Here is a 57671-nt window from a genome sequence, read left to right as displayed (position 1 = left end):
TCCCAGAACTTGTTGAAATTCAACAGGTTCTTGATAAACCCAACATTCTCGACGGTTCGTGAAGACAAGTCCTATATCAATTTGTTTCACAGAAACCAATCGGTATCTTTTGATGACAACAATCAAGTCTATTTCTTGAGCTATAGTGGTAGGGTTAGCGATAGAAGTGGTGTGGGTCTGAGCCTGTTCACCAACCGTGAAGGGCTTTTCAACAACTTTGGTGTACATGCCAACTACGCTTATGGCATACGTTTGGGACTAAAGACCTCCTTTACCTTTGGGGCGAACATAAGCTACTATCAAAGTGCCTTCAACCAGGATAGGGCAAACTCCATAGAGGATGACCCTTTCTTGAACACCTTGGAAAGTAGCTCTTTGGTAAGTTTTCAACCCGGTTTCAACTTTTCAGTTGGTCGGTTTGATATTGGTGGTTTTGCAGAAAACCTGTTCGATTATAACCTGAAAACCAGTGAATCTGTCACTGAATTCAACGAAAAAACATATTCTGGACACCTACAATATACCCATCCGTTTGAAAACGGTAGGGGTATCATGGAAAGCGCACGTTTAATGCCCTTGGCCAGAGTACGAAAAGTGGGAGAAAACAATCTCACGCTGGGAGGAAACCTGATTCTCGATTTGCCGAAATTGGGTTGGTTACAAGCGGGTTATGACGACTTCTATGGAGCATCCGCAGGACTTGGTTTCAACCTGACCAAAAACATTTCGCTCGGATATACCGTTGAAAAGGGACTTTCCAACGAATTTGAAAATTTTGGGGTCACCCACGAGATTTCCTTGGCCTATTCCTTCACTCCCAACCTTACCGAAGACCGTGTCATGTTGGAAAAAGAGAACGAATCCCTTGTGGAAAACGAGAATGTGCCACAGGATAGCCTGAACCTTACCGAAAAGGATTTTGAAATTGCCCAGCTCAAGGAAAAACTGGCAGAAAACGATGCCATTCTTGATGAGCTGTTGATGCGACAAGACTCCATCGAAACCAATAGAAGACAAGATCTGGAAAGAAGGTTCGAGACGGTGATGAAAATGGTAAAACGGGAGACCAATGGCCAAAACCCGGCTCTTGAGGAAAAGGCCAAGCAGCTGTATTTCAACAATGTGGACAGCGCTGATATCGTGTCCAGAAAGGCACAGCCCCTTTCCAACCATGGCCTGACCAATACAACGGCAGCCAAAAAGGTCATCCGTTTGAACGACAAGCAAGCCGACCCACAATCTGATGTGGTGGCAAATTCGCCGGTAAAACGGGATAATATCAATAGGTCCGTAGCCGGAAATGGCAACAAGGCACGTTTCAAATCGCACAGTGTCCCCAATGTACAAAGCGGCCACTACCTGATTGCCAATGTGTTCAGGGATTCTGAAAATGTCAGTGCATTCATTGAAGAACTGCGTGCCCAGGGCATTGAGGCCAACTATTTTGAAAACCCAAAGAATGGGCTCAACTATGTCTATATAGGCGATTTTGAGAACAAGAACGACGCACTTGCTGCCTATCGTAACAAAATGGACGGAGCCTATAGTGGCGATGCCTGGATCATGAATGTCAACGGTGGAGATTCCACCATCGGCGGCTATACTGCCGTAGAAAATGGACAAAATTCCAAGTATGGAAACAGCGTACTACACAAAAACTTGGCCAACAAAGGGTCCAAAGGAGCTTCTGGGATTTCATACAGTTCAGACGCCATAGACGGACTCCCTTCGGGCTTTTACATCATTGCCAATGTCTTTGAAAGTTCATCAAGCGCAACGCAATTTGTAAAAGAACTGAACGCCAAGGGGCTGAATGCCAGTTATTTCATCAACCCAAATGACAAGTTGAGATACGTGTACCTTAAAAAGCACGAGACCTGGGGCAATGCACTTACTTCTTATTATACAAAGCTGAACGCCTCGTATGATGATAAGATGTGGATCTTGAGAATTAAACCTAACCGAACCGTATAGACCAAACATATGGTAAAACTTCTACTCAAATGGTGCTTTGTCACCTGTGTCTTGCTATGCTCATTTTCCGGTGTCTCTCAGGTTAAAAATGACTTTGATGTCCGATATGAAAACAGGTTGAAGGGTGATCTCACCTTTATCGCGAACAACATCGTCAACAGAGACTCAAACAACAGAGATCCAGAAGACCCATACAACTCCACTGGCTCAAATTCGTCCTATAACGATGACCTCAACATGCAATATATTGATATTGATGGGGATGCATCCACCTTTAGCTCAAGTAGTGCTACGCTATCCGTGCCCGATCCAAATTGTTCCAGGATCCGCTATGCCGGTCTGTATTGGTCTGCGGTCTACAGAGAGACCAATCGTAGCGATTTCAACCAAGTAAAATTTAGGGTGCCCGGTGGGTCTTATCAGGACTTGACGGCCGATGAAATCTTGTTCGATGGATATAACGATTCGGATTTTGGAAACTATAGCCCTTATGCGTGCTATAAGGATGTTACCAATATCGTCTCCGCTTTGCCCAATCCAGATGGGGAATATTTTGTGGCGAATGTAAGGGCCAGCTCAGGAAGCTCCATAACCGGTGGTATTTCTGGGGGTTGGACGCTTATCGTGGTCTATGAAAACCCAACTCTTCCGGGTAAATTCATCACCACTTTTGATGGGTATGCCGGTATCAAATCCGGGGAGACCGTTGACATTCCTGTCAGTGGCTTTACCACTTTGCCCGCTCCTTTTCCTGTAAGGGCCAAATTGGGAGTGGCCACCTTGGAAGGGGACAACAGGATCGAGGGAGACCGCTTGGCCATAAGGGCCAACAGCAATGGTACATTTACGTCCCTATCCAATACAGCAAATCCGGTCAACAACTTCTTCAACAGTAACATCACCATTGAGGGCAACATTATAACTGCCCGTAATCCAAACAGTATCAACACTTTGGGATGGGACGTAGATCTCTTTACCATACCCAACCCCAACCAAACCGTTATCCCCAATGGGGAGACCGGTGCCACTTTGAGGGCCTCATCTACCCAAGACAAATACGACATTTTCTTCACCTCGATGGATGTGGAGATCATTGAACCAAAGATCAACCTCGCCAAAACGGTAGAGGACATAGCAGGAAACGACATTACCGGGCAAGGCGTTCATCTTGGACAATATCTGGATTATGTCCTCTCCTTTGAAAATGTGGGCAATGACGATGCCATAAACTATACCATTCGGGATGTGCTCCCCATCAATGTGACCTTGGATGAAAGCAGTATTGTAATGCCTGCTGGTGCCACCTATACTTTTGATCCTGCCACAAGGACGGTGATTTTTAGCATTCCCAACAATCTTGTTGAAGAAGGAGATCCCTTGGCTGTGATCCGCATGCGGGTCCGGGTAGCGGAAAACTGTTTTGATTTTATCGATGCCTGTACGGACATCATCCAAAACTTGGCCTATTCCACCTATAGGGGAGCCATCAACACAGCACCGATTACGGACGACCCCAGTGTATATGACTTTGATGGTTGCGGCTTTGGATCGCCCGGTGCCACGAACTTTCTTTTGGACGACCTCAGTGCGTGTAACTTTAGCCGAACCGTTCAACTGTGTGGCGATAATGTATTGTTGGATGCCGGGGACAATTTTGACAATTATATCTGGTACCGTGATGTAAACGGTAACGGTCAAATAGATGTGGGTGTAGATTTGGTGATCACCGATGCTGATTCGGACAACGACCCGAGCACCATGTTGGTGACCGAAGTGGGCACCTATATTGTTGACAAACAGGTCGCCGACCCCTGCAAGGATTTCGAGGAGACCATCGTAGTGGAACTCTTTGGGGCTACCCAGAGCAACCCTATTACCGCATTGATCAACGATACGTCAAATTCCATTAACGGGGACATCCTTATCTGTCCCAATGATGGTAGCGAGCTGCCTGAAATCTTCCTTTGTGGGCTCAATGACACCGAACTTATCCAAGTGAACATTCCCGATGCACAGAGCATTGTTTGGGAACAATTGGACGAAACCAGCTGTGGTGCCGCAATTGATGGTTGCGCCAACACAAATGCCACCTGTACCTGGAACAACGTGGATACCGGGAACGACTTCCTGGCCTCCAATGCCGGACAGTACCGATTGGTCATCAATTACCAAAACGGTTGTTTCAGCAGGTTCTATTTCAATATCTACAAAAACCCGCTCAACCCACAATACACTTCCAGGGATATCATTTGCGACACCGAAGGAAACATTACGGTGACCAATATGCCTTTGAACTATGAGTACCAGTTGGTAGATCAATCCACAGGTACCGTATTGGTACCCTATGGCCCGAGCCCAAGTTTTGACATCGCCAACAACGGTGCCTACAGGGTGGAAATGAGACAGCAGGGTGTTACCGATGGTTGTGTCTTTGTTTTGGACAATATCGGGATCTTGGAAAGGGACTTTCAAGTGGAGGTCACCACAGAGGACACAGATTGTAATGGATTGGGCGAAATTGCCATCTCCATTCTCAATGTAGAGCCACAGTACTATTACAGCATCTCTCGAGGAGGTGTTGAAGTGGACGATTTTGGTCCATCTTCGGACAACAACTATACCTTTGAAAACCTAGCTGCCGGAGTGTACGACGTAGCCGTTTCAACGGATGATGGTTGCGTTTACACAGAGCAGGTCACCATTTATGATCAATCCGATCTGGATTTGGAGGCACGGGTATCCCAGCACATTACCTGTAGAGAAGGAAATATTCTCATGTCCTCCACTGGCGGAAAAACACCGCATTTGTATGCCATCTGGTCCTATGTGGATGAAGATGGAAACACAGTGATATCCTATCCATCCGTGACCGATATCCCTCCATCCGAATTCCAGACCAGTCAAATCTTTGACATCTACGATCCCGGGGATTACACCTTTGTGGTGGTGGACAGGAACAACTGTTTCGATATATCCAACACCGTGACCATCGAATTCAGGCCTGCGGCCGATTTTGACCCGACCACAGTGATTGATGTACTTTGTAACGGGGAATCCTCTGGTTCCATTTCCTTTAACTTGGTCAACAGCAATGGGTATCAATTGACTTTTTACCTGTTCGATGCCACTGGTTTTGATGAAGAGGAATACAATCTTGCCGATGCACTGGCCACCAACACTTCAGGCAACTTTCCTGGACTGACCAATGGTGATTATGTCATTGTCATCAACCAACGTAAAGGAAGTGCGTCCTGCGACTATTTTGAATATCAGGCCATTTCGGCTCCGGCCAATGCCCTTTCCGCAGAAGTTGAGCTGTACCAACCCTACACCTGTTTGCAACTTGGTGCTGTTAGAGCATTCAATGTTCAGGGAGGAACCGCTCCCTATCAATACAGTATTGATGGAGTGACCTTTGTTCCGGACAGTGCCACCTTGGGCGAGGAAATCTTTTCCAACCTGACCGATGGAACCTACACCGTGACCATAAGGGATGACAACGGATGTACCTTTGTTACGGATCCTGTGACCATAGCGCCGCTAGATCCCCCAACGGACATCGACTTTACGTCCACAGACCCCAATTGTCCATCTTTTACTTCGGATGTCACGTTGAGCGTTACGGGCGGAACTCCAAACTATGTGTATGAGATCATTGCCCCTGCAGGAAGCGTGGTGAACAACGGAAACAATGCCACCTTTACAGGTTTGGCCCCGGACACCTATTTGTTCCGCGTAACGGACAGTACGGGGTGCGTCTATGAGGAAACCTATACCATTGCCCCTGTTTCTGAAATTTCAGTGAGCGGACAACTCATCCAAAACATTACTTGTATTGGTGAAGAAGATGGTGAGATCAGATACCTCGTAAGCAATTTCAACACCGATTACAACTATACCGTAACAGGACCTGATACGTTCTCCGGAACGGCACAGACCAATGGAACCATTCCATTCACTGGTTTGGCCGAGGGAACATATACCATTACGGTGACCGACAACCTTACCAACTGTACCGACACGGCCTCTGTTACCATTGCGGCACCACCTTCTGCCATTACAGCTCCCGCTACAGTGACCCAACCAACCTGCCTCGCCGATGGTTCGGTGAGCATTACGGCTTCGGGCGGATGGGGAAGCTATACCTATGAAATTACTGCTGGACCAGTGGGATATGTTCTTCCTGCGGCACAGAACAACGGCCTGTTCCCCAACTTGGATATTGCGGGAGACTACGACTATACCGTGACCGATGCCAATGGATGCGAGTTCACGGGCAGCTTCACGTTGATCGAGGCCATTGCCCCAGAATTGGAAATCGTTCCCAACGATAGCTGTTATGACGATGCCACAGGATTGACCCTGACCGCCAATGTGATTGCTGGCGGAGATGGAAATTACGAATACAGCCTGAACGGAGGTCCCTTTGTGTCTGGCAATGTGTTCACTGGTCTAGGACCTGGTTCCCATACCATCAATGTTAGGGATGGCAACGACTGTACAGATTCCGCTTCCATTACCATTGACCCAGAACTCAGTGTGGTGGCCTCTGCCCCCAACATTACCGCTTGTGCCACAGACACGGACATTACCATCTCTGCAGCTGGTGGGGACGGCAACTATGTCTATGCTGTTGTTGCTGATGGAGTGACTCCCGGAGCTGGTGATTTCTCCACCACCAACCCTGTTACCGTTACCGGTGCGGGCAATTATGACGTCTATGTAAGGGACAATGGAGGCGCATCCGGATTTTGTGAGGCCGTTTACGAGATCACTATTGTACAAGACCCCGCATTGACCATTACACCCAATGTCACCGACGTAACGTGTTTTGGCGGTTCAGATGGAAGCATCTCTTTGACGGCCACGGGAGGCGAGGCGCCTTATGTCTATAGCATAAACAATGGGGCAACCTATCAGCCTTTGAACACTTTTGTGAACCTACCGGCCGGCACCTATGACATCAGTATCAGGGATGCCAACAACTGTGTCGTATCATCACAGGTTACCATTGCCCAGCCCGACGAAATCATTGCCGAGGCGGCCATTACACAAGATTATACCTGTAACCAACTGGGAGAAATCACAGTGGGAAGTATTACCTCAACTTCCGGTGGTTCAGGAAATTACCAATACAGCATCAATGGTGGGGCTTGGACCCCATCAACAACAGGAGGAGCTGTTTTCACCGACCTGATGGATGGTACCTATAGCATTCGTGTACGTGATGCCAATCAAATCGATTGTTTCATCACCTTGCCGAATGTCATCATCCCCCCGCTTCCCGTAGAGCCCACATTATCAACTTCTTTCGTTTACAATTGTGATGGAACGGCCGATCTTACCGTACTGCCCAACGACCCGGGATACACCTATTCATTGGATGGGTCAACCCCGCAGTCCGGCAACCTGTTTACGGACGTTGCCCCTGGTCTTCATACCATTGAGGTCAACTATGGAAGTGATTGTACCGTTCAAACCACAGTGAACATTGAGCCAGGACATGTCTTCGATGCTGTCATCACCGCACACACCGATATCAGTTGTTTTGGTTCCGCAGATGGTTCCATCACTTTTGAAGTTGAAAACTTTGATCCGGGAACTGGATTTACCTATCAAGTGAACGGCGGGACCGTGTCTGGACCCCAAACCACCAGCCCAATTACCATTTCAGGACTTACCGCGGGTAATTATGAAATTGTCTTGGTTGATCTGCGAGATCCTGCTTGTTCCGTTACCTTGAACCAAACATTGACTCAGCCCAATGCTGTCGATGTTACTGCATCAGTGACCACAGAATTGACCTGTAGCAACGGTGGCGGTGTCATAACCGCAACCGCAACCGGTGGAACCCCTGCCTATCAATACCGATTGGAGGACACTGGAGGCGTGGAGATCATTGCTTATCAATCTTCCGGTGTGTTCTCTGGACTTCCTGCCGGCGACTATGTCGTAAGGGTGAGGGACATCAATCTTTGTGAGGATGTTACAACGACCTTGACCATAGCCCCTCCTGCCGATATTGACTTTGAAACGATTCCCACAGCATGTTATACCGGCAACAACGATGGAAGCATCATCGTGAACGTGACCGATGGCAACGGCAACTACCAGTTCAGCCTGAACGGTGGCGCATGGATGACCCCTACGCCAACAAATGCAACAACATATACTTTTGGCAACCTGGCCGCAGGAAGCTATACCATCAATGTGAGGGACGGGTATGGTTGTACAGGTGTGGTGGAAACCGTTACCATAAACCCTGCTTTGACCGCATCTGCTTTCCTAAATAGTGATTTGACCTGTTTGGATGATGCTGAAATTACCATAAATGCCTCTGGAGGTTCCGGAACCTATACCTATGAATGGTCCAATGATGGTGGAGCCACTTACAACTCCACTGGATTTACCGGAAATGTGTTCAACACCGATACCGATGGAACCTATATGTTCCGGGTAACGGATACCACAACCCCAACGGCGTGTACAGCCACGACAAACGCCATCATCGTGACGCCTGCTACGCTTCCGGTCATCACCAGTGTTACACCGACAGATATTCTTTGTTTTGGAGAAATTACCGGAGCTTTGGATGTCGTGATCGACACCTCTGTGGGCGTTCCTCCCTATACCATCAACGTTTTTGAAACCATTACCGCTACCGATTATGGTTCACAGACCACAGGACTTCCTGCCGGTTCGTATGAGGTGACCGTTACCGATAGCAAGGGATGTGAATCCGATCCATTCCCTGTAGTGATTTCTGAACCTACAGCGATAGTTCCAAACTCAACACATACAAATCTAACTTGTGCAGCAAGTGGTACAGAGCTAGGAACTATTACAGTTGATGCTTCTGGAGGAACACCGACTTATATCTACGAGGTATTCAACAATGATTATAACGTAAGCTTGGCCTATGATACTTCTACAGGCACCAATGACCATACATTTACCGGGTTGGATTTTGGTGATTATACTCTTGTAGTTACCGATTCCAATGGTTGTCAGAATATCTCAACGGTAACCATAACAACAGGGCCCGATGTGTTGATAACTGTACAAGGAGCCGCCGGTTGTACTCCTGGTAGTGGTGAAATGTTGGTTGAGGCCGATGCACTAAATGGAACACTGGGAACAGGAACTTTTTATTTTGCCATATACCCCGCTCCACCATTTAATGCATCAGACCCCGCATGGTTTCCTGAGGATGTATCCCCTGCCCCAGATAACTCTCATTTGTTCACTGGTCTGACGCCGGGGGTTACCTATACGTTTATCGTTTATGATGATGATACAGAATGTGAGTATCTACAGGAGGCCACTGTTCCCGTATCCACATCTTCCACTTTGGGCTCCACAATTGATGTTGTTACCGATATCACCTGTACGGGATCTGCCGATGGTAGTGTCGTCTTTACAGTATCAGGATATGGTGGAAGTAATGTGAACTATGAAATTTTCTATGCCACAACAAATATAGCTACAGGAATCACAGGTACAATTTCAGGTGTAGTCGGTGGCCCTGAAACCGATACAGCCGCTGGATTGAGTCCTGGTGAATATTATATTCTTTACGAAGAAGCGGATGGACCAAATGCAGGATGTGTCTCGGCCTCTGATTTCTTTGTAATAGAACAATCTCCAGACTTACTTGAAGTAACGGCGGATTCACCAACCAACGACAATTGTAATCCAAATGCCGGAGTGATCACAGCAAATGCTCAATTTGGAATGGCTCCCTATGAGTTCCAATATATATTGGCCTCTTCAGGTATAGTGCCAACAGCAGCATCTGCTGGTTGGACAAGTAGTACAATTGCAAATGTTGAGGCAGGAGATTACATTGTTTATGTAAAAGATGCCAACAATTGTATACAAAGTGATCCTGTAACCGTCCTTCTAGACCCAAGCCCAGAAATTTCAGCAATCATAATTGATGAATGTGTCGAGGAAGGCCAGTTCCAAGTATTGATTACATTGGAGAACCCCTTTGTGGCCATGTCCCCATTCCAAATAAGTTTGAATGGGTCTGCATATCAGAACTTTACGTTCAATGGAAGCAATCAACACACCATTTCCGGTCTTAGTTCCGGAACGGGCCAGACCGTGTCCGTAAGGGATTTGAATGGCTGTATCGACACTGAAACCTTTGCTATTTATCCTCCGCTCGAATTCAATGTGATCCAAACAGTTGCCCTGGATTGTGAACCTGGTACTGCGGCTTACGGAGAATTTGAAATCGAAGTGCTTTCAGGCTCTGGAAACTACGAATACGAAATCGATGGTCCAGACCCATACGACGAAACAAGAACCGCTTTGGTGCTCGATGCATCCAATAAATTCACATGGGCCGGGGCCGGGGCCGCTGGTAGCTATGTAGTGATGGTTTATGATATCGGCACAACCACTCCAAATTGCTTCAAAACAATTACAGTGGATGTTCCGGATGCACCTCAGCCCTCATTTACATCAACGGTTACGGATGTTACCTGTAATGGTGCCGATGATGGAACCATTTCCGTGAGTGCGGTGGACAATGGCATAGGCCCTTATTCCTTTGAGATCATTGCCGCTTCCGGTGGTTCTGCGAGTTTGCCCATTTTGCCTACATCAAGTACGAACACCACGGCGAACTTTACAGGTCTTGAAGGTTCTGCTGCAGGAATTACCTACACCATAGAGGTTACTGCCGCAAACGGTTGTACCCACATCGAAACGCAAATCATCACTGAGCCAGATGCTATCGTAGTTCCCGTTGTTAATGTATTGGATTTTGCCTGTGTGGCCGGAAACAATATGAACAGTGCCACCGTTACCGTGGACACCGGTTTCATTACCGGTGGTAGTGGAAACTATGTACGTTATGAGTTCCGTGACAATATAGGCGGCACTGTCCTACAAAATGGTCCGAACAATGTCTATATAGAAACCGATACGAACGGTAAGGACATACGGGTGTATGTCTATGACGAAAATAGTTGTTCAGGATTTATGGATGTCATAGTCGCTCCATTTGATGAGATCACAGATGCTGTGGCTGCGATCACCAACCCATTGAGCTGTACTCCAGGAATGGATGGCGAAATCACCATTACCGTTACCTCAACGGCCGGGGATCCGTCCCGTTTTGAATACAGTATCGACAATGGTGCCTCTTGGCAATCCTCCAATGTATTTGGCGGTCTGGATGCCGGTACCCACAATTTCTTGGTACGCCATATCGATACGGGTTGTACCGTATCAACATCCGAAACGATCACCGACCCAAACACCTTCACTATTGATGTGGATGTGGTGAGCAATGTGGTCTGCTATGGAACCGCAAGCGGAGAAGTCACCTTTGAACTCTTGGATGCTACCTACGCTGGAGGGTTCAACTGGACCATTTACAATACAAACGGAACACCGGTGAACACGGCAGATGATAGCTTCGTGACCAATGGTACCTCAGCAACTACCGGACCTACGGCTCCTATCGCCCTGCTAGCTGGAAGCTACTTGGTGGAAATTTCCCAAGATGCCTTCCCTGGATGTACCAATGTGGAGACCTTCACCATTGCAGGGCCCTCGGCGGCCATTTCTGCCAATGTTTTGGAAACCGATATTACCTGTGATCCCGGAAACGATGGCGTCATCGAAATCTTTAATGTACAAGGTGGATGGGGCGGATATGCTTACTATGTGAGCACTACACCAAACCCAGCACCCAACAGTATAGCCAGTTATGTATCCACCCGAAAGTTTGAAAACTTGGTGGCTGGCACCTATGAAGTCTGGGTCATTGACCAATACGGTTGTGCTTTGCAATTGCCCGATGTGGTCTTGGCCGATCCGCTGCCCATCCAGGCTGCTTTACAGGTCAACAATGAGAACTGTACCGACCTTCAAGGCGAAATTGAAGTGGTGGGCATTCCTGCGACCGATCCTGTATCCGGTGGTCAAGGAAGCAACTATATGTATCAATTGGTCAGAAACGGGGTCAATGTAGGTTCGCCACAAACGAGCACCATTTTCTCCAATCTGGGTGCCGGTTCTTACGAGGTAGAAATCCTAGATCAGTGGGGATGCGATGCCACTGTCGGGCCTGTGGTGTTGAACCCGGCCATGAGTGCCACTGCGACTGTAGTGAAACCCATCGATTGTTCCCCCGACCCGGGAGGACATATCACCGTAACCGTTACGGGGGGTTCCGCCAATTTGGAATACAGTGTTACCTTCCCTATTTCGGGAACCGTGGTGACCAATAACGATGGTATTTTCACCAACCTGACCGAGGCTGGGCAATATGTGTTCGTAATCACCGATTTGGCCACTACGACCCCATGTACCTACACGGTTACCCAAGCGTTGGATGCGCCTGTGGATCCCATCTTGTTGGATGCGACCATTCAACATGTGAGCTGTTTTGGAGGAAGTGATGGAAGTATTTCGGCTGTCATTGACCCTGCAACCGACGTGAATCCAATCTATCGATATGAATTGATCGGTTTGTTCGGTGCTCCAAGCAGACCGCTTCAGGACCATCCGCTTTTCGAAAACCTGCCTGCAGGGCAATATGAAGTACGCGTAGTCTCTGATAGAGGTTGTGAGATCACCAAACCAGAAACCGTTACAGAGCCTGCCGTGTTGACGGCCTCTGCATCAGCTCCTGATTTTGTCTGTACTGCCAACAATGTGGATGAGACCACCATAACCGTTACGGCCACCGGTGGTACTGCACCTTATTTCTATAGTTTTGATGGCAATGGTTTCTCCTCGATCGCCACCTATGATGTTGAGGACAACGGTACCGTTCAGACCATCAACTATACGGTAAGGGATGCCAATGGTTGTGAATATGCTGACAGCATTGTGATACAACCCATCAACACCTTTACGGCCAGTGTTTCCCAAACCACGGCCATCAGTTGTGTCACTGAAGAAGAAGTGTTGTTGACCGTTGCAGATAATGGCGATCCAACCAATACCTATACGTTTACATTGCTGCCCGTAGGAAATCCGTATGGATCGGCTCCTACCATCTTGAGCAATACCACGGCAAGCTTCCTATTGACCCATCCTGGAACCTATACCTTCAGGATCACGGACGATGCGACAGGTTGTTATGTGGATACCGCTCCTTATGTCATCGCACCATACGATACCATTGATGTCGTGGCCGTGGCCACATCACCAGCTGTCTGTTTTGACGATGCCGGCACCTTGGAAATCACGGTTACAGGCTACAATGGTGCTTACGATTATGAAGTGTTCAGGACCGATGGTACTTCAATTACAACAGGAAGTGGCAACACTGCTGGTGGACCATTGTCCATAACACATGTAGACCTCGTTGGAGGAAACTACTTTGTGCGTGTCACCGAAACAGGTTACCCTGAGTGTGTTGAAGACTCCAACACCATCACCATTATGTCGCCGAGCGCAGAGTTGGAGGTTGTTCCCCAACAAGTGGCCAGCGTTACCTGTACCAATGACCAAGGAGAGATCCTCATTGCACCAACAGGTGGCTATGCCCCTTATGACATTATTTTGACAAACAATGCCACAACCCAAACCTACACCATGAACGATGTACATAGCTATGTCTTCACAGGCCTATCTGCAGGTGCATACGAAGTAAGGATCATCGATAGCCAAGGTTGTGAGATTGTGGACAATTCATTGACACTGATGGAACCAGACCCAATAACAGCTACCATTGATGTCGCTCCGATAGACCTAATGTGCTACGGGGACAACAGCGGTTCTGTTTGGGTATCCTCTGTTTCCGGTGGTGAAGGTGTGTACCAGTATCAATTGAACATCTACGAAGATGACACTCCTGGTGCCAGCATTGTATTCACTTCTGGTGAACAGGGAAGCAATACGTTCAACGGATTGGGCGCTGGAACCTACAGCATCACCGTCACCGATGGATGGAACTGTGGTGTGGAAACCCCAAGGGTGACCATCAACGAACCAACAGAGGTTATGGCTTCCTTGGTGCAAGTAAGTGGAATGACCTGTATGGATGATGCAGAAATTCTATTGACCGCATTTGGAGGTACTGCCCCTTACAAATACAGCGAGGACGGTATCACTTTCTTCGATATGGATGGAGGGGACACCCATACGTTCCCTGTTGGGGTTGGCGTATATCAGTACTATGTCATTGATGCCAATGGTTGTGAGGCCCTTATTTCCAACCAAGTGAGCATAGATCCAGTTCCAGAACTTACATTGACCATTGATGATTCCGCGGCCATGATCAACTGTATGGGCGAAGCATCGGCCACCATAGTTGCACGAGCCATGGGCGGTCTGGGCAATTACAGTTACGAACTGTTCAGCGATGCCGCATTGTCCAATTTGGTCGGTGGACCACAGCCAAACGGGACCTTCAGTGGACTTGCTGCTGGAAATTACTATGTAAGGGTGACCAGTGAAGATTGCGTTGAGGTATCACCGGTGACCACTATTGTTGATCCCGCTCCGTTGCAGGTAGATCGTGAAGAATCTACCGATGTGACCTGTTCGGGCATGGAAGATGGTACCATCACCGTGGAAGTTTCTGGAGGTACTGGCGAAATCCTGTATGCGATTTCACCCAACTTGAACCAGTTTGATACCGAAAATACCTTTACCGATCTGGCCCCGGGTATTTATGATGTCATTGCCCAAGATGTAAATGGATGTTTCATCACGTTCCAATTTGAAATAGGGCAGCCCGAACCCATTCAGGCAGAAGCCATCAACATCATGCACGAAGTGTGCTATAATAGTGCCGATGGTTCCTTCGAGCTTCAGGTTTCAGGGGGTGTTGCCCCTTATGAAACGGCCTTGAACTCCAATGCCGATGCAGATTTTGTACAAGATCGTTTCTTGTTCCAAGACTTAACGGCCGGAACCCATGCGGTATTTATCAGGGATGCCCAAGGTTGTGATACATATGTGATCGTGGAAATAGAGCCCGGTATGAACCTAGCGGCCACGGTGACTCCGATGTATGAGTGTGTGGGCAACATCCCTAATAATTTCTTGGAGATTGTGTTCGAGGATCCATCCGTTTCTGCAGATGTCATGTATGCCTTGGATTCCACGGACCCCGCAGATATGCAACTGTCAGCTGACTTTACCAACATGTTGCCCGGCGACCATTATGTCACCATTGCACATGCGAATGGATGTATGACCACCTATGATTTCACTATCGAAGGCTACGAACCGCTCACCCTGGTTTTGGAGAACAATACCATCAACCAGATCACAGCGATAGCCGAAGGGGGTGTTGAGGAATATACGTTCTATTTCAACGATATCAACAATGGAACCGAAAATACCATCTATATCAACAGAACAGGTACGTATACCGTAACTGTGATCGATCAGAACGGTTGTGAGGCCACTGCGGAAATCTATATGGAGTTTATGGACATTGAGTTCCCCAACTTCTTTACCCCAGATGGCGACGGTATGAATGATAACTGGATTCCTGACAACATTCAAGGGTTCCCTGACGTACTAATTAAAATTTATGATCGTTATGGTAGGGTAGTGGAAGAGATGACCCGAAACACGCAAGGTTGGGATGGAGACTATGATGGTAAACCATTGCCAACAGGTGATTACTGGTATATCGTTCGTCTAAAAGGTGAACAGGATAATCGGGAATTTGTGGGTCACTTTACATTATATCGACAATAACAATTATAACCCAAACAGACCTCATGTTCAAAAAAGTATATTCAACTGCATTCCTGATATTGATGGCGCTATGCGCCCGGGGCCAAGAGTTGACCATACCACAGCTTTCGCAATATATTGCAGACAATCCCTTCATCATGTCCCCGACCTATGCAGGCATCGGGGATCATATCAAGGTCCGCTTGAACGGACTTACCCAATGGGTGGGCATCAAAGATGCTCCCGATACGCAGACCTTGGCCGCGGATGCCCGAATCGGCAACCGATCCGGATTGGGTATGCTCCTGTATAACGACAGTAATGGGGAGACCAAACAAAGAGGGGCCAGGGTTTCCTTTGCCCACCACCTGACTTTGGATAGGTATGATGATATTTTCCTTTCCTTTGGTATCTCCTACAACTTTAACCAGTTCAGGATAGATGTTGAAAATTTTAGGGAAAACAACGGACAGCTCCCCACGGATGACAAGGCCACTACCAATCATAATTTTGATTTGGGCGTGCTCTATCGGTACAACAAGTTCTTTTTCAGCTTGAATGCCTCCAACATCCTGAATAAAAACCTTGAAAGTTTCAACCCTACGTTTGAGCCAAATACCCTTAGGAACTATTACGCTTACACAGGTTACAGCATTTCGAAGAACAAAAACAGCAAAATGGAGATAGAGCCTTCCATTTTCTTCCAATGGTTTGAAAGTGATGGACGTTCGGTAACGGACCTCAATGCCAAGTTCCGCTTCCATGATTTTGAAGATTACTATTATGTTGGCCTTACCTATCGATTCCTGAACGATCAGTTGGGCGAGCCCCTGTACATTGCTCCCATTGCCGGGTTCAAGAAAAATAATTTCTATTTTGGATATTCCTATCAGATCATCACCAACGAAATCTTGGGATATAGTTCAGGAACACACGTACTCACTGTAGGCATGGATCTTTTCCAAGGGATAAGCAACTGTAGGTGTATGTATTGATTTAGCGGTTTTTGCCCTATTTTTGCACTTCTTAATCAAAAATCGTGGGTAAAATCAAACTAAAGAACATCAGGATACATTCCAACCATGGGTGTCTGAAGGAAGAAATGCTCATAGGAAGCGATTATAGGGTAGACCTTGAAATAACCGCCGATCTTTCGCAACCTTCCCTATCGGACAAGCTGGTGGAAACTGTGGACTATGTCCATCTCAACAACATTGTGAAGGAAGAAATGGCCATCCGTTCCAATCTTTTGGAACATGTGGCAAAACGCATTATTGACCGCATTATCTTGGAAATAGACGAAGTGAACCATGTGATTGTAGAAGTTTCGAAGATAAATCCGCCCATTGGCGGCGATGTGGAAAGCGTGTCCGTTATCCTAGAGTTCGAAAGATTTTAGCAATAATTTGAAAAAGCCAAAAAAATAGTACATTTGCACACCTAAATGGCATCGTGGCCGAGTGGCTAGGCACAGCTCTGCAAAAGCTTGTACAGCGGTTCGAATCCGCTCGATGCCTCTGAAAAACCCAACACTAAGTGTTGGGTTTTTATTTTTCAGTTAGCTTATTCTTTCTATTTCTTCTTTGAGATTAAAGCGTTCTTTGGGAAGGAATCCCTTGGTGATGAGTACAATGCCACAAATGATCAGAACAATACCCAGCCCTTTGGTGATGAGTACAATGCGCTCTATGGTGAGATAGCGCTTCAACTGTTTGGCCAGTATGATCTTCATCAGATCGGTGCCAAAATAGACCAAAATCACCGTGCTGAAGAACACCAACATTCTTTCAGGATCGTTTTCCAAGCTTGGTCCCACTACGATGATCAAGCCCAACCAAAATGCCAGGACACCAATGTTGATGAAGTTCAATAAAAATCCTTTGATAAAAAGGGCAACATAACCTCCTTTGGATGGCCTTGCGGTGGTTTTCTTCTTCGCTTTTTTGGCAAACAGGTAAATCCCATAGACCAAAAGGATCATCCCTCCAAAAACAAAGAGTCCGGGTTCATTGCTCAGGTTTTCCAACAACTGGAAACTACTGAAATAGGCAATGACCAAAAAAACAATGTCTGCCACAACGACCCCAACATCAAAGCACACACCTGCCCTGAACCCCTTGGTGGCACTGGTTTCCAAAAGCACAAAAAAGACAGGCCCAATCATGAAGCTCAATAATAGTCCCAAAGGAATTGCTGCCTGTATATCTTCAATCATAAATGCTATTCCACTCTTTTTATTTTTCCACCGAACAGGGTGTTCTCGTCCATTTTTTTCGGGTCGCCATAGACCAATATCTCCCCTCCAGCCTTTACATTCGCCTTTACATAATCCGTTGCATAGATTTCCGCATTCCCCCCCGCATTCACGGAAATGGTGGTAAACTTGGTCTTGAAGGTCTTGCCTGTGTAGGATCCCCCGGTATTGATGATAATGTCTTGGGTATTGGAAAATCCAGCAGCAAATATTTCTCCTCCGGATACTGCTTTGATCAACAATTGGTCCACCTGGCAGTTGATTTCCAGTTTGCCACCTTCCTGTGCCTTGAGTTCCAATATGTCCTGTACGTAGGTTTCATCGGATGATATGCGGGCATCCTCGTTCACATCGATCACCTTCAGGTCCTCTGTGTGATAAACATCCACATAGGTCCTGTAACCACTGAAAATCTTGTCTATTTCCATGCGTATCTTCAAGACCCCATCGTTGTTCACAATGGCCACCTTGTCCGTATTGGCCCCAGAGATGACGGCTTTGTTTTCCTTTCCCTTGATCAAACTGATGGAGAGGCCATCAAAAGCCTTGATCTCGGTAAACTTTTGAAGATTTTTGGTAATGTCCCCCTTTTGTGCGCTCAGTACTTGGAGCGAAAGGGACAGTAATAAAATCAATATAGGTTTCATGTTATAAAAATTTGGTTCCCAAAAGAATAACAAATTTTATTCCAAAAAAAGCATCACTCCTTTTTTCCGATCAACGAAAAGTCGAGGTGCCGCTTTACCAAATCGGTATCCTTTACCATCACATAGACCTCATCCCCAAGTTGGTAAACCCGTTTTCGTCTTTCCCCTACTATGGCATATTGGCGTTCATCAAATACATAATAATCGTCCTTGATGTCACGTATCCTCACCATTCCTTCACATTTGTTCTCGATGATCTCCACATAGATACCCCATTCCGTCACTCCGGAAATCACCCCGAGGAACTCTTGGTCCTTGTGGTCTTCCATGAACTTGATCTGCATGTATTTCACGGAATCCCGCTCGGCGTTGGCCGCCAGCATTTCCATATCGGAGGAATGTTTGCATTTTTCTTCGTACAAGGAGGCACTCGGTTGCTTTTCCCCATCCAGATAATGCTGCAGCAAACGGTGCACCATCACATCGGGATATCTTCGGATGGGAGAGGTGAAATGGGTGTAATAATCAAAACCCAATCCATAGTGCCCAATATTTTCCGTGGTATAAATGGCCTTGCTCATGCTACGGATGGCCAAGGTATCCACCAAATTCTGTTCCTTTTTTCCCTTTACATCCTCCAGAAGCTGGTTTAGGGACTTGTTGATGGTCTTTCTATCCCTAAGGTCAATACTATGTCCAAAACGTGAAATAACGCCGTTCAGGGCCATTAATTTCTCTTCATCGGGCTTGTCGTGCACCCGGTACACGAAAGTCTTTTTCTGTTTGCCTATATATTCAGCCACCTTCCTATTCGCCAGCAGCATAAATTCCTCGATCAGCTTGTTCGCATCCTTGGCTTCCTTGAAGTAAACTCCCAAGGGCACGTTGTCCTCGGACAAGTTGAACTTTACCTCTATCTTATCAAAAGAAATCGCACCTGCATTCATACGGGCCTGCCGCATGATCTTTGCAAGTCGGTCAAAAGTGAGGATGGCCTCCACAATGTCATTGGAAACGGAATAGGCCTTTCCACGGATGGAAATGGCTTCCGGTATGGCATCCTCCCCCGTTTCTATGATATGCTGTGCTTCTTCATACGCAAAACGCTCGTTGGAATTGATGGCCGTCCGTCCAAACCATTGGTTCACCAGTCGGGCCTTATTGTCCATTTCAAAAACGGCCGAGAAAGTATATTTTTCTTCGTTGGGTCTCAGCGAACAGGCCATATTGGAAAGTACTTCGGGCAACATGGGAACCACTCTGTCCACCAAATAAACAGAGGTGGCCCTGTCATAGGCTTCTTCTTCCAAAATGGTGCCGGGTTCCACATAATGGGAAACGTCGGCAATGTGGATCCCTATCTCATAATTGCCATTTTCCAATTTCTGAAAGGAAAGTGCATCATCAAAATCCTTGGCATCCTTTGGATCTATGGTGAAGGTGAGCACATCCCGCATATCCCTTCTTTTGGCTATCTCGGATTCTTTGATACTGGTATCCAATGTTTTGGCAAACTGTTCCACTTCATATGGAAACTCATAGGGCAGTCCATATTCGGCCAAAATGGAATGTATCTCCGTATTGTGCTCGCCGGGTTTTCCCAAGACCTCCACAACTTCTCCATAAGGCGAATCGGCATCTGCGGGCCAATCGCCCAAGTTCACCAACACTTTGTCCCCATCGTTGGCTTTTTTGAGTTTGTCCAAGGGAATAAAGATGTCCGTATACATTCTGGAATCGGATGGCCTTACAAAGGCAAAGGTCTTCTGCTTGTCCACAATCCCTACATAGGAAGTTTTTTTCCGCTCAAGAACCTTGGAAATCTCCCCTTCCTGCTTTTTCCCCTTTCGCCTGGGTTTTAGGAAAACTTCAACCGTATCGCCATGCAGTGCCTTGTTCAAACTGTTGTAGGGCACAAAGATGTCATCCTCCAGCTCGTCCACCACAATATAGGCATTGCCACTGGAGGTAAGGTCCACCTTCCCCGTAAAATAGGTATAGAGTGAGGGCTTCTTTTTATACTTCCCCTTTTCTTCTTCCACGATCCGGTCACTGGCCTTGAGCTGACCCAAACGTTTGATGAGCTCGTTACGGTCCTGTGTATCGGTAACGCCCAACTTTGCGGCTATCTGCTTGTAATTAAAGCTTTTGGATGGTTCCTTTTCTAGTACGGTAAAAATGCCCTTGGTCAACTCATTCTTCCTCTGACTCCTGGTTCTCTTCTTCTTCTTTGACATTAATGGACTTATTTTTTTGAAAAATACAAATTATAATCCTTGAACTACAAGGAATGGGTTAAGTAATCGTAAAGGCAAGTTGTTTTATCAACAATAACCATTATTATTCTTTTCTTCTTTTTTTGAAATTTTAAAAAATGATGATGATGATGGATTGTTGAAATGTGTAATAATTTAATGGGGCAATTTTTGGTTTGAACAGCAAAATCATTTTATCCACAATTTGTGAGAAGAAAATAATTTTAAAAATCAAAGGATTAGAATTTTTATCCACGGTTTTTGATAACCGTTTTCAACATCAATTTATTGAAAAGTAAATGTAATTTTAATGTTAATTACACCCAATTTTTGTTTCATACCGGTTGATTAATTTTTAATGGAATTTGGACCGTTCTAAAAGAAAATAGATCAATTACACTATTTTCTGGAAAATCAAAATTTACTTACCGTTAGTTTTCTCAAAAAGATCAACAAAAAGCACAAAATGATAAAGAACTGTTTTATAGCAAGATGGAAATATTTCGTGATTTTTGTGAACATCTTCGAACAAAAAGATATTGTACCTTTGTATAGTAGCCTCAAATAAACAAAAATCATGAAAATAGCCATTGGAAACGATCACGCGGGAACCGATTATAAATTGGCCATTGTGGGCCTTCTCAAATCAAAGGGAATAGAGGTCATCAACTATGGAACGGACGGTGTGGACAGCGTGGACTATCCAGATTTTACGCATCCTGTGGCAACGGACGTGGAACAAGGAAAAGTGAATATGGGCATCGTTATCTGCGGAAGTGGCAACGGGGCCACAATGACCATCAACAAACACCAGAACATTAGGGGCGCCCTCTGCTGGAACAAAGAAATAGTACAGCTGGCCAGGGAACACAACGACGCCAACATTTTGAGTTTGCCCGCCAGGTTCATTTCACTTCCACAGGCCTTGGATATGGTAGAGACCTTTTTGAACACCAAATTTGAAGGCGGAAGGCACGAAAGGAGAATAGAAAAAATACCCTGTAGATAACATGGGGCACCACCACCATCGTCATGGCCATTCACATTCACACACGGATCTGAAGGGGAGGAATCTGCTCATTTCCATATTTTTGAACATCCTGATTACTTTGGCGCAGGTTGTTGGTGGACTCATTTCTGGGAGCTTGGCCCTGCTGTCGGATGCATTGCACAACTTCAGCGATGTACTTTCATTGATCATCAGTTATGTGGCCCAGAAATTGGGAAAAAAACAGGCCAACAAGCACAAGACCTTTGGTTACAAACGCGCCGAGATCATGGCGGCCTTTGTCAATGCTGCGACCTTGGTGGTCGTGGCCATTTTTTTGATGAAAGAAGCTGTGGAGCGTCTTTTTGATCCACAGGAAATAGCGTCCAATCTGGTCATTTGGCTTTCCGTATTGGGCATCTTGGCCAATGGGTTCAGCGTACTTTTGCTGAAGAAGGACTCCAAGGAAAATATGAACATGAGGTCTGCCTACCTGCACCTGTTGACGGATATGATGGCCTCCGTGGCCGTTTTGATAGGAGGTATATTGATGAGTTTGTTCCAGCTCTATTGGGTGGATGCCGTCTTGACGATGATCATTGGCATCTATTTGATATATATGGGGTACGACCTCTTGAAGGAATCCACAAAAGTTTTGATGCTCTTCACCCCAAAATCCATTGTGATCCAGGATATTGTGGAATCCATCTGTACCATAGAGCCCGTGAAGAACGTACACCATGTCCACATTTGGCAACTCAATGAAGATGAGGTGCACATGGAGGCCCATATCGATTTTAAAGAGGACATCAAACTGTCCGAGTTCGATGCTATTTTGGGAGAAATTGAAGAGCATGTCTACCACAAACACGGCATCAACCACGTGAACATCCAGCCCGAATTTGACAAGTGCGACTCCAAGAGCATAATCGTGCAGGATTGATGGAAATAAAGGTCAACACATTTGATGGACTTACCAACACGGAGCTGTATCAGGTTTTGCGCCTCCGCAGCGAGGTTTTTGTCGTGGAACAGGACTGTGTGTACCAGGACATGGACAACAAGGACCAAAAAGCCCTTCATGTTTTGGGAATCAAAGAAGGTCAAGTAGTGGCCTATACCCGAATTTTCAAGCCCGGGGATTATTTTAAAAATGCCAGCATAGGAAGGGTAGTGGTGGCGAAAGATCAGCGGCAATATGGCTATGGAAAAATGATCATGGAAGCCTCTTTATCCACAATAGAGGAAAGCTTTCCGGACACCGCTATTGAGATTTCGGCACAATCCTACCTTATCAAATTTTACACTGAGCTTGGTTTTGAGCGCTTTGGCGATGACTATTTGGAAGACGGGATTCCACATGTGCGAATGTTGAAAAAGTAATGATTCTATATTTTTAAGTATCCAAACTCTTTCCAAAAGTGAGAATTGTCCCCTTGAGGCCTGCCTGCCGTAGGTAGGGGACTTTAGGGGTGTATTCAGACCAACCGTTTCGCCACCCCGATTTGCTCCAAATAGGCCAGTCTCAAGATTAAGTTTACTGGTTTTTCTGCCTTGTTTTGGGTCGAAAAGTAGAGAAGCCCCTCCTTTTTTGGGCATAACTTTTCCAAAATGAACTTTCCGTTCACATCCCTGTTGTCCTGTACCAATTGTTGAAAGAACTCCCTCGTCAAACCCAGTGTGGACAAATGCAGGATGAGTTTTTCACGGTTCACAAAAGTGATGTTGCACGAAGTGAACACCTTGTCCACATCAGAAAAAATGTTGGTCACCAAGGCATAAAAATCGGAAATCCGCTCAAGAGCATACTTTTTCAAGTGTTTCTGATAGTAGGAATCCAATAGGACGGCGAGTTGTTTTTCTTTGGAAAGATCAGCTTTGAAATTACTCTTCAATTTGGGATATGTTCCGGAACAGGGCAGAACCTATCTGCTCCACAATGCCCACCACCAAGGCATTTCCCATAAAAAATGCCCGTTTGGCATCAGGGATTCCATCCAAGAGGGTGTGATTGTCCGGAAACATGTTCAACCGTTCCAATTCTACTGGGGAAAGTCTTCGCAGTCCCTTGGAGGTCTGGACCACGTGCTTGAACCGGGACGGGGACTTACCGCCCTCGCCGGTTATGATAGTTCTGGAAGGTTGATCGAGTGCATCGGGAAACACCATGCTTCCCTCGCTATAATGGTATTCAAAACCGCCTTTGGTCTGGCGGGTTTCTTTTTTGGAGCCTTTTAGATACTCCCATTTGTGCAATTCTTCCTGCTCAATATAGAGCTCTGGACCGGCGGAGCCATTTTCCAAAATATCCGAGAGCAGCGTCCGCAAGCCATCGTAGGAAGGAGTGGTTTTTACTGTGGAAACCTTTCCGTTGACACAAATTCCGGTGTTCAGGAAAGGAGAAAGCCCTTTTTTGGCATTGAATTGTTCGGAAAGCTTCACCAAATCCGGATCCAAACTAAAGGATACGACTTTTTGGGTAGTATTGCCGACGGGAAAAGCGGAAGCAATGGTCCCTTTTTCCATGATCCAATCTTTGGGCTTGGTTTTTTGGAGTGTTTTGAAAATGGGGGTCGATTTGTGGTACGCCAGAAAAAAAACGCGCCTTCGGCGCTGAGGCATTCCATACTCGGCCGCATTAATCACACGCCATTCCACGGCATAGCCCAATTGGGAAAGGCTGCTGAGCATCACGGCAAAATCACGGCCCCGCTGGGAGGACGGCGATTTCAACAATCGGTCCACATTTTCAAGAAAAAGGTATTTGGGCTTGTTCTTTTTTTCGGAAAGAATACGGTGAATGGACCACCAAAGTACACCCTTTTTGCCGATAAGTCCTTTGGAATTTTTCAAGGAGGTGGCCACGGAATAGTCCTGGCACGGAAAACCGCCCACCAGAATATCATGGTCGGGAATCAAGGAGGAGGGGATGGACTCAATATTGGCATTGGTATGGTTGGCAGCCCCAAAACGGGCCTCATAGACCAACGATGCGTGCTGCATTTTGGTGGAGGGCTCCCATTGGTTGCTCCACACTACTTTGTAGTGTCCTGTTTTTTCCAATCCCAGACGAAAACCGCCCACTCCGGCAAAAAGTTCACAGACCTTGAGTTCTTGCATGCCCAAAAATAGGATTTATTCCAACTTTTTTAAATTATCATCATACAAACCGACGAGGAGGCTGTTTCCCTCACCATCTATCCGGAGTCCACCATACTTGGCATTCTCATATTTTTCTGCGTCTCCTTCCTGAAAAAAATAGGATTCGGCCCCGATATTTATCCCCCACCAACTTTTTTTGGTATACTTGATGGAAAACTCGTTCGGTTTCGCATTTTCCCCCTCGGTCAAGAATCGGATATGCTGCACAACGCCAAAAGCATTGGGTTCGAGGGCACAATAGCCGCGCTTGGGAATGCTGTCAAGGGCCATTTCGCTGGGCAATTTGTAGCGAAGGTCCATATAGTCGCCTTGCATCAACGAACGGGGGTCCACAGGGGCCAGCTCCATAAAGACGAGGGTTCCCTCCTCCAACAGGTTTTCCTTTTGCACCACGGAATAGTTGAAATACCCCAAAAAGAGCAGCAAATTCGCCAGTATGATGATCCAGCTATACTTCTTCATCGGTCTTGGTCATTTGGGTGAAAAAAAAGTAAAAAACCAGAAACACCACGCCGGACGAAAACAGTATGATGGATTTGGTGAGCAGCGTCAGGGACAAATCATAATAATATTGGATCACAAAGTAGATCAAGGCAATGATCCCAATAGCAAATCCGGTTTTGTAATTGACCCAAAAACTGAGCAGCACAATCAGCAAAGCTCCTGAAATGGCCGGGGCGAACAAGGTGGGCAATAGGGTGAAAACACACAGCACGAACATCAGGACCTTCTTCTGGCCGGCAATGCCAAACCTGGCCAACACCTGCCATGCCAAGTATAGTATGAGGCCAATGGACGCCACAGAAGAGATCCAGAGATAATTTCCAGATATCGGGGCAAGCCCACTTTTTCCAACCGCTACAAGTCCAAAAAGCAGACAAAAAACCAACCCGATGCGTAAAGGCCCGTTCAGTTGTGCCAGTTTTCGAGAGCTTGTCAACAGTTTGGCCTCATTCAAAAAACAATAGGAAAGAAGGAGCGTATAAAAAAGCAGATAGCCATGGATGGCATTGGAGATGTGGTACGACATAATCAAAAACAACATGGCAGCACCTATGGTGATGATGGAAATAAAGGAAATGACATAGTTTTGGGTGATGGCCAAACTGCCCAGTGCCATTAGGATGACCATTAGGGCAACCTGATTCTCGTTGACCTCCAAAAAAGCCAATCCCAAGGCAAAGAGAATGACCCCAAGCACAAAGAAACAGACACTGAACGTATCCAGGATAAAGCTGTTGTATGTTCTATCAATGAAAACGGCTACGGACGCAAGGACAATTCCCAATAGCAGCATTCCCCATTCAGAACTATAAATGCCCAGGATAAAAAGGAACACCACAAAGGCCAAAGTGGCAAGCAACCCACCAAAAACGGAAAGAATCTTAATGACAACGCTCGAGTTTTTTCCTTTCTTTTCCCCACATTCGGAAAGAATGGCGGCTTCATCGTACTGAAATCCGCTTCCTTCTGTGGCCCGAACGGCATCCATTATTTTTTCCAGCTGTTTCATGCGTTCCATTTCTTTTGAAGGCCCAATAAGGTCTTGATCAATAGCGTAATGCTTGCAATTATGAACACCCCGATGGCAAAGAGCATGCCCGCATCATCAGAAATGTTCAGCAAGAGGGCACAACAAATGATGATCAGGCCAAAGGGAATGATGGACAGATAAAAGAGGCTTTTTGTTTTCAGGCCATAGCCTATCCCTGACCCGAACACTATGATCGTGGAAATCAAAAGCAACACAAATGAAGGGTTGGCCTTATCGAAGATTCCGCCGGAAACGCCCACCGTGCCAATGGCCAACACAGCCAAGGCCAACAAGGAGGTAAACCAATAGGGATAGGCTTTTATTTGGTTGAATCTGGGTAGGACCAGAAAGGCCAGAAGGAACAAACTGTTGATGGCAAAAAGCAACAAATAGAGCAACGCCCCGTCCCAGTCATGTGCCACTTGTTCTGAATAGAGAACCAATGTAATGTTGATAAGTGCAATAAAAACCACCCACTGCGGGGAAAAATTGGAAATAAGGGTCCACACCGCAATGGAAAGGGTCCATACAAGAAAAAAATCATAGGCATTGGCCCCGGTTTGATAGACTTGTCCAAAAACGGCCCAGAGAACACCCACCAAAACCGATGCACCAACAAGTATTGTTTTTTTGACCAAAGGGCTGGCCTTTATCAGAAAAAGGCATAAAAAAACCAATACTACAAGCCCCTCGATAAGTCCAAGCTTGGCAAAACGGTGAAGTTGGGCCCAATTGTAGGCAAAAAAGAAAACAATGCCCGCAGTGCTGAACGAAATGCCGAGCCCCAAAAGCAGCAACGACAGGAATTTGCGCCACGAAGGTTGGTTGGAATAGACATGCTCCTCCAGGAACTTGGCGACCCCACCTTCGGACCAATTGCTGTTTTGGGCAATTAGCTGTATATCGTCCCGATTGATTTTTGGCATTAAGAATCAAATATGTTTTGGAAATGTATGAAAACCGAATGAAATAAAAATGCAAAATTGACGGATGCCGGCTTTCGGTCGATCAAAATGGGCATTCCGTAAACCCAAACGGGGCTCCGTCAATTGGTGGCTTTGCGATAGACTAAATTGAGCTACTTTTCACGGAAACAATCCCAAATCAATAACCGACCATGAAAACCACAGTTCTAATTGCCATTTTATTTTTGGCCTTTCCATCGTGCCATAGTCCCCAAAAAGATCCGAAGACCCTGACGGAAGAAAAAGAAGCGACTACGGCACAATCCTCCTAAATTTCCATTTCCGAAAATCAAGCGAAGGACAGGGGTCAGGACCAAGAAGAGGAATACACGGAAACGGATGATGAGGGACGTATTTATAACCCCTATGATTGTGGAGTCCATCAAAGCCCTTTTGGACCAGAAGCTCCAAAAGTGGTTTTTTCCGGATTTTAGGGCGATCAGTTCTTTTTGGGTTAATGATGCGCCTTTTTGACTGTCCTAGCATGGGACATGGACAAGTTTTCGGTCAAAGTAGCAAACAAAGACCACTGATGAACCCATAAAATGGCCCATGAACCGACGGAAGTGCTTTTTGGGTTGTCCTGTGTCAAAAACGAAGCCCCGTTTTCCTAATTCAACAGGCTTTTGTATTTCGAGCCATCGGCAAGAAGCCCTTGGGCGGTCAGTATGGCGTCATCCTTTTGCAGAAAATGCTTGTAGAGGCCTTCCCGGTAGAAATATCGGGTAATGATCTCGTCTTCCAGACTTTTCTGGATTTCGGTCCTGTAAGTATCCAATGCGGAAATTTTGCCCCGGTTCACGGCCAAGAGCAGGTCTTTGTATTTTTCCTGTACCTCTGCCCCCAAAAGGGAGTCGTCCGCATTGATGGACTGTTCCAACAATTCTTCGGTCTTGGTCTGGAAAGTGAAGTTCTGTTCCATCACATATTTTTTGAAGGCGGCATAATCCGCATCTGAAAAAGCAAATCCATCGACCCCGGCAAAGGAATGGTCGTAGTAGTAGTTCGTGGCAAAATCAAAGATGATGTTGTTCGTATGCAATGCATCGATGAGGGAGTTGGTCCTCAGCGACTGGATGTCCACATCGGGCATAACGCCGCCACCGTCCCAGACCTTTCGGCCATTCCGGGTGGTAAATTCATTAAAGTTGGTGTTGCGGACGGCATTTCCACCCTCGTCCCTGTTCCAGTAGTCCAGCGACTGGATGCAACGGCCCGATGGGGTGTAGTACCTGGAAATGGTCACCTTCAGCTGCGTGCCATAGGTCAGTTTGAGCGGCCGCTGTACGAGTCCTTTTCCAAAACTGCGGGCACCCATCACCACTGCCCTATCCAGGTCCTGTAGGCTCCCCGATACAATTTCACTGGCGGAGGCACTTTTACCATCCACCAAGACCACCAAAGGGATTTCCATATCTTCAGGCTGGTTTCGGGTCCGATATTCTTGGTTGAATTTTTTCACTTTGGATTTTGTGGTGACGATGAGTTCCCCTTTTGCCACAAATAGATTGGTCACGTTGATGGCTTCGGTGAGCAGGCCCCCGGGATTTCCCCTAAGGTCCAGCACCAATCTTTCGGCCCCACGTCCCTTTAGGTCCTGCATCGCGGATTTGGTCTGGCCGGAAGCTTTGGCATTGAAACGGGAAAGGACAATGTACCCTGTTTTGTCATCGATCATATCGTAGAAAGGGACAGCATCCACCTCCACGCCCTCACGGGTTATGGTGGCGGTCTTGGTTTCCCCTTGCCGCACAAAGGTGACTTCGACAGCAGTGTTATTGGCCCCTTTTAGCAGTTCCCCGGCATCGTCGTCAAAATCCGAGACCTTGGTCTCCCCGATCTTGATGATCTCATCCCCGGCCTTTAGGCCGGCCTTGTCCGCAGCATAACCTTTATAGGGTTCCACGATAAGAAGTTTGCTTTCATAGGAACGGATCAGTGCACCGATACCCGAATATTCGCCCGAGTTGTTGATCCTAAAAGCCTCTACGTCCTGTTCGTTCAGAAAACGGGTATAGGGGTCCAGTTCGTCCAACATGTTCTTGATGGCCGAATCCATGAGTTCTGCCGGATTGGTCTCGTCCACATAGTTCATGTTGAGTTCCTTGAAGAGCGTGGTAAAGATTTCTATCTGTTTGGCAATCTCGAAAAAATCGCTCTTGAAACTGAAACTACTTGCCCCGACCAGGACAGCGACCGCCAAAAAGGGAACGACAAGCTTTTTTTTAAGGATTCTTCTCATGGGATTCTTTTTTTAGAAAGGCCACCAACAGTTGTTTCATGGCCTTTTCAATCTCTTCATAATCGGGCATCTTATGACCAAGGTATAAAAATATGAACGCAAAATTTCCTTCAATGTTGTTAAAAATAAGGGGCTTGTTCAGTCGGTAGGCCTCCCGCAACAACCGCTTGATGCGGTTACGATCAACGGCGCGCTTGAACTTTTTCTTCGGGGCCACCACAGCGACCTTGACGGGGACATCCTGCTCGGCAGGGGTTTTGGTGTAGATGAGCTTCAAGGGGGGTTCGCGCAGGCTCTTTCCTTCGGCAAAAAGGGTCTCGAAAAGCTTTTTGCTCTTTAAGCGCTCTTTTTTTGCAAAGGTCAGTTTGGGAGTGTCTGGAACCATATTGTTTTTCACGGAATGCCTTTTGGACAATTCATCGCAACAAAGTACTTAAATATATTTGGAATCATTGAAAAGAAGGGAGGGCTAAAGTTCCCTCTTGGAACAATGATCGGCACCAATGAAAAAGGCGGCACAAATGGCCGCCCTTTTTTTGTCTTATCGTGATAATGATCTTTATTGCCCCGCTTGATATACGTTGTTCTCGCCATCCACGTCGGCCATCAGCTGTGATGGGTCTATCATGATGGCCTTCACGTTTTCCAGGGGCATGTCCAATGTGAATTCATAGGAAGGGTATGCCCAGGGCCAATTGTCCAAAACCGTTCTTTTAAGATCGGGATAAGGGTTGTCCTTTTCCCCGAACATCATTCGCAAAGGAATGTAATAGGTTTCTTGTGAGCCGTCTTCCCCGACCACCAAAATGTCCAAGGGCATGGGCATTTCCCCAATGCGCTCCAAAGAGATCTTGGTCTTATCGCCATCGGCCTCAACGCTTTTTATGCCATAATCGATGGTGTTGGTCGTTTGGGTCCAATCGGTCAGGTACCAGTTCAGTTCCATGCCGGAAACCTTTTCCGCAGTCCTTTTGATGTCGTTGGGCACAGGGTGCTTGAACTTGAAATCGTCATAATATTTTTTGATGGTCTCCATCAGCTTGTCCTGTCCAATGATGTAGCCCAATTGGGAAAGGAAAATAGAACCTTTGCTATAGGCCGATATGCCATAGGCAAAATTGGTGGTGTAGCGATCGGCATGGGTGCTCTGGGGCATTTCCAGACCGGAGTTCACCAAGGCATAGTAGCCCCTGTACGACCCCTCGAAGGGGTTTTGCTTTTCCTGCTGCATGATCTCGTTCATGCAAAGGCTGCTGATGAAGGAGGTGAAGCCCTCGTCCATCCACTCGTGTTCGGATTCGTTGGTGGCCAGTACATGCTGGAACCATGAATGCGCCATTTCGTGCACCATGACCCCGACAAGGCTTCCAAGTTCGCGTCCGCCAGTGATCAACGTGCTCATGGCATACTCCATTCCCCCATCACCACCATGTACCACCGAATATTGCTCGTAGGGATATTTTCCAATGTTCTTACTGAAAAAGGCCATCGCCTCAGCGGTCTTTGGCTGTAGTTTTTTCCAGTTTTCAATGATTTCCGGGTTGTTCTTATAGTAAAAATGAAGGGTGGGCCCGTCTTCCATCTCAAGGATGTCATGGATGTATTCCGGGTCGGCCGCCCACATAAAATCGTGCACATTTGGGGCCTTGAAGTGCCATGTCAGGGTCTTGCCCTTGGTCTTTACCTTGGTGCCGGGGGCTTCATAACCATGCCCGATCTCTTGGGAATTTTGTAGGTATCCCGTTCCGCCCACGGTATATTCCTTGTCCAAGGTGATCTTTACGTCAAAATCGCCCCATACCCCATGGAACTCCCTGGCAATGTATGGGTTGGGGTGCCAACCTTCAAAATCGTATTCCGAAAGCTTGGGATACCACTGGCTCATGGAAAGCGCCACACCCTCACTGCTGTTCCTTCCGGCACGTCTGATCTGAAGGGGAACCTGACCTTTAAAAGTCATTTCCAAAGTGGTCTTTCCTCCAGATGGGATGGGTTTGGCGAGGTCCACAACAAGAATGGTCCCTTCTTCCTTGAAAGAAACCGGTTGTCCGTCCTGGGTAAGGGTCACTGCGTGCAGATAGCCCATTTCAGTTTCGGAAAGCGTGGAAATCCTGCTCTTGCCATTTTCCATCATTCTCTTGTCCGGGTCCTTAATGTTCTGTAGCCTGATGTCCATCTCACTTCCGGGCTGGAAGGCATTGTAATACAGATGATAGAATACACGGCCCAGTTCGTCTGGGGAATTGTTGGTATAGACCAGTTTTTGTGTTCCTGTATATTGATAGGTTTTCACATCCATGTCCACATCCATGGTGTAATCCACATGTTGTTGCCATTGGCCGCTTTGCTGTGCGGTCACGATTGAGGCACTGGCCAGGGCTGAAAAGAAGAAAAAGCGTAAACGTTTCATAGTTATTTGGTGTTACTTTCGAGGGTCATTTTACCTTTGGAGATGTTGTCCGCCAAAATTAGGGCATTGTAGGCATTGACCATTTTTCCTGATTTGGAGATTTTGTCAAAAGTGGTCGCCTTGGTTTCGTCTCCGGCCACGATGACGGAAGCCTTTGACCAAAGACCAGATTGCATGATGATGTTTTTGATCTGGGGCGCCGAAAGGTCGGGGTAGTGCGACCGGATGAGCGCCGCCACACCGGATACGGCGGGAGCAGCCATGGACGTTCCGCCCTGGAACTCATATTCGTTGTTCGGCATGGTGGAGTAAATTTTATCGCCTGGGGCAAAAACATCCACATTTTGCTTGCCATAATTGGAAAAAGTCGCCACCATTTCAGAGCCATAGCTGCTGGTGAGCGCACCCACGGTGATCACGTTGTCCACGAACTCGGTGCTGCCAAATCTGTGATCGTTGGGGTAGTTCGGGTTTTCAGGGTCGTCAAGGTCCTCTCCGTCGTTTCCGGCGGCATGCACAATGAGCACATCCTTTGAGGCCGCATATTTGATGGCATCATATACCCATTGGGATTCTGGAGAAAAGGATTTGCCAAAACTGCAATTGATGATGGACGCCCCATTGTCCACGGCATATCGGATGCCCAAGGCAATGTCCTTGTCATATTCGTCCCCATTGGGAACGGCCCTAATGCTCATGATCTCCACATTGTTGGCCACACCGTTGGCTCCTTTGCCATTGTTTCTGGATGCGGCGATGATCCCGGCCACATGGGTGCCATGGCTTTCGGTCTTGACCATGTTTTTTGGGTTGCCGTTGCCGTGCGGAACATCTGTAATGTCGTAGGGGTCGTCCCCAACGGGCGTCCGGCCGTTGAAATCCTTGTTGAGGTTGTAGTTTACCTGATCGGTAAAATACTCAATGCCCTCGGTAAGCTCATCAATTACCTTTGGGATGCTTTCGCCATAGGCGAACATTTGCGTGAGCACTGCCACGCTCTGCTCCATTTGGGCCGTTTTTGGCTGAATGGCAACCAGTTCCTCCTTGGTGTAGGAGTCCTTGCCCAATGCTTCCTTGACCGTAGCATCGGCATTTTTCACCACCTGGAAAATTTGCTCGTACTGTTGCTTGTTCTGCAGGGCCTGTGGGTATTCCTCGTCCAACAACAACCTTGCCTTGGCCCTATCCGATGCATCACCGATGTTCAAGCGCAGCATGCGCACGTATTCCAACTGCTCGTTGTAGGCACCGCCCAAAAAGTTGTATCCGTGGATGTCGTCCACGTAGCCGTTGCCATCATCGTCCTTGCCATTGTTGGGAATCTCATCCTTGTTGGTCCAGAGCACGTCCCTTAGGTCCTCATGTTCCAAATCCATTCCAGAGTCCAGAACGGCCACCACAACGGTCTTGCCCTTTTTGTTCTTGATGATCTCGTTATAGGCCTTGTCCACACTCATTCCGGGAATGGTGTCCAAGATGAGGTCTGCATGGCCCCAATTTTTTTTCTCCGCTTCGGTAAGCTCAGCAACTTTTAGGGGTACGGTATCAATGTTTTCAATAGGGGTGGACACCAATGAAGTGGCCCCGCAGCCCATCAAAAAAACGGATGCGGATACAGATATGAATGATAATTTGCGATATGTGCAGTTCATAAGATGTGTTTGTAAAAGTAAATCTCTAATGTGTTATAAATAATTCATCAAAGGAAAACGACTCGTTCAGCCTTGCCCCTCTTTCGGTTTGTTGAAGGGTGCAGAGCTGGTTGTGGGCGTCATGTTCAAAGAACAATATCCAATCGTTTTCCACGGCATTGTCCAAAAAATCGGCCTTTTCCTGTAGCGTAAGCAGGGGCCTTGTATCGTATCCCATCACGTAGGGAAGGGGAATATGGCCAACGGTGGGGATCAGGTCCGCAACGAAGACCACGGTCTTTCCTTTGTAGGAAATATGCGGAAGCATTTGCTTGTCGGTATGGCCATCCACAAAGTGGATCCCAAAGCCCAGTTCGGAATTTTTCAAAAAAGGGGCTTCGCCCCGATCTATAAAATGGAGCTGGCCGCTTTCCTCCATGGGCAGCAGGTTTTCTTTTAAAAAGGAAGCCTTTTCACGGGCGTTGGGCTTTGTGGCCCATTCCCAGTGGTCTTTGTTGGTCCAGAACCGGGCATTCTTGAAGGCTGGCTCGTATCCTGTCCTGTCCTTGTTCCATTGGATGCTGCCTCCACAGTGGTCAAAGTGGAGGTGGGTCAGGAAGACGTCGGTGATGTCATCCCGATGGAACCCTGCTTTTTCCAAGGAACGGTCCAACGTATGGTCTCCCCAAAGGGAATAATAACTGAAGAATTTTTCCGATTGCTTGTTCCCAAGCCCATTGTCGATCAATATGAGCTTATCCCCATCTTCCACCAAAAGACATCTTGCCGCCAGATCGATCATGTTATTGCCATCAGCGGGGTTGGTCCTGTTCCAAATGGATTTGGGCACCACGCCGAACATGGCCCCTCCATCCAACTTGAAATTACCGGTCTCTATGGGATAAATCGTCATTTAGAAAGTAAATGGCATGCAAAATAACAAAAGCACCATCCAAAAGACATAAAAAGACAATTTTATTGGCCGTATTTTAACAAAATAGCGGTTAAGGGCATTTTTGGTCTGCCCCAAAGAAGTAGGGTTCAGGGCATATTGGTCCAATGGGGGCTAAAATTCCTTGGGTTCCGTTGGGCCGGGCGGTTATGTAAAAGAAAAGCAGTAAATTTCAAAAAAACTTAAACGATGCTGGAACTTGCGGGAATCATAATTCTTGGCATTATTGCACAATGGGTGGCCTGGCGGTTCAAACTGCCGGCCATTTTACCTTTGATACTGATCGGATTGTTGGTGGGGCCGATCGCCACGTTGTACACCGATGATGGCTCAAAACTCATAGAGCCCATATGGAACGGGGAGAAAGGGCTTTTTCCGGGAGAGGGACTGTACTATTTTGTTTCCTTGGCCATCAGCATCATTCTTTTTGAAGGAGGCCTTACCCTGAAACGCGCTGAGATTTCGAATGTGGGACCAGTGATCACCAAATTGATCACCATTGGCTCGGTGGTCACCTTTTTTGGCGCCGGAGTGGCCGCATATTACATTTTTGGGCTTTCGTGGCAGATTTCCTTCTTGTTTTCGGCACTGATCATTGTGACGGGACCAACGGTGATCACACCCATTTTGCGGAACATCCCCTTGAAGAAGGATGTATCGGCCATACTGAAATGGGAAGGGATCCTTATCGACCCCATCGGCGCCCTTGTGGCCGTATTGGTGTTCGAGTTCATCAGTGTGGGGGGAGGACAGGCCTTTACCATCACAGCTTTGGTGGAGTTTGGAAAGATCATTCTGTTTGGGACCACTTTTGGGTTCACTTTTGCCCACGCCCTTGGTTTTGCCATCAAGAAGAACTTTATCCCGCACTACCTTTTGAATGTGGTGTCTTTGTCCACGGTATTGCTTGTTTTTGTGGAATCGGACATTTTTGCCCACGAATCGGGACTGTTGGCCGTTGTGGTCATGGGGATGGTGCTGGGCAACATGAATTTGCCCAACTTAAAGGAACTGCTCTATTTCAAGGAATCGTTGAGCGTTTTGTTGATATCCATTCTTTTTATCCTATTGGCCGCGAACATCGATATTTCGGATCTGGAGCTCATCTACAATTGGAATACCGTTGCGCTCTTTGCGGTGGTCGTTTTTTTGATCAGGCCGTTGGGCGTTTTTTTGAGCGCACAGGGGTCCAATCTCAAGCTCAATGAAAAGCTTTTTATAGGATGGGTGGGCCCACGGGGTATCGTTGCTGCCGGTATCGCTTCCCTTTTTGGGTCCAAGCTGTTGGCCAATGGGGAGCCGGGTGCGGAGTACATTACCCCTTTGGTGTTCATGATCGTGTTGGGAACGGTGCTGTTGAACGCCACTACGGCAAGGTTGTTCGCAAAGCTCATCGGGGTGTTTTTGAAAAAATCGGAAGGCATCATCATCATTGGGGCATCACTTCCCTCCAGATTGATCGGGGGCTATCTCCAAAAAAATAAAAGACACGTGGTCTTGGTGGACAACAACAGGACCAATGTGGAAAAAGCCCGAAAACATGGCCTCGAGGCAATAGTTTCCAATATTTATTCGGACAACCTCACGGATTATATAGAATTGAGCGATGTGGGCTATTTGATGGCACTGACAGGAAACTCGGACATCAACCAATACGCGATTGACTCTTTCAAGGACCAGTTCGGGGAGAACGGATCGTTCAGACTGGTAAATTCCGAAGAGATGAACGACCCGGAAAGCAACCCGAAGGAAGGGCTCTTTTCGCATACGGATGATTATATCACCTTGACCGAGGCCGCCAGAAAAAATCCCATCGTACATGAAATTGAGCTAAAGGACAGCGAACATTATGAAGGGTTGATCGAAATCACCAAGGCCGATAGGGACATAGTGCCCATTTTCCTTAAAACTCCCGATGGTGACCTGCAGATCATCTCATCCAACAGCTTGGATTTTACAGACATAAAGGAAGGATACAAGTTGGTCTATTTGGGGAAGGAACTGGAAGTGACCAAAGAGAACAAGTCCACTGAAACTGCTTAACGTTTTCCCATGGAAAGTCCAAATTCGCCAAAAATTTGCCCGGGACTGCCTTTGCCCAAAGTGAAAACAAAGGCCTCAAAAAGTGGAACCATAATATAGCGTTTCTATGGGCACCGACCTGATCATCACCATTGTCATCATCTGTATAGGCATTGTACTCTTCATCAAGGATTACTTTTCCATAGACACGACCTCTATCATCATCATGGCCCTGTTCATAGTGGCAGGTGTACTTAGCCCCAAAGAGGGTTTTTCGGGCTTCAACCACCCGGCGACCCTGACCCTTGGGTGCATGTTCGTGGTCAGTGCCGGGGTGTTCAATTCGGGAATCTTGGAAGGCCTGAGCCAAAGGATCATCAAACTGGCCAAGATACACTATAGCATAGCTCTGATCACTTTTTGCCTCATAGCCGGTATGTTCTCTGCCTTTGTGAACGATTCTGCCGTTGTGGCCCTGCTCTTGCCCATTGCCCTCACGGTATGCAGGGAGACCAAGATTGCCCCAAGCATGTTGCTCATCCCCATTTCCTTTTCCGCACTTTTTGGGGGCACCTGCACCTTGATCGGGACATCCACCAACATTCTGGTAAGTAGTTATGCCGAAGAATACGGACTGGAAGGTTTTGGCATGTTCGAGTTCAGCTTGGCGGCCCTGTGCTTGGCCACTATAGGGTTTGCCTACATCTTTTTTGTGGCACCAATATTATTGCCCAAGGCCAAAAAGGAACAGGACGAGCTCACAAGGGAGGCTGAGAAATATATCACGGAATTGTTGGTCGAGGAAGGTTGTCCGGACATCAAGAAGCCGTTGTACAAGTCCAAATTGGTCAACGACCTCAACATTCAGGTCTTGGCCATTCTGAGGGAAGGCTCGCTCAAGAACAACATTGGGCCCGAAACATTCATATTGGAAGGCGATGTGATAAAGGTAATGATGCCCCCAAGGACATTGAACAGGATTCGGGATTTAAAAGGCTACAGGATCAAAGGCAATAAACAAATGGGGAATGTTGGGTCCGAAAAGCACATCTATGAGGTCATTGTGCCTTTTGGATCACGACTGACGGAAGGCTCGCTACGCACACTCAATTTTAGAAGGCAATACAACTGCTCCGTACTTGCGATTCGGCAACGCGGGGAGATTTTGTACGAGAAATTGCCCGATGTGAAGCTGATGGAAGGGGACATGCTGTTGATATTGGGCTCAGAGGCCGATATGGAAGTGTTGGTCTCACAAAACCTGGTGGTGGCCCTTTCTGAGCACAAGCAGGGAAAAACCGATTACAAAAAGGCCATTCCCGCACTCATCATCGCTGTGGGCGTGGTGCTGGCAGCCTCCTTGAATTTGACTTCCATTTTGATCAGTAGCATGGTGGGCGCCCTATTGTTGGTCGCGACCTCCACCTTGAAGCCAAAGGAAGCCTACGAGGCCGTGGAATGGAAGGTGATCTTTATGATGGCCGGGGTGCTTTCCATGGGAACGGCCCTTGAAAAAACTGGGGGTGCTGAAAAAATAGCGGCATTCATACAACAGACCTTGGGAAGCTATGACGCCCAGATCACGCTCAGCATTCTGTACCTCATCACCTTCCTGAGCACCAATGTGCTCTCCAGTAAGGCCACAGCGGCGCTCATGTCCCCGATAGTGATCAGTCTTGCCGCGGCCATGGGGGTCAGTGAACGGCCTTTTTTGGTGGCGGTGATGTTCGCCTGTTCCTTGACCTTCATGACCCCGGTGAGTTACCCTACGAACACCATGGTCTATGCGCCCGGGAATTACAGGTTCAATGATTTCTTGAGGGTGGGCACCCCATTGAACATCATCATCTGGATTGCGGCCACTTTTGTGATCCCCTATTTCTTTCCGTTCAAATAGAAGGGAACTACCAAGGAAGAAAAGGACCTATGGCCGTTGTCCAAGAAGCCAGCGCCTATAAGTTAAAAGCGAACAAAAAGCAGTCTAGTCGTTCAATTTGAGCACGGCCATGAAGGCTTGCTGCGGAATCTCCACATTACCCACTTGGCGCATACGTTTTTTCCCTTTTTTCTGCTTTTCCAACAGTTTTCGCTTACGGGAAATGTCCCCACCATAACATTTGGCGGTCACATCTTTTCGAAGGGCCTTTATGGTCTCCCTTGAAATGATTTTGGCCCCAATGGCCGCTTGGATAGGGATATCGAACTGTTGCCTTGGGATGAGCTCCTTCAGCTTTTCGCACATTTTTTTACCGATATTGTGCGCATTGTCAAAATGGATAAGTGCGGAAAGCGCATCCACAGGTTGGGCATTCAGAAGGATGTCCACACGCACCAACTTGGATATCCGCATCCCGATCGGAGTATAGTCAAACGAGGCGTAGCCTTTTGAAACGGTCTTCAACCGGTCGTAAAAATCAAATACGATTTCGGCCAATGGCATATCAAAAATGAGCTCTACCCGCTCTGGGGTCAAATAGGTCTGGTTCTTGATCTGACCACGTTTCTCAATACAAAGGGACATTACGTTACCCACAAAATCCGATTTTGTGATAATGGTGGCCTTGATATATGGTTCTTCCACACGGTCCAAAGTGGAAGGGTCGGGAAGGTCCGAAGGGTTGTTTACGATAATGGGGGTCTCCCTGTCCTTGGTGTTGAAGGCATGGTAGCTCACGTTAGGCACCGTGGTGATCACGGTCATGTCAAATTCGCGTTCCAACCGCTCTTGGATGATCTCCATGTGGAGCATTCCCAAAAACCCGCATCGAAAGCCAAAGCCCAAGGCCGCACTACTTTCTGGAGTGAAGACCAAAGAGGCGTCGTTCAATTGCAGTTTTTCCATGGAAGATCGGAGTTCCTCAAAATCTTCGGTATCCACGGGATAAATACCCGCAAAGACCATAGGCTTTACATCCTCGAAACCTTCAATGGCATTTTTGGTGGGATTGGCGGCATCGGTGATGGTATCCCCCACCTTTACTTCGCGCGCGTCCTTGATCCCGGTAATCAAATAACCCACGTCCCCCGCCGAAATTTTGTTCTTGGGCACCTGTTTTAATTTCAGTGTACCGATCTCATCCGCCTCATAGGCCTTTCCAGTGGCCACAAACTTGATCCTTTGGCCTTTTTTGATTTCTCCGTTGATGACCCTAAAATAGGTTTCCACCCCTCTGAACGGGTTGTAGACAGAATCGAACACCAAGGCTTGGAGCGGTTCGGAAACACTGCCCTTAGGAGCAGGGATGCGTTCAATAATGGCCGTCAAGATCTCCTGGATGCCAATACCTGTTTTGGCACTGGCGGGGATGACCTCCTCTGCCCTACATCCCAAAAGGTCCACAATATCGTCCGTCACTTCTTCCGGATTGGCACTGGGTAGGTCCACTTTGTTGAGCACGGGAATGATCTCCAGGTCATTTTCGAGGGCCAGATAAAGGTTCGAAATGGTCTGCGCCTGGATACTCTGTGCGGCATCCACCACCAAAAGGGCCCCTTCACAGGCCGCAATGGATCGGGATACTTCGTATGAAAAATCCACGTGACCGGGAGTGTCGATCAAGTTAAGGATATAGGTTTCCCCTTCGTGCTCATACTCCATTTGTATGGCATGGCTCTTTATGGTGATGCCGCGTTCGCGTTCCAGGTCCATGCTGTCCAACAGCTGATCCTGTTTTTCGCGTTCGGTGACAGAGCCCGTAAAGTCCAACAAACGGTCGGCCAAGGTGCTTTTACCATGATCTATATGTGCAATGATGCAAAAATTCCTAATCTTCTCCATATCAACAATAACCCGCCAAAAAGGCTGATAAGCAACTGCAAATATAATTGTTTTAAATACCTGCCGATGGTTTTTTGCAAATAAGAAAAAAGAGAGGCTATACCGCTCAAGAATAATTTCTTAGATTTGAGGTCCAACCCCAGCCATAAATGAAAAACCTCACCTTTGTGCTTTTATCGGTGTCCTTGATCAGCACCTGCCTCAATGGGCAGACGTTCAAGATTACCGGAAAGGTGGTGGACGAACAGAACCAGGTGATCCCTTACGCCAATATTCTGTTATTGCAGGCTTCCGACTCCACTTTTGTGAAAGGCACTTCCGCGGACGACAACGGTTTTTTTGAATTGAAGGAAGTGGCCCCCGATCTCTATCTGCTCCAAGCCAGTTATGTGGGGAGGGGTTCTGAACCAAGGGCATTGGACATTGCCAAGGACGTTTCCCTTGGAGCGCTCATCATTCCTCTGGAAAGTAACGAACTGGATGAGGTTGTGGTGACGGCACAGCGTCCAAAACTACAAAAACTATCAGACAGACTGGTCTTTTCGGTTGAAAACACCGTGATTTCGCAAGGAAGTTCGTGGGATATCCTCAAAAGCACACCGGGCGTGATCGTTGCCGAGGACAGACTGCTGGTGAGGGGGCAGAGTGCAACCGTTTACCTGAACGACAGGAAGGTCCAGTTGTCGGGACAAGAGATAGAAGATCTGCTGCAGGGACTATCGGGAACGAACATCAAATCGGTTGAGGTGATCGGCAACCCACCGGCAAGCTATGATGCCGGAGGAGGCCCCATTTTGAACATTGTGACCTCGAAGAGCATTGTTCCGGGATATAAGGGAAGCATCAACGGAAGCGTTACGCAGGCTGTTTTTTCAAAGTACAGCATCGGCACAAGTCACTATTATAAAACGGACAAGCTCCATTTGTTTGCCAATTACACCATCAACCCACAAAAGGAACTTAGAAAAACGGATAAAGGCATCCATTTTATGGATGATACCAATTCGGTGTTTTCCCAGTGGGACACACAGTACGAAAGGACCAACAGCTCCCGATCACAGAATGCGAATTTTATCCTGGACTATGATTTTGATAAGAGGAACAGTCTGGGCATTACCTCCAATGTGCTGTTCAATTTGGGCGAGGACCAAGATACACGCCTGACCAATACCATGAGAAATGGCTTGGGGCAAGTGGACTCCACATTTACCACATTGAACAACGCTGTACTGGACAAAACGAATTTCGCATTTGATCTTACCTATGTGCACCGCCTGAAAAAGGAGGGAAGCAAAATAAGCGTCAATGGACACTACACCCATTACAACGGACAGGCCTTACAAAACCTTTCTTCCGATTATTTTGATGCAAGCGGGGCTTTTCTGCGTGATTTTGGTTTCGATTCCGATTCCGAACAGGACATTGATATTTTCACGGGACAGGTGGATTATGCCACCCCAATAGGCAATGCCTCCTTTGAGACCGGGGCGAAAATTTCGTCCATTGCCTCCGAGAGCAACGCTGATTTTTTCAATTTCAATGGGTCCAGCAATACAGTGGACCCATCCCAATCCGACCATTATACCTATGACGAGAAAGTATATGCAGCCTATTTCAGCTTGGTAAAAAACTGGGAAAAATGGTCCATGAAATTAGGGCTAAGGGGCGAGCTCACCGAGGCCAAAGGAACCTCTGAGACATTGGGTGAGACCAATACCCAGGACTTTTTTGAGCCATTCCCATCTTTGTACGTGCTCTATTCGCCATCGGAAACCCATAGTATTTCGTTCGATTACGGCAGAAATGTGAACAGACCAAAGTACAATGACCTCAACCCCTTCCGGTTCTTCTTCAATGAAAATGACTATGAAGAGGGAAACCCGGGACTTGTACCAAGTTTCAGCAATAATTTCAACCTGAATTATACCATCAACAGCGAATATTTCTTCGATGTCTATTATCGGGACAATGGAAGGACCATTTCCTATTTGGTCTTTCAGGACAACACCGATCAGACCTTGGTGGAGTTGAAGCAGAATGTATTGGAAAGTAAGTCCTATGGGCTGGACTTTACCCTGAGCAAGCCCATTTTGCCCGCCTGGTTCCTATATGCCTACACTTCCTTTTTCCACGAAGAGGAAACCTTTTTGGCGGCGGAGAGCGGAAATGTGCCCTACACCAACAAAGTGGACGGGTTTTATGGCTATCTCTCCAACTATCTCACCCTGTCGAAGGATGGGACCTTCACGGGAGAGGTCACGGCCACATACCTATCCAAGTTTTTGTTCGGGTCCTATGTTTCCGATGAGCAGATCAACTTGACCTTGGGGCTGCGAAAGACGCTTTTCAACAACAAGATCACCCTCTCCTTGGCGGCGGAGGACATTCTGGAAAAATATGTGCCCACCTACCGTTCGCAATACCTCAATCAGGACAATTTTTACCGAAGACGCCCGGAAACACAATTCATCCGCTTTGGGTTCACCTATAATTTTGGCAATTTCAGATTGGAGGACAACCAGCGCGGAATCGACAAAAAGGAGCGGGACAGGCTACAATCCAAAGACTAATGTGTTGATTCTGGGGTATTTTGTATTTTTGCAGTCCAAAAAATAGGATTTGCCAAAAATAGGAAACATAGAACTGCCTGATTTTCCGTTGCTTCTTGCCCCAATGGAAGATGTGAGCGACCCTCCTTTCCGTGCACTCTGCAAGGAACAGGGTGCCGATGTGGTATATACCGAGTTCATTTCTTCGGAAGGATTGATCAGGGATGCGGCCAAAAGTGTCCTCAAGCTGGACATTTATGAAAAGGAACGCCCGGTGGGCATCCAGATTTTTGGTGCGGAGCTGGACTCCATGCTCCAAGCCGTTGATATTGTGGAGCAATCCAATCCCGATATCATCGACATCAATTTTGGCTGTCCCGTAAAAAAAGTGGTCTGCAAAAATGCCGGAGCAGGGATTTTGCGGGATATTCCCCTTATGGTAAAACTGACCGAGGAAATCGTCAAGCGGACCAAACTTCCCGTTACCGTCAAGACGAGATTGGGTTGGGATTCCGATTCCATAAAAATTGTTGAGGTAGCGGAACGTTTGCAGGATGTGGGCATAAAGGCCATTTCCATCCATGGGCGTACCCGCGTGCAGATGTACAAGGGCGAGGCGGACTGGAAACCCATTGCAGAGGTGAAGAACAACCAACGGATGCAAATCCCCGTATTCGGAAATGGCGATGTGGACACTCCCGAGGCCGCGGTGAGGATGCGTGACGATTTTGGTCTGGACGGGGCCATGATCGGTAGGGCCAGTATCGGGTATCCCTGGTTTTTTAAGGAGGTAAAACATTTCTTCAGGACAGGGGAGCACATGGCACCTCCATCCATGCAAGAACGTGTGGATGCAGCGCGCAGGCACCTACAGATGTCCATCGACTGGAAAGGCGAAAAATTGGGCGTGTTCGAGACGCGAAGGCACTACACCAATTATTTTAAGGGCATACCCCACTTCAAGGAACACCGTATGAAAATGGTGACCAGCGACGATGCAGTGGATGTGTTCGCTGCATTTGACGAAGTACTCGAGAAATTTGGGGATTTTCAGTTTGCCTAGGCAGCAATCATTTTTTTGGAAATCCGGCTGCTGGCAATTTTTGACGAGATAAAGCCCAAAACCACAATGGTGGCCATCACGATCAATAGGTTCATGGCATCGAACTCCACGGGATAGGCAAGGGAAGGCGTTATTTTTAACCAACCGAAGGCCAATTGCGAAACGATCAACAAGGTGCCGATCAACACCCCGATAAGCCCGCCCAAAGAAGTCACCAAAAGTCCTTGGATGAAATAGATCCTCCGTAATTCCTTGATGGTAGTGCCCAGACTGAACAAGGTCTTGGAATTCTGCTGTTTGTCCAAGATCATCATGATGATGGCCCCTACCACATTGAAAAGCGCAATGATCAACACCAAGGTGAAGATGAGATAAGTGGCAAGGTTTTCCGTTTTCAGCATGCGGTGGAGGGTACTGTTCTGTTCCTGCCGGGTCAGTAATAGGACCTTTTCGCCCAAAACGGCCTGAATGGAACGTTTCACTTCATCAATTTTTGATAGGTCGTCCAATTTAAAGTTGATACCGGAAACCATCGTGCTGTCCTTTTCCAGCAATTTCTGGATAAGGGGTAGCTGGGCGAACACATATTTTTTGTCCAGGCCCTCTTCCACGGCATACACACCGCTGACCACCAAGGGAAATTCGTTATAGGGTTTTGGGTTGACAAGGCCCTGCTGTGCAAGAGAACCCTTTCCGGGCTTTGGCACCAGGACCATCATGGGTGTTCGGTTGTTCATGGGCACTCCCAGTAGGTTATAGATGCCAATGCCGATGACCCCATTGTACTCCATATTGCCCCAATTGCCAAATTGCAGGGTGCTGTCCACACCCGTCACCGACCGGTATCGTTCATCCACTCCCTTTATATAGGCAATGGTGCTTTTCTCCCGATAGGTCAAATAGGCCCGTTCCTCGAGTTCCTTGGAAAAATTGGCCAAGTTGGGAACGTCTTGCAAAGCAGCTTCCTCGCTCGGCACCATGGAAAAATATTTCCCGGTTGTGGGCAGGGCCTTCAGGTCGGGATCAAAAGTGTTGGAAAAGGACAGACTGAACGTTTTTAGCCCAGCGAAGGCCGATAGCACGATGAAAAGTGCCGCGGACCCGATCACGATGACCAAAAAAGTGACAAAATTGATGATGTTCACCGCATTTTGACTGCTTTTGGACCGTAGATAGCGCTTGGCGATATAAAACGGGAAGTTCAAGGTCAGGATTTCTTTCGTTTGTCGAGCAGGTCCCTGTTCTCAATGGGGTTTTCCTCCCCTTTGAGCGATTGTTCAATTCTATCGATATATTCCAAGGAATCATCCAGATAAAAAACAAGCTCGGGCACCCTTCTCAACTGGTTTTTGGTGCGAAGGGCCAGTTCATGGCGAATGGTCACTTGGCTGGCCTTGATCCCGGCCAACAACTCTTTGGCGTCCTTGTTGGGGAAAATGCTCACATAGACCTTGGCCAATGACAGATCCACCGTTACGGATACTTTGGAAACAGAGATCAAAGTTCCCTTGAGCCCACCATCGGTGGCCGCTCGTTGCAGGATGTCCGCCAGATCTTTTTGGATGATCCCCGCTATTTTCTTTTGCCGTTGTGTTTCCTCCATGGTGCAAAAATAAAGGAAATCCTGACTAACCGCGCACTTTGAATGGATTACAGTCCGTAATTTTGGAAAAACCGTGCATTGCAGAACACAAAATCAGCGAAGTCCATGGATAAAATTGAACACATCGGCATTGCCGTAAAGGATTTGGAAGCGTCCAACCAGTTATTCGCCAAACTGCTGGGAGTGCCTCCCTACAAAATGGAAGAGGTGGCCTCGGAAGGTGTAAGGACCTCTTTTTTTGAATCGGGACCCAACAAGGTGGAATTGTTGGAAGCCACGAGCGCGGACAGCCCGATCGCGAAGTTTTTGGAAAAAAAGGGAGAGGGCATCCACCACATCGCCTTTGCAGTGGAGGATATAGTTTCGGAGTTGGCCCGGCTGAAGGAGGAAGGCTTCCAGCTATTGAACGAAACCCCCAAAAAAGGAGCCGATAACAAACTGGTGGCATTCCTGCACCCAAAGGGCACAAACGGCGTGCTGGTGGAGCTTTGCCAAGAAATAAAAGCAAAGGAGGGGCGTTAAAACCTTGCGGTGTAGAAAAATAAACACTAATATTGCATCCGCAAATTGCGGGTCCTATAGCTCAGTTGGTTAGAGCACCTGACTCATAATCAGGTGGTCCCTGGTTCGAGCCCAGGTGGGACCACTTCAACAAAGATAAGCCTTTCAAGCAATTGAAAGGTTTTTCTTTTTTATACGGGTACAACATAGGTACAACATTTCAAAACAGTTATTTTAATAATTCAATTAATTTCTGTTCGTCAATCTCATTATTATCATTCAGAACTGACAAAAGTTTTTCTTTCAAATCTGGGTTCTCAATGCCTTCTATTGACTTTTCCCAATCACTTTTTTTATTGGGAGTGTTTTCAAGCATAATAGTAACCTCATCTTTATATGCCATAAACGGTTCGTACAATTTTGTGTAAGATTTACCAATTACCCCATTAAACTGGATTAATTCTAATTTTTCATTTCTATTATACGAAAGAATTTGGGGTTCGGATATTCCAGGATAGGGATCAATGTAATAAACTTTATCTACTCCTAATTGAGTCGCTTTTTTTGAACAAAGTTCGCATGGGCTCGCAGTTGTAAAAAGAATTCCGTTTTTTAATCCTTGTCCACCATATTTACTGATTTGAAGCATGGCGTTCTCTTCGGCGTGTAGAGACTTTGTGTGAACTTGATTTTTTTCCCCTTCAAAGTGATTATGTATCGTTTTAAAACAAAAGGAGCAATTTTTCCCATTGAGATGTGTGTTAGCACTTGAAGTATCTGAGCTTTTAAAGTATTCAGCTATTGCACCAGGAAAAGACTTGGGCTCTTTGTTTTTATATTTAAAATCAACATCTACTTTATTTATTCCTTTACCACGTTCAAATTTGCTGTAATGCACTTCATCAAGGTTATTGGTTCTAAAATCATTGGCTGAACGAAGGTTGCATGGAGTTTGACCGCTTGGAACGTCATTCCATCCAACAGCCTTAATAGAATAGTATTTATCAGAAACTACGGCTCCAACCTGTCTTGAAATACATCCCGAGTTTAATTTTGCATTAAAAGCTACTTGCATGCATCTTTCACTAGATGAGGGCGTAATTATTCCAGGCTGCTGTATTAATGAAATGAATTTTAGTAGTTGCTCTTCACGTGTAAAAAACGGTTCTTCCTTGTTTGAGTCTTGGATATCCTCATATCTATTGTTGATTACATGTATATCACTTTTTTGAATACAATTGTAGACATCAGGACTAGAAAAAACTCCTTTTGAATGATCACTAGTTTTATATTCTGTTGAATCTAAATCAATGATATTTTGAATTAACGAGGAAACATCTTCGTTCAACCCTTTCTTTCTTATTCTATTTTGAATCCTACTTTCCAGTCTATTATTTCCGTCTTTTGTGGCCAGCATATAAAAACCTGAGTATCTTTCTTTGAAGAACATTATTTCCAAAGAATTACGTAGCGAATCAATTACGATTTTTGTGACCTTTCCTTTGTTATCATTGTTCTGTTTTTTTGATTTAATCAATCTATTAGTCAATTGGGCTATTGTATAGATGTATTTTATATCGTTTACATTCTTTGGGTTTAAGGGATCACCACTTTGTCTAATATTACAACTCAAGTGGTGAAGTAAATGCGACCTTCTGAAGTAGCCATATTTTTCAAGTATTTTAAATATATTACTAGCTAATTGCTCAAAATCAGACCCAAAGAATTCGTTATAAAGCTTTTCCAATTGTTCTTTCGTCTTAATCAAAGAAAAATCACCATTGTAGCTTTCAATATCTTGAACAAGTTTTGAGGAGGTTAATAGCTTAGTTATTTCTTTTGCAACTTTAGTAGCTATTTTAGAGTTGTCTTCTTTCTTATTTTCACGATAGTAATTATCAATAATTTGCTTTAAAGCCCTATAGTCCTGGGAATAGTAGCTTATTAAATAAAAAAGGAGGATGTCTTTATATTTTATTATTTCATAAGGCTGCCAATTTTGATTATAGGACATATAATTATAACATATGCTATGCTTTTTTTTTGCTAAGTCATTTTTGATTTCAGATAATTCCCTAATTCCTTTTTTTAGAGTGCTAAAATCACTGGCTAAAAGGTTAGCTAATTTGGAGCAACCGGAGCCGGTTCGGCCAGTTAATCCAATTATTGAAAAGTTTCTTCTAAGTTTATATAATTCTGTTAACTCCATTTAATTCTCAATAGAATGTCCAATTTATGTGGGCATGAAATACATTTAAATTATCCCAAAGAAGGATAATATAGATGAATTTGGCCGTCTTCTAAATGATTGTTTCAAATGGCCTAGTTATGTTAAACGGACCTATATTTTGTAAGCAATCAAAACCATTTAAATTAATTACTTCTCACAATTTACAGTTTTTGGTTGAACTTTCTGACTAACTTGATTTATACCTATCTTGGAATATGGAAAAATTAGGCAACATATTGGCTATCTGGATTCACAGACAAAGAACGTTGTCCAGAAAAATGGAAACAAAGGCCAGACATCTTTCCCTTAATGGACTTTCCGCTTTAATTATTATGATAAGTTTTATACCCCTAACCCTTCTTTTTTTCATTAGTGGAAAAAGATATACTTGGATACAGATTTCTGCGTATTATATTTTTCAATTTCTGCTATTATTAATAGCTCTTGTGTTTGTTATTGGCTGGTTCAAAGCGAAGGAAATGGACAATTCTGATGTAGAAGGTTTCTCATTTGTACAGCTATCATTTAAAAAAATAGACAATGAATATTTTGGATTTGATGACTCTGATTTAGAAAACCTTGAGCTTTTGACTAAGCTTTTGCCTTACAAACAAAGGATAGTGATTAGGGAAGTGCCAAAGAATAAGCAATCTGGGAATCTTAGATTTCTTTTTTCGTTTTTGGACTACATTATTGAAGATGGCATTCAAGGACTGGGAAAGGAATCTAGAGACTCACTTTCCAAATTGGTTCAAAAAAGATTTACCTTCGATGGTTCCGAAATCAACGAGAACACATTTGCATCCAGTTACTCCAAATGGTCACAAAAGACTAAAGAATGGGACTATGATGATACACGAAAAGCAATAGCCAAAGCTCTTGGAATCTCCTAATTATTATAAATTTTTTGTGCTAACCCACAAAAGAAGCTATTCCTGCGTAACATGCATATTCACGGCCATTTTCAAAGCTGGTAAAGTTGTTGGTGATAACGAGCATAAAAGCCGCTGTGACCAATCCAATCCCGCAGACCGAACGAGCGAGACCATAATTCTCGTACAATTGTGCTTCGCTCTCGATCACCTCCTCTGAATTATCTAAAAATTAATCCATAACCATTAACTATAAAAAATGGAACATTCTTATGGGCTGGAGAGTGTTCCTTCTCAGTCTATTCATTATAACAAACACATCGATTTTATTCAACTATGGGAAGGCTACAATTTGATGGAAAACCTTATAGGGATTCAATAAAAAACTTGTAGTAGTTGCCCCTGCCTTTATGTTTGATAAGGGGTTCGAGCATTTGTTTGTTGGTCCTTAGGAAACTTTGGAGGTCAAGCCTAATCTTTCTGGAAAAAAAACAGATTATATCGATGCCCAGCATGGCGTTCTGTACCCCTGTGGCATCAAAAACGAATTCCATCATTTTTTGTCCTGCCACACTACAATTTGCGACCCATACGTATTTGGGAAGGCTTAAGGTCAACCTATTGATTTTGGCAGGCTCCGATAGGGGATATTGCCTCATTCCATTTTTATGGTCCTGGGAATAAAGGATTTTTATGTCCCAAACCAAATCTGCCACTATTTTATTCGTAAAGAAAAGCCGAAGAATTAGGTCTAATCCCAAGACGATGGCTTCGATGTCTTCATAAGATATTCTTACCTTAGGAAATACGGGAACTATGATATATTGTACAAGGGTCGGACGTTTTTTTGGGTCATTCTTTGTCCAATGGTTTTCCAATTCCCCATCATTTAGGAATGTCAACCTTGCAAAGGGGCCCCATTGATCATCGTGGGCGTAGATTTTTTCAATGTTGTCGGAATGCCACGTAATTTCATCCTTGGGCGCTGTTATCTGAGGCTTTATAAATTTAAAGCCAGAGACAGCTATGGCATGGGCTCCATAGTTTTCGCCAAAGGGAACTTTGATTACGAGAATAATGGGAATACCCAAGGAAGAATATGCATTTAGTATTTTTCGAATATAAACACCCGAGACCACTTGCCCCATTTCTTTACTATGGCGGATGTTTGGCCGTTTGATCTCGGACACCAAACCTGAGTTGACAATAGCCTGACAGATTTGTAATATACTCAGACCTTTATTGGGGAAAAGACGGCTGCCATCAGGGGAAATGTTATCCGCGTCGCGGGTAATTTGGCTAGGGGATTTCAAGCTCGTATGAAAATTCAACGAAGCTTTGTTCAGCATGGACCAAATCGCGGTGGTGGCACAGGCCGCAATGACGCTGTCCTGTTCTTGGAAGGCCAAGGATTCAATCTTTAACTGCTTTCCGAATAAATGGATTAGGTACTGCCTAGTGCCCCAAAAGGACCGGGAATCTTCAGGATCGGAATAGGTTTTTAATAAGGTAAGGCCTATAACCGTGATGGGAATGGGCTTGACGACAATGAATCCGAGGTATCCTTCCCAAAATTCGGGATCATCATCCTTCAATAATTGTTTGGTAAGTTCCTTTGCATCGAATTCATTGCGAAAGAAGTGGATTCTTCTACAGACTTTGGGATAGTTTTCAAAGCAATAGGAATAATAGGTGGAATAGCCATCGAGAAAATCCTTACTGATATAGTTTTCCTCCATAACCATTGTTCTAGAACCAATTGCTGGGGAAGAAAGGTATTCGTATAAAAAAAGAAACTGGTTTTTTTCTTGGATGACAACCTTAGTGGTATAGTCATTCTTCAAGGCCGAAGCAAAGGCGGATTCGGAAAATGACTTGACAACCAAGGGCCCCCTTTTTAGAGTTGCACAATAGTTCTCAACTCTTCCTGATTCATCTGATTGAGCCTGAGTACTTCCTTCTGTTGTTCGATCGTATGTTCAATAAGACCACTCACATGTTTTGTTTCCTTTAATTTGGTGGATTTGAAATCGGCACCTTCCACAAATATGGATACTACCGTCCCACCTCTCGGGTCTTTTTGTACTTTTCCACTTTCCATACGATTGATTGTTAACTGGTTACGAATACGGATTGATCTAAGATAAATATATTTTTGATTCTTCCAATGTCCAGAAAGGTAAAATTGACAGAAAAATCGTCCACCCGCGCTGTTCCATGGGTATCGTTTCCCAAATGTTACTTCCCAAGGTATCCCAAATTGGTCAACCTGAAGGTCATGGCTATGTTGCTTACCTTGAATTTTTTGGCCAGGGACCGTACCATATTCTCGTCGGTAAAAAAGGTTTCACTTTCCATCAAGAGCTCAAATTCCTTTCGGATCAAATCTTCCGGCATCAAAATGGAAGCTGCAAAGGCATTTGCTTCCCGTTCCTGTCTGTACTCTTTATCCGTGGAATTTTGGCGGCGGAACATGACCTTGACATTGTCAACAAAAAGACCATCCTTCCTTTCATCCCTATGGAGGATATAGTGACCAAGTTCATGGGCAATGGTAAAACGTTGCCTGACTTCAGATTCTGAAGGATTATAGCCAATCCTGGCATTCCCATTCTCTATGACCAATGCCCCGGACACATCATCGCCCAAGTCAAAGGAAAGTAAACTGATATCTAGTTCCCTAACAATCTTTTTAATAGGGATGGGGGCATACTTCAGACCAAGACTGTCAAGAAGTTTTGACCCCTTTTCTTCAATGCTTTTCATCTCGGTAATTTTTTAATTGTCAACTGGACTGACTGATAAATGAGTTCAGATTCTCCATCGAGTCTTCCTTAATATGTCCTTTGGCCTTGGACTTCTTAATGAATTTCTCAAAGATGGGATTCACCTCATTGGTGGCAGGTTGAAAATCGGGAATAAGGTTGCTCACATTCACATTCAAAATTTCGGAAAACGTCCATAAAAGATGTAATGGTGGATGTTGCCTCCCTTTTTCAATATTAACGATTGAAGCACGGCTCATATTGGCTTTCATGGCGAGGTCGGCCTGACTCAAATCGGCCTTGGACCTTGCGTGCTTAATAAATTGGCCGACTTTGGTATAAAACCGGTCCTTATCGTTATCCGTCATATTTTGATTGGGTTAATTACTGCAAAGGTACAGCGTAAAGTTGAATTATACAAACTGTTTGTAAAACTATACATAAATAAATTAGTTTTTTTTAGTTGTCTAACCAGATAAATTTTTATATTTGCCTAATCGAATTCAAATAGATATGAATCTAAATATATATAACGATAGAGGATAAAATAAAAAATCCAGTCCGTTGAGGTAACAACAGACTGGAGTACAAAAAGGGATATAAGATTGGTGTCTTCTATTTCAAGGCTCATCACCTTGAGCGATTCCCTTGTTCTGTTTACAATGTTAGCCATTTTAATGATGTGCCGCAAGTAGGGGAACTAAATTTTTTACCTGAGCAGCAATGGCCCATACCTGCTTTAAAGCCCTTGGGACTTTATAACTCATTAAAATGTTAGAAATGGCAAAATTTATTTTTAAGTTGAACAACTCCACCTTTGAAACGGAAAATTCGATCATCAAGGGAAGTGAGATTTTAAGCCTTGCAGGCCTAGGGCCTGTAGAGGATTATGAACTGCTCCAAAAGATCAACGAAAAGGGCTTTGAGCCCATTCAATTGGAAGAAGAGGTTGATTTACGTGAAGTCGGCATTGAAGGCTTCCGAGCCAAACCTTACAGGAAAATACCCATCATTGTTGATGGTGAGACCTATGAGGTTGAGGAATGCTTTATGACCCCCTTGGAAATCATGGCCCTGGTCAACAGGGATGAGCGGGAATTCTTCCTTAAGGAAATCCGGAATGGGGATGTCGAAGTTGGTTACCGGGAGGATCTGGAACATAAAGTAGGCCTGAGCCGTAAATCCGTATTCCAAACATGTCCATTGTCCATCGAATACCATCTTATTGTAAATGCAAAGGAAAAGGTATGGAACAAGCCTTTCATAAGCTATGAAGAGGTGATCAAGTTGGCCTATGGAAGCATCTCAACGGACCCCAATGTTTGCTATACCGTGATATATAAGCGGGGACCCAAAGGATTCGAAGAGGGCAGCTTGGTCAAGGGACAAAAAGTGAAAGTGAAACAAAGAATGATATTCAATGTCACTGCAACTAATAAGTCATAGTCCGGACCTGATGAAACTTCGTAACGAAGGTTACGAAGTTTCTATCCATGGGGGTTATTTGGTGATAACCAATGTTCCCTATGTGAACAGAGATAAAAGAGTGCAAAGGGGTATTTTGGTCACGGATCTCACCATTGGAGGAGGGAGGGCCGTTAAGCCCAGGAGCCATGTGGTCCATTTTGCAGGGGAACAACCTTGCCGTGCGGACGGTTCAGAAATACAGGCCATTAAACATAGCAGTGCCCGAAATACTTTGGGTGGTGTGCAGGTGGACCATTCCTTTTCGAACAAACCCCAGGGAGGGTATTCGGATTATTACCATAAGATGACCCAATATATCCGCATCATTTCCAATGAGGCAAGGGCTTTGGACCCTTCGGTCACGGCCCAAACCTTTAAGGTGATGGAAGATGTGGAAGAGAATGGGGTCTTGAAATATTGGGACACCAATGCGAGTCGGTCCCATGTCGATTCCATTTCAAAAAAACTGGCAGGCTTGAAGGTGGCGATTATCGGTTTGGGAGGCACAGGGTCTTATATTCTCGATTCAGTGGCCAAGACATTGGTCGCAGAGATTCATCTGTTCGATGGAGCGCCTTTTTTGCAGCATAATGCGTTCAGGGCGCCAGGGGCAGCATCCTTGGAAGAACTGAATGAATGCAAAAAGAAGGTCCATTACTATGCGGGGATTTATTCCAAGATGCACAAAGGGATCATTCCCCATGATTTCTATCTGGATGAAACCAATATACACCTTTTGGACAAAATGGATTTTGTGTTCATCAGCATCGATAAGAGCGAACCAAAGCGAATTATTTTTGGCCGGCTGATAGAATTGGAAACCCCATTTATTGATGTAGGTATGGGAGTGGACAGGGTTGATGGTGCCCTCACGGGAATGCTAAGGCTAACGACGTGTACCCCTAACTATCGGAAAAGTGTCCAAGAGTTGAACCGGGTTTCCTTTGTTGATCCAGAAGAGGACGGGGCGTATGACGATAACATTCAAATTGCTGAGCTGAACAACCTGAATGCCTGTTTGGCCGTCATCAAATGGAAAAAGCTTTTTGGGGTGTATCATGATCAAGAAAAGGAACATAATGCAATCTATTCGATTAATCTAAACAGTTTATTGAATGAAGACAGTGAGGCTTAAGTTTTTGGAGCAAATTCCTGAAAAGTTGGAGGATGGGGTGCTCTATATTTCGATGGAATATGGCACAGTGCTGCATAACTGTTGTTGTGGGTGTGGGAGCGAGGTTAATACCCCGCTCTCCCCTGCATCTTGGAAAATGGAATACAATGGGGAGACCGTAACTCTGGATCCTTCAATTGGTAACTGGAGTTTTCCTTGTAAATCGCACTATTGGATAAAGAATAACAAAGTGATTTGGTGTAAAAAGTGGTCTCAATCAGAAGTTAATATTCATAGAAAAGAAGAAGCTCAGGATATGCAAATCCATTATAGTGAAAAGAAGAAAAAAGGTATGTTTGCTCGACTATGGAATTGGGTTAGATAGGGAGAATGTTGGAATTATCTCATAACAAAACTTCTATCGCCTTATCAACGACAGATGTATCTAGTTCTTTCAAGTACGCTTGAGTTATAGCCATATTCTGATGCCCAATGATTCGCTGATTACATCTGTTGCAACTCCTTTTTGCTTAAGGCAATTGGCAAAACTGTGACGAGCAACATAACTGGTAACAGATTTTTGAATTTTGGCCAATTCGGCTATGGTTCTCAGGTCCGTGTTATATTTTTTAAGCACTTTGGCTTTGCGGTTCTCTATCTGGTTGGGCGTAAGAACGTCATGTAGTAAAATTGGAAAGACATATTTAGTGCCCAATGAATTTTTACTATAATAATCCAAGATTTTCTGAACCGGAGGCAGGATTTTAATGGTAAAGCTTCCCCTTGGTTTTGGAGCGGGTATAATAGTGACTTCAATTAATTCTAGACCACATTATTGGAAGCAAGCAGCAAAAGATAGGCCTCAATTCATTTATAAAATTGAAAAAAGCACAGTTCAAAACGGTATAATCAGATAATAGGTCTAGATATCCCAATCTTTACTTTAGGACAGGTTTTCTAAAGACCTAACATATTGATTTAAGTCTTCATGCCAGTTGTCTACATTGGATTATCAGGCATAAAATCCTTCATACTACATTCAAGGTATTTCGCAAGTTCGTACAACTGATCAAAAGAATACATGCTAGGTGAACTTTCCATTTCAATTTGACCAATGTAGCCACGTGTGACCCCGAATAATTCACCAATATCTGACTGGCTACGATTTAATTTGTTCCTTCTAGCCTTCACAAGCTTCACTATTTTCAATTCTATTTTTGTCTTTGGAGCAACCTTTTTTGCCATTCGTAAAAAAATATTGAAAAACATTTGCTTAGTTCCAGCTAACACTTTATGTTTGCATAGTTATCACTAAGCACTTGTCGTGCTGTTTAACTTGATTATTACATCTATCAAATAGATTGTGAGTTTAATGAGCCTCAGCGTCCGAAGCTAGCATTTCGACACAACACGAGGCGGTAGAGTTAAACCCACGTCTAAAGCTATTGTGTATCTTTGCACAATTCTTTAGGCTGGGTTCTACTGAAAACCGTGTTGTAGGCTTGCTAGCGCCTGGACAAAGGTTGGATGTGGAATACCAGCCTTTTCGCTTTTAAACTCGTTCATCATAAGCACTAGGGTATATGAAAATGAGTAAAGCAAATCCATTAAAGCACCTCCGCAGCAAATCATTTGTAGCTAGCATCGCTATTTGTGATGACAAACAGGTGCAATCCCCACCCCTTCAATCTATTCTAAAAAACATCAAATGCGCCTCGAATGAGCACCAAAAACTGCCAGTACCAAAAACAAGGACGTTGTACCATGTTGGCCAAGGAGAAAAACCCTTTGAATACTGTCCTTCAATACCAACCCCATGCCCACAGAAATTATGGGCTTGCCGGGTTAAAGACGGTTTTATTCATTCAGCATTAATTACAATGACCATAAAAGTAGCTTCTTTTCCTTTAACAGCAAATGGACATTGGGGTTTGTTATTGAAATCTGATTTTCTTTGACCTTTAACGACCAACTAAAACACTAAAATAATGCTTTACTATTTAAGGAATGTTCCAATAACTACATTTCATCTATTATTTAGGAAGAAGCCTAGAAACCCAATCTAACCCTAGGACTATAGCTTTAGGACATACGCTCCATTTTTCCGGTTTACGATATCCATTGTCCCTTAGCTCACACATACACTTTTGGGGAATCCGGCCCTAGTACATTTTCATAGTCATTATTCATTAAGGAACCCAATTTCCAACTGCATTTGGTACTTGGACGGGATGGCCTATGTCCGAACCTTGATGTCCTTCTTGGAGTTTTGGCTTTATGCTGACTTTTTGGACAGTGGAATATAAACTAACGCTTTACTCAAACGAACTCAACATAATGAAGAAATCACCAAAATGCTTTTGCAGGACGTCATGGTTCCTGCTACTATATATCCTTTTAGTACCCTTTTTTACACACAAAATGCAGGCGGGCCATAGCTTGGAACCACCACAGTCCACCATTTCCGGCACCGTGACCGATACTTCGGGGAACCCCCTTGCCGGGGTGAACATTGTGGTGGAGTCCAAGCATATCGGGACCATATCCGAATTGGACGGTTCATTTACCATTCAAGCATCACCCGGCGATGTGCTTATCTTTTCCATGGTCGGCTTCAAGACCCTCTCCGTGCCCATTTCGGGTAGGGACGAAATTGTAGTATCTTTGGAAGAGGACGTGACCCAATTGGGGGAAGTGGTGCTCAATGCGGGCTACTATACCGTTACCGAAAGGGAGCGCACCGGGAACATCAGTAAGGTGGTAGCTTCTGAAATCGAAAAACAGCCCGTTTCCAATCCGTTGGCTGCCCTTCAGGGACGGATGTCCGGGGTGAACATCACCCAGACCTCGGGTCTTCCAGGGGCAGGGTTCAACATCCAGATCAGGGGACGGAACAGTATCGGTGCAGGCAACGACCCTTTGTATATTGTGAATGGAGTGCCCTTTGCCTCTGGATAGGGCGGTCAATGTATACCACCTGCGGCGGATGAAAGTGAGCAGTGCAAATCAAGTGCACGAGATCGACTCA

At 45.7% G+C, this 57671-nt stretch carries 41 protein-coding genes and 2 tRNA genes (1 of these 43 running past the window's edge); 20 read left to right on the top strand and 23 right to left on the bottom strand.

Annotated elements, in window-relative coordinates; all coding sequences use genetic code 11:
* The 5 genes from DB398_RS14180 to DB398_RS14160 all read left to right on the top strand — a co-directional run.
* Window positions 1-1974, top strand: the 3' portion of a protein-coding gene (locus tag DB398_RS14180) for a PorP/SprF family type IX secretion system membrane protein (protein WP_108425109.1). Its footprint begins 105 nt before the window's first position; 1974 of the gene's 2079 nt are visible here — the last part of the coding sequence; its start codon lies beyond the left edge, outside the window; it ends in the stop codon at window positions 1972-1974.
* Between the two features lie 9 nt (window positions 1975-1983).
* Window positions 1984-15660: a T9SS type B sorting domain-containing protein gene (locus DB398_RS14175; RefSeq protein ID WP_108425108.1), complete on the top strand. Its 13677-nt coding sequence runs from the start codon at window positions 1984-1986 to the stop codon at window positions 15658-15660.
* A 23-nt stretch (window positions 15661-15683) separates the two neighbouring features.
* Window positions 15684-16634, top strand: a complete 951-nt coding sequence (locus DB398_RS14170) for a PorP/SprF family type IX secretion system membrane protein (protein WP_108425107.1) — start codon at window positions 15684-15686, stop codon at window positions 16632-16634.
* Window positions 16635-16678: 44 nt separating this feature from the next.
* The gene (gene folB, locus DB398_RS14165) at window positions 16679-17038 is read left to right on the top strand and encodes a dihydroneopterin aldolase (protein ID WP_108425106.1); all 360 of its coding nucleotides are present in this window, start codon (window positions 16679-16681) and stop codon (window positions 17036-17038) included.
* A 47-nt stretch (window positions 17039-17085) separates the two neighbouring features.
* Window positions 17086-17156, top strand: a tRNA-Cys gene (locus DB398_RS14160).
* A 41-nt stretch (window positions 17157-17197) separates the two neighbouring features.
* On the opposite strand, the gene DB398_RS14155 is transcribed toward DB398_RS14160, so the two are convergent.
* The 3 genes from DB398_RS14155 to rnr are packed head-to-tail and all read right to left on the bottom strand — an operon-like array spanning window position 17198 to window position 20777.
* Window positions 17198-17854 (bottom strand): LysE family translocator, encoded by a 657-nt coding sequence (locus tag DB398_RS14155; RefSeq protein ID WP_108425105.1) that lies wholly within the window; start codon window positions 17852-17854, stop codon window positions 17198-17200.
* 5 nt (window positions 17855-17859) lie between these two features.
* On the bottom strand, window positions 17860-18540 hold the full coding sequence (locus DB398_RS14150; protein WP_108425104.1) for a head GIN domain-containing protein: 681 nt from the start codon (window positions 18538-18540) through the stop codon (window positions 17860-17862).
* A 53-nt stretch (window positions 18541-18593) separates the two neighbouring features.
* The gene (gene rnr / locus DB398_RS14145) at window positions 18594-20777 is read right to left on the bottom strand and encodes a ribonuclease R (RefSeq protein WP_108425103.1); all 2184 of its coding nucleotides are present in this window, start codon (window positions 20775-20777) and stop codon (window positions 18594-18596) included.
* 595 nt (window positions 20778-21372) lie between these two features.
* On the opposite strand from rnr, the gene rpiB reads away from it, so the two are divergent.
* From rpiB to DB398_RS14130, 3 genes are read left to right on the top strand one after another with little or no spacing between them, the layout of a single operon-like run.
* Entirely contained in the window at window positions 21373-21804 is a 432-nt protein-coding gene (gene rpiB / locus DB398_RS14140) for a ribose 5-phosphate isomerase B (RefSeq protein ID WP_108425102.1), read from the top strand.
* 1 nt (window position 21805) lies between these two features.
* Window positions 21806-22726, top strand: coding sequence for a cation diffusion facilitator family transporter (locus DB398_RS14135; protein ID WP_108425101.1), 921 nt, complete (start codon window positions 21806-21808; stop codon window positions 22724-22726).
* Complete coding sequence (locus DB398_RS14130) at window positions 22726-23166, top strand: GNAT family N-acetyltransferase (protein ID WP_108425257.1); 441 nt, start codon at window positions 22726-22728, stop codon at window positions 23164-23166. The genes DB398_RS14135 and DB398_RS14130 overlap by 1 nt, the downstream gene beginning before the upstream one ends.
* A 95-nt stretch (window positions 23167-23261) precedes the next feature.
* On the opposite strand, the gene DB398_RS14125 is transcribed toward DB398_RS14130, so the two are convergent.
* The 10 genes from DB398_RS14125 to DB398_RS14080 form a co-directional block, all read right to left on the bottom strand.
* Window positions 23262-23678 carry a hypothetical protein gene (locus DB398_RS14125; RefSeq protein ID WP_108425100.1) on the bottom strand — a complete coding sequence of 139 codons (417 nt, stop codon included), beginning with the start codon at window positions 23676-23678 and terminating at the stop codon, window positions 23262-23264.
* A complete protein-coding gene (locus tag DB398_RS14120) occupies window positions 23668-24903 on the bottom strand; it encodes a DNA cytosine methyltransferase (protein WP_108425099.1) in 1236 nt (411 codons plus the stop codon). Before DB398_RS14120 ends, DB398_RS14125 begins: the two co-directional genes overlap by 11 nt.
* A 15-nt stretch (window positions 24904-24918) precedes the next feature.
* On the bottom strand, window positions 24919-25407 hold the full coding sequence (locus DB398_RS14115) for a GDYXXLXY domain-containing protein (RefSeq protein ID WP_108425098.1): 489 nt from the start codon (window positions 25405-25407) through the stop codon (window positions 24919-24921).
* Entirely contained in the window at window positions 25394-26458 is a 1065-nt protein-coding gene (locus DB398_RS14110) for a DUF4401 domain-containing protein (protein WP_234416304.1), read from the bottom strand. Before DB398_RS14110 ends, DB398_RS14115 begins: the two co-directional genes overlap by 14 nt.
* Entirely contained in the window at window positions 26455-27405 is a 951-nt protein-coding gene (locus tag DB398_RS14105; protein ID WP_108425096.1) for a DUF2157 domain-containing protein, read from the bottom strand. The genes DB398_RS14110 and DB398_RS14105 overlap by 4 nt, the downstream gene beginning before the upstream one ends.
* A 649-nt stretch (window positions 27406-28054) precedes the next feature.
* Window positions 28055-29686: a S41 family peptidase gene (locus DB398_RS14100; protein ID WP_108425095.1), complete on the bottom strand. Its 1632-nt coding sequence runs from the start codon at window positions 29684-29686 to the stop codon at window positions 28055-28057.
* Window positions 29670-30083 (bottom strand): ribonuclease P protein component, encoded by a 414-nt coding sequence (rnpA, locus tag DB398_RS14095; RefSeq protein WP_234416301.1) that lies wholly within the window; start codon window positions 30081-30083, stop codon window positions 29670-29672. Before rnpA ends, DB398_RS14100 begins: the two co-directional genes overlap by 17 nt.
* A 162-nt stretch (window positions 30084-30245) precedes the next feature.
* Complete coding sequence (locus tag DB398_RS14090) at window positions 30246-32096, bottom strand: M1 family metallopeptidase (protein ID WP_108425094.1); 1851 nt, start codon at window positions 32094-32096, stop codon at window positions 30246-30248.
* A 2-nt stretch (window positions 32097-32098) separates the two neighbouring features.
* Window positions 32099-33748, bottom strand: coding sequence for a S8 family peptidase (locus tag DB398_RS14085; protein WP_108425093.1), 1650 nt, complete (start codon window positions 33746-33748; stop codon window positions 32099-32101).
* Window positions 33749-33773: 25 nt separating this feature from the next.
* The gene (locus tag DB398_RS14080; protein ID WP_108425092.1) at window positions 33774-34640 is read right to left on the bottom strand and encodes an MBL fold metallo-hydrolase; all 867 of its coding nucleotides are present in this window, start codon (window positions 34638-34640) and stop codon (window positions 33774-33776) included.
* Window positions 34641-34868: 228 nt separating this feature from the next.
* On the opposite strand from DB398_RS14080, the gene DB398_RS14075 reads away from it, so the two are divergent.
* Entirely contained in the window at window positions 34869-36722 is a 1854-nt protein-coding gene (locus DB398_RS14075; RefSeq protein ID WP_108425091.1) for a cation:proton antiporter, read from the top strand.
* A gap of 106 nt (window positions 36723-36828) precedes the next feature.
* The gene (locus tag DB398_RS14070) at window positions 36829-38598 is read left to right on the top strand and encodes an SLC13 family permease (RefSeq protein WP_108425090.1); all 1770 of its coding nucleotides are present in this window, start codon (window positions 36829-36831) and stop codon (window positions 38596-38598) included.
* An 84-nt stretch (window positions 38599-38682) separates the two neighbouring features.
* Here DB398_RS14070 and lepA read toward each other — a convergent pair whose 3' ends face one another.
* Window positions 38683-40479, bottom strand: a complete 1797-nt coding sequence (gene lepA / locus DB398_RS14065; RefSeq protein ID WP_108425089.1) for a translation elongation factor 4 — start codon at window positions 40477-40479, stop codon at window positions 38683-38685.
* 149 nt (window positions 40480-40628) lie between these two features.
* Between lepA and DB398_RS14060 the strand changes: the two genes are divergently transcribed.
* Together DB398_RS14060 and dusB are read left to right on the top strand one after the other, a co-directional pair.
* Window positions 40629-43049 carry an outer membrane beta-barrel family protein gene (locus tag DB398_RS14060; protein WP_108425088.1) on the top strand — a complete coding sequence of 807 codons (2421 nt, stop codon included), beginning with the start codon at window positions 40629-40631 and terminating at the stop codon, window positions 43047-43049.
* Between the two features lie 49 nt (window positions 43050-43098).
* A complete protein-coding gene (gene dusB / locus DB398_RS14055) occupies window positions 43099-44091 on the top strand; it encodes a tRNA dihydrouridine synthase DusB (protein WP_108425087.1) in 993 nt (330 codons plus the stop codon).
* On the opposite strand, the gene DB398_RS14050 is transcribed toward dusB, so the two are convergent.
* Both DB398_RS14050 and rbfA read right to left on the bottom strand, forming a co-directional pair.
* Window positions 44088-45296 carry an ABC transporter permease gene (locus DB398_RS14050; protein ID WP_108425086.1) on the bottom strand — a complete coding sequence of 403 codons (1209 nt, stop codon included), beginning with the start codon at window positions 45294-45296 and terminating at the stop codon, window positions 44088-44090. The genes dusB and DB398_RS14050 overlap by 4 nt on opposite strands.
* Window positions 45297-45298: 2 nt before the next feature.
* Entirely contained in the window at window positions 45299-45694 is a 396-nt protein-coding gene (gene rbfA, locus DB398_RS14045; protein ID WP_108425085.1) for a 30S ribosome-binding factor RbfA, read from the bottom strand.
* 105 nt (window positions 45695-45799) lie between these two features.
* On the opposite strand from rbfA, the gene mce reads away from it, so the two are divergent.
* Both mce and DB398_RS14035 read left to right on the top strand, forming a co-directional pair.
* Window positions 45800-46216, top strand: a complete 417-nt coding sequence (gene mce / locus DB398_RS14040; RefSeq protein ID WP_108425084.1) for a methylmalonyl-CoA epimerase — start codon at window positions 45800-45802, stop codon at window positions 46214-46216.
* A gap of 50 nt (window positions 46217-46266) precedes the next feature.
* Window positions 46267-46340: transfer RNA gene (locus tag DB398_RS14035), tRNA-Ile, on the top strand.
* An 84-nt stretch (window positions 46341-46424) separates the two neighbouring features.
* Here DB398_RS14035 and DB398_RS18580 read toward each other — a convergent pair.
* Window positions 46425-48404: a cytidine/deoxycytidylate deaminase family protein gene (locus tag DB398_RS18580; protein WP_108425083.1), complete on the bottom strand. Its 1980-nt coding sequence runs from the start codon at window positions 48402-48404 to the stop codon at window positions 46425-46427.
* 236 nt (window positions 48405-48640) lie between these two features.
* Between DB398_RS18580 and DB398_RS14025 the strand changes: the two genes are divergently transcribed.
* Entirely contained in the window at window positions 48641-49318 is a 678-nt protein-coding gene (locus tag DB398_RS14025; RefSeq protein ID WP_108425082.1) for a hypothetical protein, read from the top strand.
* Window positions 49319-49337: 19 nt separating this feature from the next.
* Here DB398_RS14025 and DB398_RS14020 read toward each other — a convergent pair whose 3' ends face one another.
* From DB398_RS14020 to DB398_RS14000, 5 genes are all read right to left on the bottom strand, one after another.
* Entirely contained in the window at window positions 49338-49508 is a 171-nt protein-coding gene (locus DB398_RS14020; protein WP_108425081.1) for a transposase, read from the bottom strand.
* Window positions 49509-49662: 154 nt separating this feature from the next.
* Entirely contained in the window at window positions 49663-51036 is a 1374-nt protein-coding gene (locus DB398_RS14015) for a hypothetical protein (protein WP_159076452.1), read from the bottom strand.
* A 158-nt stretch (window positions 51037-51194) separates the two neighbouring features.
* On the bottom strand, window positions 51195-51398 hold the full coding sequence (locus tag DB398_RS14010) for a hypothetical protein (RefSeq protein WP_108425079.1): 204 nt from the start codon (window positions 51396-51398) through the stop codon (window positions 51195-51197).
* Between the two features lie 137 nt (window positions 51399-51535).
* On the bottom strand, window positions 51536-52063 hold the full coding sequence (locus tag DB398_RS14005) for an ImmA/IrrE family metallo-endopeptidase (protein ID WP_108425078.1): 528 nt from the start codon (window positions 52061-52063) through the stop codon (window positions 51536-51538).
* Window positions 52064-52082: 19 nt separating this feature from the next.
* Complete coding sequence (locus DB398_RS14000; RefSeq protein WP_108425077.1) at window positions 52083-52430, bottom strand: helix-turn-helix domain-containing protein; 348 nt, start codon at window positions 52428-52430, stop codon at window positions 52083-52085.
* A 412-nt stretch (window positions 52431-52842) separates the two neighbouring features.
* On the opposite strand from DB398_RS14000, the gene DB398_RS13995 reads away from it, so the two are divergent.
* Genes DB398_RS13995 through DB398_RS13985 form a run of 3 tightly spaced genes read left to right on the top strand, consistent with a single transcriptional unit; the run spans window position 52843 to window position 55028 of the window.
* Window positions 52843-53508, top strand: coding sequence for a multiubiquitin domain-containing protein (locus DB398_RS13995; protein WP_159076451.1), 666 nt, complete (start codon window positions 52843-52845; stop codon window positions 53506-53508).
* Window positions 53509-53518: 10 nt separating this feature from the next.
* The gene (locus DB398_RS13990) at window positions 53519-54664 is read left to right on the top strand and encodes a ThiF family adenylyltransferase (protein ID WP_199913406.1); all 1146 of its coding nucleotides are present in this window, start codon (window positions 53519-53521) and stop codon (window positions 54662-54664) included.
* Window positions 54645-55028, top strand: coding sequence for a ubiquitination-like system serine protease family protein (locus tag DB398_RS13985; RefSeq protein WP_108425074.1), 384 nt, complete (start codon window positions 54645-54647; stop codon window positions 55026-55028). The genes DB398_RS13990 and DB398_RS13985 overlap by 20 nt, the downstream gene beginning before the upstream one ends.
* A gap of 614 nt (window positions 55029-55642) precedes the next feature.
* Here DB398_RS13985 and DB398_RS13975 read toward each other — a convergent pair.
* A complete protein-coding gene (locus DB398_RS13975; RefSeq protein ID WP_159076450.1) occupies window positions 55643-55888 on the bottom strand; it encodes a helix-turn-helix domain-containing protein in 246 nt (81 codons plus the stop codon).
* Window positions 55889-56226: 338 nt separating this feature from the next.
* On the opposite strand from DB398_RS13975, the gene DB398_RS18380 reads away from it, so the two are divergent.
* Together DB398_RS18380 and DB398_RS13970 are read left to right on the top strand one after the other, a co-directional pair.
* The gene (locus DB398_RS18380) at window positions 56227-56601 is read left to right on the top strand and encodes a hypothetical protein (protein ID WP_159076449.1); all 375 of its coding nucleotides are present in this window, start codon (window positions 56227-56229) and stop codon (window positions 56599-56601) included.
* Between the two features lie 379 nt (window positions 56602-56980).
* Complete coding sequence (locus DB398_RS13970; RefSeq protein WP_108425255.1) at window positions 56981-57601, top strand: carboxypeptidase-like regulatory domain-containing protein; 621 nt, start codon at window positions 56981-56983, stop codon at window positions 57599-57601.
* Window positions 57602-57671 lie beyond the last annotated feature (70 nt).

It is taken from the genome of Flagellimonas amoyensis (assembly GCF_003058265.1).
GTDB lineage: Bacteria > Bacteroidota > Bacteroidia > Flavobacteriales > Flavobacteriaceae > Flagellimonas > Flagellimonas amoyensis.
The sequence above is the reverse complement of the archived record's forward strand: the minus strand, read 5'-3'. Positions and strand labels throughout refer to the sequence as shown.

What these genes read in the sequence shown, in the direction of transcription:
- DB398_RS14175 (WP_108425108.1), top strand. Translation starts at nt 1,984, where the DNA reads ATGGTAAAACTTCTACTCAAATGGTGCTTTGTCACCTGTGTCTTGCTA.
- DB398_RS14170 (WP_108425107.1), top strand. Translation starts at nt 15,684, where the DNA reads ATGTTCAAAAAAGTATATTCAACTGCATTCCTGATATTGATGGCGCTA.
- DB398_RS14155 (WP_108425105.1), bottom strand. Translation starts at nt 17,854, where the DNA reads ATGATTGAAGATATACAGGCAGCAATTCCTTTGGGACTATTATTGAGC.
- DB398_RS14150 (WP_108425104.1), bottom strand. Translation starts at nt 18,540, where the DNA reads ATGAAACCTATATTGATTTTATTACTGTCCCTTTCGCTCCAAGTACTG.
- rnr (WP_108425103.1), bottom strand. Translation starts at nt 20,777, where the DNA reads ATGTCAAAGAAGAAGAAGAGAACCAGGAGTCAGAGGAAGAATGAGTTG.
- rpiB (WP_108425102.1), top strand. Translation starts at nt 21,373, where the DNA reads ATGAAAATAGCCATTGGAAACGATCACGCGGGAACCGATTATAAATTG.
- DB398_RS14135 (WP_108425101.1), top strand. Translation starts at nt 21,806, where the DNA reads ATGGGGCACCACCACCATCGTCATGGCCATTCACATTCACACACGGAT.
- DB398_RS14130 (WP_108425257.1), top strand. Translation starts at nt 22,726, where the DNA reads ATGGAAATAAAGGTCAACACATTTGATGGACTTACCAACACGGAGCTG.
- DB398_RS14120 (WP_108425099.1), bottom strand. Translation starts at nt 24,903, where the DNA reads ATGCAAGAACTCAAGGTCTGTGAACTTTTTGCCGGAGTGGGCGGTTTT.
- DB398_RS14115 (WP_108425098.1), bottom strand. Translation starts at nt 25,407, where the DNA reads ATGAAGAAGTATAGCTGGATCATCATACTGGCGAATTTGCTGCTCTTT.
- DB398_RS14110 (WP_234416304.1), bottom strand. Translation starts at nt 26,458, where the DNA reads ATGAAACAGCTGGAAAAAATAATGGATGCCGTTCGGGCCACAGAAGGA.
- DB398_RS14105 (WP_108425096.1), bottom strand. Translation starts at nt 27,405, where the DNA reads ATGCCAAAAATCAATCGGGACGATATACAGCTAATTGCCCAAAACAGC.
- DB398_RS14100 (WP_108425095.1), bottom strand. Translation starts at nt 29,686, where the DNA reads ATGAGAAGAATCCTTAAAAAAAAGCTTGTCGTTCCCTTTTTGGCGGTC.
- DB398_RS14090 (WP_108425094.1), bottom strand. Translation starts at nt 32,096, where the DNA reads ATGAAACGTTTACGCTTTTTCTTCTTTTCAGCCCTGGCCAGTGCCTCA.
- DB398_RS14085 (WP_108425093.1), bottom strand. Translation starts at nt 33,748, where the DNA reads ATGAACTGCACATATCGCAAATTATCATTCATATCTGTATCCGCATCC.
- DB398_RS14080 (WP_108425092.1), bottom strand. Translation starts at nt 34,640, where the DNA reads ATGACGATTTATCCCATAGAGACCGGTAATTTCAAGTTGGATGGAGGG.
- DB398_RS14075 (WP_108425091.1), top strand. Translation starts at nt 34,869, where the DNA reads ATGCTGGAACTTGCGGGAATCATAATTCTTGGCATTATTGCACAATGG.
- DB398_RS14070 (WP_108425090.1), top strand. Translation starts at nt 36,829, where the DNA reads ATGGGCACCGACCTGATCATCACCATTGTCATCATCTGTATAGGCATT.
- lepA (WP_108425089.1), bottom strand. Translation starts at nt 40,479, where the DNA reads ATGGAGAAGATTAGGAATTTTTGCATCATTGCACATATAGATCATGGT.
- DB398_RS14060 (WP_108425088.1), top strand. Translation starts at nt 40,629, where the DNA reads ATGAAAAACCTCACCTTTGTGCTTTTATCGGTGTCCTTGATCAGCACC.
- rbfA (WP_108425085.1), bottom strand. Translation starts at nt 45,694, where the DNA reads ATGGAGGAAACACAACGGCAAAAGAAAATAGCGGGGATCATCCAAAAA.
- mce (WP_108425084.1), top strand. Translation starts at nt 45,800, where the DNA reads ATGGATAAAATTGAACACATCGGCATTGCCGTAAAGGATTTGGAAGCG.
- DB398_RS18580 (WP_108425083.1), bottom strand. Translation starts at nt 48,404, where the DNA reads ATGGAGTTAACAGAATTATATAAACTTAGAAGAAACTTTTCAATAATT.
- DB398_RS14025 (WP_108425082.1), top strand. Translation starts at nt 48,641, where the DNA reads ATGGAAAAATTAGGCAACATATTGGCTATCTGGATTCACAGACAAAGA.
- DB398_RS14015 (WP_159076452.1), bottom strand. Translation starts at nt 51,036, where the DNA reads ATGGAGGAAAACTATATCAGTAAGGATTTTCTCGATGGCTATTCCACC.
- DB398_RS14010 (WP_108425079.1), bottom strand. Translation starts at nt 51,398, where the DNA reads ATGGAAAGTGGAAAAGTACAAAAAGACCCGAGAGGTGGGACGGTAGTA.
- DB398_RS14005 (WP_108425078.1), bottom strand. Translation starts at nt 52,063, where the DNA reads ATGAAAAGCATTGAAGAAAAGGGGTCAAAACTTCTTGACAGTCTTGGT.
- DB398_RS14000 (WP_108425077.1), bottom strand. Translation starts at nt 52,430, where the DNA reads ATGACGGATAACGATAAGGACCGGTTTTATACCAAAGTCGGCCAATTT.
- DB398_RS13995 (WP_159076451.1), top strand. Translation starts at nt 52,843, where the DNA reads ATGGCAAAATTTATTTTTAAGTTGAACAACTCCACCTTTGAAACGGAA.
- DB398_RS13990 (WP_199913406.1), top strand. Translation starts at nt 53,519, where the DNA reads ATGAAACTTCGTAACGAAGGTTACGAAGTTTCTATCCATGGGGGTTAT.
- DB398_RS13985 (WP_108425074.1), top strand. Translation starts at nt 54,645, where the DNA reads ATGAAGACAGTGAGGCTTAAGTTTTTGGAGCAAATTCCTGAAAAGTTG.
- DB398_RS13975 (WP_159076450.1), bottom strand. Translation starts at nt 55,888, where the DNA reads ATGGCAAAAAAGGTTGCTCCAAAGACAAAAATAGAATTGAAAATAGTG.
- DB398_RS18380 (WP_159076449.1), top strand. Translation starts at nt 56,227, where the DNA reads ATGAAAATGAGTAAAGCAAATCCATTAAAGCACCTCCGCAGCAAATCA.
- DB398_RS13970 (WP_108425255.1), top strand. Translation starts at nt 56,981, where the DNA reads ATGAAGAAATCACCAAAATGCTTTTGCAGGACGTCATGGTTCCTGCTA.